At 67.1% G+C, this 55,798-nt stretch carries 52 protein-coding genes and 1 tRNA gene (1 of these 53 cut by a window edge); 27 read left to right on the top strand and 26 right to left on the bottom strand.

Features of this window, described 5'->3' with window-relative positions; translation table 11 throughout:
• From AE618_RS04110 to AE618_RS04090, 5 genes are all read left to right on the top strand, one after another.
• Window positions 1–227: the 3' portion of an enoyl-CoA hydratase family protein gene (locus AE618_RS04110; RefSeq protein ID WP_054207783.1), read on the top strand. Its footprint begins 610 nt before the window's first position; 227 of the gene's 837 nt are visible here — the last part of the coding sequence; its start codon lies off the left edge, out of view; its stop codon occupies window positions 225–227.
• Window position 228: 1 nt separating this feature from the next.
• Window positions 229–1,416, top strand: a complete 1,188-nt coding sequence (locus AE618_RS27790; protein WP_054207782.1) for an acyl-CoA dehydrogenase family protein — start codon at window positions 229–231, stop codon at window positions 1,414–1,416.
• 18 nt (window positions 1,417–1,434) lie between these two features.
• Window positions 1,435–3,066, top strand: coding sequence for a benzoate-CoA ligase family protein (locus tag AE618_RS27785; RefSeq protein ID WP_054207781.1), 1,632 nt, complete (start codon window positions 1,435–1,437; stop codon window positions 3,064–3,066).
• Window positions 3,067–3,267: 201 nt separating this feature from the next.
• Complete coding sequence (locus AE618_RS04095; RefSeq protein ID WP_054207994.1) at window positions 3,268–3,675, top strand: RidA family protein; 408 nt, start codon at window positions 3,268–3,270, stop codon at window positions 3,673–3,675.
• 167 nt (window positions 3,676–3,842) lie between these two features.
• Window positions 3,843–4,493, top strand: coding sequence for an EF-hand domain-containing protein (locus tag AE618_RS04090; RefSeq protein ID WP_054207780.1), 651 nt, complete (start codon window positions 3,843–3,845; stop codon window positions 4,491–4,493).
• A gap of 77 nt (window positions 4,494–4,570) precedes the next feature.
• On the opposite strand, the gene AE618_RS04085 is transcribed toward AE618_RS04090, so the two are convergent.
• Window positions 4,571–5,356, bottom strand: coding sequence for an SDR family oxidoreductase (locus tag AE618_RS04085; RefSeq protein WP_054207779.1), 786 nt, complete (start codon window positions 5,354–5,356; stop codon window positions 4,571–4,573).
• Between the two features lie 194 nt (window positions 5,357–5,550).
• Here AE618_RS04085 and AE618_RS04080 point away from each other — a divergent pair, with 194 nt between their 5' ends.
• The 6 genes from AE618_RS04080 (at window position 5,551) to AE618_RS04055 (ending at window position 11,442) form a co-directional block, all read left to right on the top strand.
• The gene (locus AE618_RS04080) at window positions 5,551–6,738 is read left to right on the top strand and encodes an ABC transporter substrate-binding protein (protein WP_054207778.1); all 1,188 of its coding nucleotides are present in this window, start codon (window positions 5,551–5,553) and stop codon (window positions 6,736–6,738) included.
• A 169-nt stretch (window positions 6,739–6,907) separates the two neighbouring features.
• Window positions 6,908–7,762 carry a branched-chain amino acid ABC transporter permease gene (locus AE618_RS04075; RefSeq protein ID WP_054207777.1) on the top strand — a complete coding sequence of 285 codons (855 nt, stop codon included), beginning with the start codon at window positions 6,908–6,910 and terminating at the stop codon, window positions 7,760–7,762.
• 126 nt (window positions 7,763–7,888) lie between these two features.
• The gene (locus tag AE618_RS04070) at window positions 7,889–8,797 is read left to right on the top strand and encodes a branched-chain amino acid ABC transporter permease (protein WP_248310757.1); all 909 of its coding nucleotides are present in this window, start codon (window positions 7,889–7,891) and stop codon (window positions 8,795–8,797) included.
• A complete protein-coding gene (locus tag AE618_RS04065; protein WP_054207775.1) occupies window positions 8,794–9,561 on the top strand; it encodes an ABC transporter ATP-binding protein in 768 nt (255 codons plus the stop codon). Before AE618_RS04070 ends, AE618_RS04065 begins: the two co-directional genes overlap by 4 nt.
• Window positions 9,554–10,339, top strand: a complete 786-nt coding sequence (locus AE618_RS04060) for an ABC transporter ATP-binding protein (RefSeq protein WP_082364982.1) — start codon at window positions 9,554–9,556, stop codon at window positions 10,337–10,339. Before AE618_RS04065 ends, AE618_RS04060 begins: the two co-directional genes overlap by 8 nt.
• Window positions 10,336–11,442: a 5-methyltetrahydropteroyltriglutamate--homocysteine S-methyltransferase gene (locus AE618_RS04055; protein WP_054207774.1), complete on the top strand. Its 1,107-nt coding sequence runs from the start codon at window positions 10,336–10,338 to the stop codon at window positions 11,440–11,442. Before AE618_RS04060 ends, AE618_RS04055 begins: the two co-directional genes overlap by 4 nt.
• A 128-nt stretch (window positions 11,443–11,570) precedes the next feature.
• Here AE618_RS04055 and AE618_RS04050 read toward each other — a convergent pair whose 3' ends face one another.
• The 10 genes from AE618_RS04050 to AE618_RS04010 all read right to left on the bottom strand — a co-directional run bounded on the left by AE618_RS04050 (window position 11,571) and on the right by AE618_RS04010 (window position 25,043).
• Complete coding sequence (locus tag AE618_RS04050; protein ID WP_054207773.1) at window positions 11,571–12,551, bottom strand: ABC transporter ATP-binding protein; 981 nt, start codon at window positions 12,549–12,551, stop codon at window positions 11,571–11,573.
• The gene (locus tag AE618_RS04045; RefSeq protein WP_054207772.1) at window positions 12,548–13,582 is read right to left on the bottom strand and encodes an ABC transporter ATP-binding protein; all 1,035 of its coding nucleotides are present in this window, start codon (window positions 13,580–13,582) and stop codon (window positions 12,548–12,550) included. Before AE618_RS04045 ends, AE618_RS04050 begins: the two co-directional genes overlap by 4 nt.
• Before the next feature lie 2 nt (window positions 13,583–13,584).
• The gene (locus tag AE618_RS04040) at window positions 13,585–14,478 is read right to left on the bottom strand and encodes an ABC transporter permease (protein WP_054207771.1); all 894 of its coding nucleotides are present in this window, start codon (window positions 14,476–14,478) and stop codon (window positions 13,585–13,587) included.
• On the bottom strand, window positions 14,478–15,431 hold the full coding sequence (locus tag AE618_RS04035) for an ABC transporter permease (protein WP_054207770.1): 954 nt from the start codon (window positions 15,429–15,431) through the stop codon (window positions 14,478–14,480). Before AE618_RS04035 ends, AE618_RS04040 begins: the two co-directional genes overlap by 1 nt.
• A 172-nt stretch (window positions 15,432–15,603) precedes the next feature.
• On the bottom strand, window positions 15,604–17,202 hold the full coding sequence (locus AE618_RS04030; protein ID WP_054207769.1) for an ABC transporter substrate-binding protein: 1,599 nt from the start codon (window positions 17,200–17,202) through the stop codon (window positions 15,604–15,606).
• Window positions 17,203–17,360: 158 nt separating this feature from the next.
• Window positions 17,361–19,013, bottom strand: a complete 1,653-nt coding sequence (locus AE618_RS04025; protein WP_432704487.1) for an ABC transporter substrate-binding protein — start codon at window positions 19,011–19,013, stop codon at window positions 17,361–17,363.
• Window positions 19,014–19,237: 224 nt separating this feature from the next.
• On the bottom strand, window positions 19,238–20,107 hold the full coding sequence (locus tag AE618_RS29225; RefSeq protein WP_432704486.1) for an OB-fold nucleic acid binding domain-containing protein: 870 nt from the start codon (window positions 20,105–20,107) through the stop codon (window positions 19,238–19,240).
• Window positions 20,022–22,649 (bottom strand): error-prone DNA polymerase, encoded by a 2,628-nt coding sequence (locus tag AE618_RS04020; protein WP_432704485.1) that lies wholly within the window; start codon window positions 22,647–22,649, stop codon window positions 20,022–20,024. The genes AE618_RS29225 and AE618_RS04020 overlap by 86 nt, the downstream gene beginning before the upstream one ends.
• Window positions 22,646–24,226 (bottom strand): Y-family DNA polymerase, encoded by a 1,581-nt coding sequence (locus AE618_RS04015; protein ID WP_156330088.1) that lies wholly within the window; start codon window positions 24,224–24,226, stop codon window positions 22,646–22,648. The genes AE618_RS04020 and AE618_RS04015 overlap by 4 nt, the downstream gene beginning before the upstream one ends.
• Window positions 24,132–25,043, bottom strand: a complete 912-nt coding sequence (locus tag AE618_RS04010; protein WP_054207767.1) for an ImuA family protein — start codon at window positions 25,041–25,043, stop codon at window positions 24,132–24,134. The genes AE618_RS04015 and AE618_RS04010 overlap by 95 nt, the downstream gene beginning before the upstream one ends.
• A gap of 145 nt (window positions 25,044–25,188) precedes the next feature.
• Between AE618_RS04010 and AE618_RS04005 the strand changes: the two genes are divergently transcribed.
• Window positions 25,189–26,298, top strand: a complete 1,110-nt coding sequence (locus tag AE618_RS04005; protein ID WP_054207766.1) for a DUF3616 domain-containing protein — start codon at window positions 25,189–25,191, stop codon at window positions 26,296–26,298.
• A gap of 60 nt (window positions 26,299–26,358) precedes the next feature.
• Here the strand turns inward: AE618_RS04005 and AE618_RS04000 are convergent, their stop codons facing one another.
• Genes AE618_RS04000 through AE618_RS03990 form a run of 3 tightly spaced genes read right to left on the bottom strand, consistent with a single transcriptional unit; the run spans window position 26,359 to window position 29,066 of the window.
• Window positions 26,359–27,384, bottom strand: coding sequence for an ABC transporter substrate-binding protein (locus tag AE618_RS04000; protein ID WP_054207765.1), 1,026 nt, complete (start codon window positions 27,382–27,384; stop codon window positions 26,359–26,361).
• A gap of 27 nt (window positions 27,385–27,411) precedes the next feature.
• Window positions 27,412–28,188 carry an ABC transporter permease gene (locus AE618_RS03995; RefSeq protein WP_054207764.1) on the bottom strand — a complete coding sequence of 259 codons (777 nt, stop codon included), beginning with the start codon at window positions 28,186–28,188 and terminating at the stop codon, window positions 27,412–27,414.
• Entirely contained in the window at window positions 28,185–29,066 is an 882-nt protein-coding gene (locus tag AE618_RS03990; RefSeq protein WP_082365007.1) for an ABC transporter ATP-binding protein, read from the bottom strand. Before AE618_RS03990 ends, AE618_RS03995 begins: the two co-directional genes overlap by 4 nt.
• Before the next feature lie 162 nt (window positions 29,067–29,228).
• Here AE618_RS03990 and AE618_RS03985 point away from each other — a divergent pair, with 162 nt between their 5' ends.
• Entirely contained in the window at window positions 29,229–30,011 is a 783-nt protein-coding gene (locus AE618_RS03985; RefSeq protein WP_082364981.1) for a GntR family transcriptional regulator, read from the top strand.
• 120 nt (window positions 30,012–30,131) lie between these two features.
• The gene (locus AE618_RS03980) at window positions 30,132–31,442 is read left to right on the top strand and encodes an amidohydrolase family protein (protein ID WP_082364980.1); all 1,311 of its coding nucleotides are present in this window, start codon (window positions 30,132–30,134) and stop codon (window positions 31,440–31,442) included.
• 120 nt (window positions 31,443–31,562) lie between these two features.
• Here AE618_RS03980 and AE618_RS03975 read toward each other — a convergent pair whose 3' ends face one another.
• The 3 genes from AE618_RS03975 to AE618_RS03965 all read right to left on the bottom strand — a co-directional run bounded on the left by AE618_RS03975 (window position 31,563) and on the right by AE618_RS03965 (window position 34,822).
• The gene (locus tag AE618_RS03975) at window positions 31,563–33,308 is read right to left on the bottom strand and encodes an ABC transporter ATP-binding protein (protein WP_054207763.1); all 1,746 of its coding nucleotides are present in this window, start codon (window positions 33,306–33,308) and stop codon (window positions 31,563–31,565) included.
• 116 nt (window positions 33,309–33,424) lie between these two features.
• Window positions 33,425–34,084, bottom strand: coding sequence for an aspartate/glutamate racemase family protein (locus tag AE618_RS03970; RefSeq protein WP_197280670.1), 660 nt, complete (start codon window positions 34,082–34,084; stop codon window positions 33,425–33,427).
• A gap of 72 nt (window positions 34,085–34,156) precedes the next feature.
• Window positions 34,157–34,822: a ceramidase domain-containing protein gene (locus AE618_RS03965; RefSeq protein WP_054207762.1), complete on the bottom strand. Its 666-nt coding sequence runs from the start codon at window positions 34,820–34,822 to the stop codon at window positions 34,157–34,159.
• A gap of 147 nt (window positions 34,823–34,969) precedes the next feature.
• Here AE618_RS03965 and AE618_RS03960 point away from each other — a divergent pair, with 147 nt between their 5' ends.
• Window positions 34,970–35,254, top strand: a complete 285-nt coding sequence (locus AE618_RS03960; RefSeq protein ID WP_248310738.1) for a YARHG domain-containing protein — start codon at window positions 34,970–34,972, stop codon at window positions 35,252–35,254.
• A 153-nt stretch (window positions 35,255–35,407) separates the two neighbouring features.
• Complete coding sequence (locus AE618_RS03955) at window positions 35,408–36,916, top strand: helicase HerA domain-containing protein (RefSeq protein WP_054207760.1); 1,509 nt, start codon at window positions 35,408–35,410, stop codon at window positions 36,914–36,916.
• Between the two features lie 10 nt (window positions 36,917–36,926).
• Here the strand turns inward: AE618_RS03955 and AE618_RS03950 are convergent, their stop codons facing one another.
• The gene (locus tag AE618_RS03950; RefSeq protein WP_054207759.1) at window positions 36,927–37,994 is read right to left on the bottom strand and encodes a COX15/CtaA family protein; all 1,068 of its coding nucleotides are present in this window, start codon (window positions 37,992–37,994) and stop codon (window positions 36,927–36,929) included.
• 149 nt (window positions 37,995–38,143) lie between these two features.
• Between AE618_RS03950 and AE618_RS03945 the strand changes: the two genes are divergently transcribed.
• Complete coding sequence (locus AE618_RS03945; protein WP_054207990.1) at window positions 38,144–38,353, top strand: DUF2842 domain-containing protein; 210 nt, start codon at window positions 38,144–38,146, stop codon at window positions 38,351–38,353.
• A 106-nt stretch (window positions 38,354–38,459) separates the two neighbouring features.
• Here AE618_RS03945 and AE618_RS03940 read toward each other — a convergent pair whose 3' ends face one another.
• Complete coding sequence (locus AE618_RS03940; protein ID WP_248310737.1) at window positions 38,460–39,545, bottom strand: polysaccharide deacetylase family protein; 1,086 nt, start codon at window positions 39,543–39,545, stop codon at window positions 38,460–38,462.
• A 131-nt stretch (window positions 39,546–39,676) separates the two neighbouring features.
• Between AE618_RS03940 and AE618_RS03935 the strand changes: the two genes are divergently transcribed.
• Complete coding sequence (locus AE618_RS03935) at window positions 39,677–40,921, top strand: GNAT family N-acetyltransferase (protein ID WP_054207758.1); 1,245 nt, start codon at window positions 39,677–39,679, stop codon at window positions 40,919–40,921.
• Here the strand turns inward: AE618_RS03935 and AE618_RS03930 are convergent.
• Window positions 40,918–43,110 (bottom strand): GumC family protein, encoded by a 2,193-nt coding sequence (locus AE618_RS03930; protein WP_054207757.1) that lies wholly within the window; start codon window positions 43,108–43,110, stop codon window positions 40,918–40,920. The two genes, AE618_RS03935 and AE618_RS03930, sit on opposite strands and share 4 nt — an antisense overlap.
• A gap of 193 nt (window positions 43,111–43,303) precedes the next feature.
• On the opposite strand from AE618_RS03930, the gene AE618_RS03925 reads away from it, so the two are divergent.
• Both AE618_RS03925 and AE618_RS03920 read left to right on the top strand, forming a co-directional pair.
• On the top strand, window positions 43,304–43,864 hold the full coding sequence (locus tag AE618_RS03925) for a polysaccharide biosynthesis/export family protein (RefSeq protein ID WP_054207756.1): 561 nt from the start codon (window positions 43,304–43,306) through the stop codon (window positions 43,862–43,864).
• Window positions 43,865–43,884: 20 nt separating this feature from the next.
• Window positions 43,885–45,042, top strand: coding sequence for a glycosyltransferase (locus AE618_RS03920; RefSeq protein ID WP_054207755.1), 1,158 nt, complete (start codon window positions 43,885–43,887; stop codon window positions 45,040–45,042).
• Between the two features lie 13 nt (window positions 45,043–45,055).
• Here the strand turns inward: AE618_RS03920 and mdtI are convergent, their stop codons facing one another.
• Both mdtI and AE618_RS03910 read right to left on the bottom strand, forming a co-directional pair.
• Window positions 45,056–45,430 (bottom strand): multidrug/spermidine efflux SMR transporter subunit MdtI, encoded by a 375-nt coding sequence (mdtI, locus tag AE618_RS03915; RefSeq protein ID WP_282568487.1) that lies wholly within the window; start codon window positions 45,428–45,430, stop codon window positions 45,056–45,058.
• Window positions 45,427–45,813 carry a DMT family transporter gene (locus AE618_RS03910; protein WP_156330087.1) on the bottom strand — a complete coding sequence of 129 codons (387 nt, stop codon included), beginning with the start codon at window positions 45,811–45,813 and terminating at the stop codon, window positions 45,427–45,429. The genes mdtI and AE618_RS03910 overlap by 4 nt, the downstream gene beginning before the upstream one ends.
• Window positions 45,814–46,353: 540 nt before the next feature.
• Between AE618_RS03910 and AE618_RS03905 the strand changes: the two genes are divergently transcribed.
• The 3 genes from AE618_RS03905 to AE618_RS03895 are packed head-to-tail and all read left to right on the top strand — an operon-like array spanning window position 46,354 to window position 50,253.
• Window positions 46,354–47,904: an undecaprenyl-phosphate glucose phosphotransferase gene (locus AE618_RS03905; protein WP_054207753.1), complete on the top strand. Its 1,551-nt coding sequence runs from the start codon at window positions 46,354–46,356 to the stop codon at window positions 47,902–47,904.
• Window positions 47,901–49,139, top strand: a complete 1,239-nt coding sequence (locus AE618_RS03900) for an O-antigen ligase family protein (RefSeq protein WP_054207752.1) — start codon at window positions 47,901–47,903, stop codon at window positions 49,137–49,139. Before AE618_RS03905 ends, AE618_RS03900 begins: the two co-directional genes overlap by 4 nt.
• 13 nt (window positions 49,140–49,152) lie before the next feature.
• A complete protein-coding gene (locus AE618_RS03895) occupies window positions 49,153–50,253 on the top strand; it encodes an acyltransferase family protein (RefSeq protein ID WP_054207751.1) in 1,101 nt (366 codons plus the stop codon).
• A gap of 33 nt (window positions 50,254–50,286) precedes the next feature.
• Here the strand turns inward: AE618_RS03895 and AE618_RS03890 are convergent, their stop codons facing one another.
• Complete coding sequence (locus tag AE618_RS03890; protein WP_197280669.1) at window positions 50,287–51,105, bottom strand: class I SAM-dependent methyltransferase; 819 nt, start codon at window positions 51,103–51,105, stop codon at window positions 50,287–50,289.
• Between the two features lie 210 nt (window positions 51,106–51,315).
• Here AE618_RS03890 and AE618_RS03885 point away from each other — a divergent pair.
• Window positions 51,316–51,393: transfer RNA gene (locus AE618_RS03885), tRNA-Pro, on the top strand.
• 244 nt (window positions 51,394–51,637) lie between these two features.
• Here the strand turns inward: AE618_RS03885 and AE618_RS03880 are convergent.
• The gene (locus tag AE618_RS03880; protein WP_054207749.1) at window positions 51,638–52,438 is read right to left on the bottom strand and encodes a hypothetical protein; all 801 of its coding nucleotides are present in this window, start codon (window positions 52,436–52,438) and stop codon (window positions 51,638–51,640) included.
• Between the two features lie 435 nt (window positions 52,439–52,873).
• On the opposite strand from AE618_RS03880, the gene AE618_RS03875 reads away from it, so the two are divergent.
• Window positions 52,874–53,104, top strand: a complete 231-nt coding sequence (locus AE618_RS03875; RefSeq protein ID WP_054207748.1) for a hypothetical protein — start codon at window positions 52,874–52,876, stop codon at window positions 53,102–53,104.
• Window positions 53,105–53,149: 45 nt separating this feature from the next.
• Here AE618_RS03875 and AE618_RS03870 read toward each other — a convergent pair whose 3' ends face one another.
• Together AE618_RS03870 and AE618_RS03865 are read right to left on the bottom strand one after the other, a co-directional pair.
• Window positions 53,150–53,791 (bottom strand): alpha/beta hydrolase, encoded by a 642-nt coding sequence (locus AE618_RS03870; RefSeq protein WP_054207747.1) that lies wholly within the window; start codon window positions 53,789–53,791, stop codon window positions 53,150–53,152.
• A gap of 69 nt (window positions 53,792–53,860) precedes the next feature.
• Window positions 53,861–54,793: a ring-cleaving dioxygenase gene (locus AE618_RS03865; RefSeq protein WP_054207746.1), complete on the bottom strand. Its 933-nt coding sequence runs from the start codon at window positions 54,791–54,793 to the stop codon at window positions 53,861–53,863.
• Between the two features lie 204 nt (window positions 54,794–54,997).
• Between AE618_RS03865 and AE618_RS03860 the strand changes: the two genes are divergently transcribed.
• On the top strand, window positions 54,998–55,423 hold the full coding sequence (locus AE618_RS03860) for a DoxX family protein (protein WP_054207745.1): 426 nt from the start codon (window positions 54,998–55,000) through the stop codon (window positions 55,421–55,423).
• Window positions 55,424–55,507: 84 nt separating this feature from the next.
• Complete coding sequence (locus AE618_RS03855; protein ID WP_156330086.1) at window positions 55,508–55,714, top strand: hypothetical protein; 207 nt, start codon at window positions 55,508–55,510, stop codon at window positions 55,712–55,714.
• Window positions 55,715–55,798: the final 84 nt, after the last annotated feature.

Genomic DNA, 55,798 nt, shown 5'->3' with positions numbered 1-55,798 from the left:
ATGTCGTGCTGGCCGAGGCGCAGACGCTCGCGGCCGAACTGGCCGATGGGCCGACCTTCGCCAACGCCATGACCAAGCGCATGCTGGAGATGGAATGGGCGATGTCGGTCGAGAGCGCGATCGAGGCGGAGGCCGTGGCGCAGGCTCTATGCATGCAGACCGAGGATTTCGCCCGCGCCTACCACGCCTTCGCAGGCAAGCAGAAGCCGGTCTTCGAGGGCAACTGAGATGAGCGCGGCACATCTCGACGGGATCCTGCAGGACACGCTGGACTGGCCGTTCTTCGAGGACCGGCATCGCCGCTTCGCCGCCGAGCTGTCGGCTTGGGCCGACGCCACCCTGCCCGGCCTGCCGCATGATGATGTCGATGCTGCCTGCCGGGCGCGCGTCACGGCGCTGGGCGAAGGCGGTTTCCTGCGCGCGGCCGTGCCGGAGGCCTATGGCGGCCTCACGCCCACGCTCGATGTCCGCACGCTCTGCCTCGCCCGCGAGATCCTGGCGGCGCGTGACGGGCTCGCCGATTTCGCCTTCGCGATGCAGGGGCTCGGTACGGGAGCGATCACCGTCGCGGGCTCCGAGGCGATGAAGGCGCGCATCCTGCCGGGCGTCTGCGAGGGGGCGCGGATCGCAGCCTTCGCGCTCTCGGAAAAGGAAGCGGGCTCGGATGTCGCCGCGATGGCGACCACCGCCACGCCCGACGGCAACGACCATGTCCGGATCGACGGCGAGAAGAGCTGGATCTCGAATGGCGGCATCGCCGACCACTACGTCGTCTTCGCCCGCACCGGCGAGGCACCCGGCGCGCGAGGCCTGTCGGCCTTCCTGGTCGAGGCGGATACGCCGGGCCTGAACATCGCCGAGCGGATCGAGGTGATCGCGCCGCATCCGCTGGCGACGTTGCGGTTCGAGGGCTGCCGCGTGCCGATCGGGAACAGGATCGGTGGCCCCGGCGACGGCTTCAAGGTGGCGATGGCGACGCTGGATATCTTCCGCTCGACGGTTGGCGCAGCCGCGCTCGGCTTTGCCAGGCGCGCGCTGCACGAGACAATCGCGCACGCCAATGCCCGCAAGCTCTTCGGCGGCACGCTCGGAGATCTCCAGCTCTCGCAGGCCGCCATCGCCGACAGCGCGGCGCAGGTCGATGCCGCCGCGCTGCTGGTCTACCGCGCCGCCTGGACCAAGGATCGCGGCGCCCCGCGCGTCACCCGCGAGGCTGCGCTCGCCAAACTCGTCGCGACAGAGAACGCTCAAGCCGTGATCGACCGGGCCGTCCAGATCCATGGCGGGCTCGGCGTCACCAAGGGCGTCAAGGTGGAAGAATTGTACCGGGAGATCAGGGCGTTGCGGATCTATGAGGGGGCATCGGAAGTCCAGAAGGTCGTGATCGCGCGCGACCTGCTGAAATCCGCGCGCTGAGACAGAGGGGGGACGGCAATGGACTTCCTGCGCTCCGGCCATATCGACAGCTTCACGCGTGACAACCTGCCGCCACCCGAGCAGTGGCCGCAGATAGACCTCGACAAGGCCGGCCTGTCCTATCCGCAGCGGCTGAACGCCGTGACCGAACTGGTCGACGACCATGTCGCCCAAGGGCGCGGCGCCCGCACCGCGATCATCGGCGACCATCTCGTCTGGAGCTATGCCGAGCTGGCGCAGCGCATCAACCGCATCGCCAACGTGCTGACGCGCGATCTGGGCATGCTGCCGGGCAACCGTGTGCTGCTGCGCGCCGCCAACACGCCGATGATGGTCGCGGCCTATCTCGCAGTGATCAAGGCCGGCGGCGTCGTGGTCGCGACCATGCCGATGCTGCGCGCGGTCGAGCTGGTCTATCCGATCCGCAAGGCCAGGATCGCGCTCGCCCTGTGCGACCATCGGCTTCTCGGCGAATTGGAGACGGCCCAGGCGCAGGCGCCCGAGCTTATGCGCATCGTCGCCTTCGGCGTGTGGGGCTGCGAGCTTGACACGCTGATGGCGCAGCCGGGCTACGAGCATTTCGAGCCCGTCGATACGTCGAGCGACGATGTGTGCCTGATCGGCTTCACCTCGGGCACGACGGGAGAGCCCAAGGGCACGATGCATTTCCAGCGCGATCTGCTGGTGATCTGCGACGCTTATGGCGCGAAGGTCCTGAAGGCGTCCCCGCAGGACCGCTTCATCGGCTCGGCGCCGCTGGCCTTCACCTTCGGGCTCGGCGGCATGGTGCTGTTTCCCTTCCGGATCGGCGCCACCGCCGTGCTGCCCGACAAGACCGGACCGGCCGACCTGATCGACGCCATCGAGCGCCACAAGGCCAGCGTGATCTTCACCGCGCCGACCGCCTATCGCGCCGTGCTCGACAAGCTGGACGGGCGGGACATCTCCTCGCTGCGGATCTGCGTCTCGGCCGGCGAGACGCTGCCCAAGCCCGTCTTCGACGCCTGGCTCGCGAAGACGGGACTGCCGCTGATGGACGGCATCGGTGCCACCGAGATGCTGCACATCTTCATCGCGGCGCCGCGCGAGGCGATCCGACCCGGCTCGACCGGCCTGCCGGTGCCGGGATACGAGGCGAAAATCGTCGATGACGAGGGCGGCGAGGTTCCAGACGGGACGCCCGGACGGCTCGCCGTGCGCGGGCCGATCGGCTGCCGCTATCTCGCCGACGAACGCCAGTTCAACTATGTCCAGAACGGCTGGAACGTCACCGGCGACAGCTATATCCGCGATGCGGACGGCTATTTCTGGTATCAGGCCCGCTCCGACGACATGATCATTTCGTCGGGCTACAACATCGCCGGACCAGAGGTCGAAGCCTGCCTGCTGGCGCATCCCGATGTGATGGAATGCGGCGTGGTCGCAGCGCCCTGCCCCGAGCGCGGCAGCATCGTGAAGGCCTATGTCGTGCTGCGCGAGGGCGTCAGAGGCGACGCGGCGATGCTCAAGACCTTGCAGGACCATGTTAAGGCCGGTATCGCGCCCTACAAATATCCCCGCGCGATCGACTTCGTCCCCGCTTTGCCAAAGACCGCCAGCGGCAAGCTGCAGCGCTTCGCCTTGCGCCGGATGGCGCAAAACGATGGTTGAAGCCTGATCCTGGTTAGAAGCAAAAGCGCGTCGTCATCCCGGGCGACCAAAGGGAGACCCGGGATCCATTCCGGAACGCTGCTCGGCAAGGTTCCGGAATGGATCCCGGATTTCCGCTTCGCTGCATCCGGGATGACGGCGCGCTATTCATCGAACAACAACCTGACGGCACCTGAAGCCGGCCGAACCGAGGCGACGCCCATGTCGAGTGAAACCCTGTCCCGTGCCATCCTGCCCGAGGGCTGGTCCGTGCCGCGCGGCTACGCCAACGGCATGGTGGCGGAGGGCCGGGTGCTGGTGACGGGCGGCCTCGTCGGCTGGAACGAGAACGGCGTCTTCGCCAGGGGATTCCTGCCGCAGCTCCGGCAGACGCTGGTCAACATCAAGGCGGTGGTCGAGGCTGGCGGCGGGCGCGTCGAGGATATCGTGCGGTTGACCTGGTACGTCACCGATATCGCGGCCTATCGCGCCAGCCTGAAAGAGATGGGGCCGGTCTATCGCGAGGTTCTCGGCCGACATTTCCCGACGATGGCCGTGGTGCAGGTCGTCTCGCTGGTCGAGCCCGAGGCGATGATCGAGATCGAGGCAACCGCGGTGCTCGCCGGCTGACGCCCCATCGCAGCGACAACTAGGTTTCCGATTGTTTCACAACGGAAAGGTGAAACGTCCGGTAACCAAGTTTCTCGCGGCACCGTCGCCGCCTTAGCCTTCGGGCATGGACTGCGGGCTGAAACTCCTCGCGCCGCCATCCGGCGGTGACGCGATGGAGACCGACCATGTCCAGCATCAGCGGCGTCGGTGGCGGATACCGCCCGCCCCCGCCCAAACCACCGAGCTTCGACACACTCGACAGTGACACCAGCGGCGCACTCAGCCTCGACGAATTCAAGACCGGCGCGCCGAAGGGCGCCGATAGCGCCAAGGCCAGTGCCAGGAGCGAGGAGCTCTTCAAGGCGATCGATAGCGACAGCGACGGTTCGGTCACCAAGGAAGAGTCCGACGCCTTCAAGGCGAAGGCCGAGAAGGCTCAGCAGCAGCTGCAGTCCTTCCTGTTCGGGCTGCAGACCGATGGCACCAGCGAGACCGGCGCGACGGAGGAGAGCGACGACGAGACGGATATCTTCGCCCAGCTCGATGCCAACGCGGATGGCGGCATCGCCAAGGACGAGTTCCTCTCGGCGCTGTCCTCGGGAACGCAGACCTCCAGCGACTTGCTGAGCAAGCTGTTCGAGGCGATCGATTCCGACAAGGACGGCTCGGTCTCGAAGGAGGAGCAGAGCTCGTTCCAGCAGGCGCTCGAGAAGCGCGGCCGGCCGTCTGGTCCGCCGCCTGGCCCCCCGCCGTCCAGCGCCTCACAGGCCTATGACAGCACCTACCAGTTGGGCGCGTCGAACGCGTCCGGCACGGCCTATTCGCAGGCGGCCTGAGCCAGCCCGCCTTATGAACGCCGGTCAGCAGAAGGCTGGCCGGCGCTCCTCAGATCGAGAGCGCCTCAAGCCTCTCGTCAGATCCCGCGCGTCGCACCGCCGTCGATGCGGATCTTGGCGCCCGTGACATAGCTCGCCTTCTCGCTGGCGAGGAAGGTCACCACATCGGCAAATTCCTGCGCCGTGCCGTAGCGACCAGCCGGAATCGTCGCCTGCGAGGTCTTGGCGGCCTGCTCGAGCGTGGTGCCGGCGCGATCGGCGGCGGCCTTGTCGAGCTGGTCGACCCGCTCGGTGTGGATGCGACCGGGAAGCACGACATTGACCGTGACGCCCTGCCCCGCCACTTCGGCGGCGAGCGTCTTGGACCAGCCGACGACGGCGGCGCGGATGCCGTTCGACAGCGCGAGGCGCGGAATCGGCTGCTCGACGCCCGACGAGGCGATGGTGATGATCCGGCCGAAGCCGCGCTCGACCATGCCCGGCAGAACGCCCTGCGCCAGATGGAAGAGATTGGCGGCCATAGGTTCGAAATGCTTCAGCCAATCGTCCCGCCCGGCCTCACGGGCCTCGGCCGGCGGCGGGCCGCCCGAATTGCCGATCAGGATATCGACGCCGCCGGCATCCCTGAGCACGCCAACCAGCGAATCGACCGAGGCGAGATCAGCCAGATCGAGGCTCGCCGCAAAAATGCGGCCGCGGATCTCCTCGGGGCATTTGCTGACCCAGGCATCGGTTGCCGCGACATTGCGAGCGGCGGCGATCACCGAGGCGCCCTCGGCCGCGAGCGTGCGGGCGATGGCCGCGCCAAGGCCACGGCTCGCACCCAGCACCAGCGCGCGCTTGTCGTGAAGGCCGAGATCCATGGTTTTCTCCGTCGCGTCGGCGCAGCGGCATCGCGGCGCATCATTGCCACGCTGATAGCCGCTGAAACTCGAGGAGGGAATGCCGCTTACCCTCGATCTGGCCTATCGTTTGATTGACAGCGACGTATGCGCCGTCGAAAGTTGTGCGAAATCAGAATAATAGTGCGGTAATCGCACATATATGGGAGGTTATCATGACGACATCACTTGGATTCTCGCGCCGGGCGCTGATCGCGATCGCAGGCGCCGCGATGCTGCTGGTGCCTGCGCTGGCGCAAGCGCAGGCACAGACCGTCAAGATCGGGCTGATCCTGCCGATGACCGGCCCGTTCGCTTCGACCGGGCGCCAGATCGAAGCCGCCGCCAAACTCTATATGGCCCAGAAGGGCGCGACCGTCGCCGGCAAGACGGTCGAACTGATCGTCAAGGACGACACCGGCACGCCGGACGTGACGCGTCGCATCGCGCAGGAGCTTCTGGTCAACGACAAGGTCAGCTTTCTGGCCGGCTTTGGGCTGACCCCGCTCGCCTTCGCGGTCGCGCCGCTGGCGACGCAGTCGAAGACACCGCTGATCGTGATGGCGGCAGCGACCTCCTCGATCACCGAGCAGTCGCCCTTCGTGGTGCGCACCTCCTTCACCCTGCCGCAGGTGACAATCGGCATCGCCGACTGGGCGGCGAAGAACGGCGTCAAGAAGGCGATGACGCTGGTCTCCGACTATGGTCCCGGAATCGATGCCGAGAAGGCCTTCAAGGAGCGGCTCACCGCCGCCGGCGGCGAGGTCGTCGGCGAAGTTCGCATACCCCTGCGCAACCCCGACTTCTCGCCCTTCCTGCAGCGGGTCGCCGACACCAAGCCCGATGCGCTGTTCGTCTTCGTGCCCTCGGGCGCCGGCTCTCAGTTCATGAAGCAGTTCGTCGAGCGCGGGCTCGACAAGTCCGGCGTGCGGCTGATCGCGACCGGCGACGTCACCGATGACGACATCGTCGACAGCATGGGCGATGTCGCGCTCGGCACTATCACCACGCATCACTATTCGGCGGCGCATCCGTCAGCGGAGAACAAGGCTTTCGTCGAGGCCTTCCGCAAGGCGGCCAATACGCGGCCGAACTTCATGGCCGTCGGCGGTTGGGACGGCATGCACCTGATCTACGAGGCGCTGAAGAAGACCAACGGCGCGACCGACGGCACGGCGCTGGTCGAGGCGATGAAGGGCATGGCCTGGACGAGCCCGCGCGGGCCAATCTCGATCGACGCCAAAACCCGCGACATCGTCCAGAACGTCTATGCCCGCAAGGTCGAGAAGGTCGATGGACAGCTCTACAATGTCGAGTTTTCGACCTTCGAGGCCGTGCCGGACCCGGTGAAGGCCGGGAAGTGATCGCCTGAAGGCGTTTCCCCAAAACGCCGTCGTCCCGGACAAGCCGCGTCAGCGGCGCCGATCCGGGATCCATGCCCGAACCGTTCAGGAATGGATCCCGGATCTCCGCTTCGCTGCGTCCGGGATGACAGCGCCATGATTTGAGACCGTCGTTGCGGAGCCCCTGCCCTTGCTGACCATCCTGTTCGACGGCGTCGCCTATGGCATGCTGCTCTTCGTGCTGGCGGCGGGGCTGGCGGTCACGCTGGGGCTGATGAACTTCGTCAACCTGGCGCATGGCGCCTTCGCCATGGCCGGGGGCTACGCCACCGTCGTGCTGATGAACCGGTTCGGGCTGCCGTTCCTGGCCTGCCTGCCGCTGGCCTTCCTGTTCAGCGCCGCGCTCGGGCTCTTGGCCGAACGCCTGCTCTATCGCCACATGTATGAGCGCAGCCATCTCGACCAGGTGCTGTTCTCGATCGGGCTCGTCTTCATGGCGATCGCGGCGACGGACTGGCTGATGGGCTCGCAGCAGCAGAGCGTGCGCCTGCCGGCCTGGCTGCAGGGCCGCATCATGATCGGCGAGGTCGGGATCGGGATCTACCGCCTTTTCATCGTGGTGATCTGCGGACTGATGGCGCTGGGGCTGCAATGGGTGCTGGCGAGGACGCGCTTCGGCAGCCAGCTGCGCGCCGCCGTCGACGACCGGCGGGTCGCGCGCGGGCTCGGCATTCCCGTCGGCAAGGTCTTCGCGATCACCTTCGCCTTCGGCTCCGGCCTGGCGGGATTGGGCGGCGCTCTCGGCGCCGAGATCGTCGGGCTCGACCCGACCTTCCCGCTGAAATTCATGCTCTACTTCCTGATCGTCGTGACGGTCGGAGGCACGTCGAGCCTGACCGGGCCACTATTGGCGGCGCTGCTGCTGGGCGTCGCGGATGTGATGGGCAAGTATCTCGTGCCGCAGCTCGGCGCCTTCATCATCTATGCGATGATGCTTGCCGTGCTGATGATCAGGCCTCAGGGCCTGTTCGCGCGGGGGCGCTGAGCGATGTCCCCCAGCCCCGTCCCGACGCCGCCATCGGCGGCCGAACCGCTCTCGCCATCGGCGTTCCTGCGCGCGAAATCGGCCTGGCGCTGGCCCGAAATCCTGTTCTGGCTCGGCGCCTTCGGGATGATCCTCCTGCTGCCGAACCGCCACCTGCTGCTGAACGAGATCGTCATCCTCGGGCTGTTTGCGCTCTCGCTCGACCTGATCCTCGGCTATGCCGGCATCGTTTCGCTGGGGCACGCCGCCTTCTTCGGCGTCGGCGCCTATGCGGCGGGCCTGCTGGCCAAGCATGGTATTTCGGAGCCTGTGACGGGGCTCGTGCTGTCGGGCACGGCCGCGGGTCTCGTCGGTCTGCTGGCGAGCTTCATGATCCTGCGCGGCACCGACCTGACGCGGCTGATGGTGACGCTGGGCGTCGCGCTGATCCTGCACGAACTCGCCAACCGGCTCGACTGGCTCACCGGCGGCGCCGATGGCCTGCTCGGCGTATCGGTCGGGCCGATCCTGGGGCGCTTCGACTTCGATTTCGCCGGGACCACGGCCTATGTCTACAGCCTGACGACGGCGTTCCTGCTGTTTTTGCTGGCGCGGCGGATCGTGCATTCGCCCTTCGGATTGTCGCTCAAGGCGCTGAAGGAGAACCGGCTGCGTGCCGCGACCATCGGCATCGCCCCGAACCGGCGGATCGTCGCGGTCTATACGCTGGCTGCGGTCTATGCCGGCATGGCGGGCGCGCTTTTGACCCAGACAACGCAGTTCGTCTCGCTGGAGGTGCTCGATTTCGCCCGCTCGGCCGATGCGCTTTTGGTTCTGGTCATCGGCGGCTCCGGCTATCTCTATGGCGGGCTGATCGGCGCCATCGCCTTCAAGCTGATGAAGGACACGCTGTCGGCGATGACGCCGGCCTACTGGATCTTCTGGATGGGCTTCATCCTGGTGATCCTCGTGCTGATCGGCCGCGACCGGCTGGTGGCGGGGCTGGCTCGTCCCTTCGCGCCGCTGCTGCGCCGGTTCGGAGGCCGCGAGCCATGACCGTTTCGGCATCCGCACCCGCCCTGCAGACGATCGGCCTGAGCAAAACCTTTGGCGGCTTCAAGGCCAATGCCGACATCTCGCTCAGCGTCGCGCGAGGCGCCCGTCACGCCCTGATCGGGCCCAACGGCGCCGGCAAAACCACCTTCATCAACCTGCTGACCGGGGTGCTGCCGGTCAGTTCGGGCACGATCGCGCTGATGGGCGAGGACATCACCGGCGTCAGCCAGCAGGGCCGGGTCAGGCGCGGCATGGCGCGGACCTACCAGATCAACCAGCTCTTCGCCGATCTCTCGCCGATCGAGACGGTCGGCCTCGCCATTGCCGAGCGGCAGGGCGCGGGCGCGCGCTGGTGGAGCCGGGTCGGCCAGAACAGCGCTGTGATCGACGAGGCCGAGGCCCTGCTCCTGCGGATGAAGCTCGGCGGCCTGATGACGCGGCGCACCGCGACCTTGCCCTATGGCAAGCAGCGCCTGCTGGAGATCGCGCTCGCCATGGCCTGCAAGCCGTCGTTGCTGCTGCTCGACGAGCCGGCCGCCGGCGTGCCCGAGGACGAGCGCCATGACGTGCTCGACAGCGTCGAGGCGCTGCCCGAGGACGTCACGGTGCTGCTGATCGAGCACGACATGGAGCTGGTGTTCTCCTTCGCCGACCGCATCTCGGTGCTGGTCCAGGGACAGCTTTTCGCCGAGGGCAGCGTGGAGGAGATTTCGACCGATCCGCGCGTCAGGTCCGTCTATCTCGGGGAGGACACGCATGTCTGATCTCCCCACATCCACTGCCCTGCTGGAGATCGAGGGGCTGGTCGCCGGGTATCGCGAGGCCATCGTCATCAACGGCCTGTCGCTGAAGCTGAGCGAGGGCGCGGCGCTGGCGCTGCTCGGGCGCAACGGCACCGGCAAGACCACGCTGATCGACACGATCATGGGGCTGACGCGCCATGTCGCCGGCACGATCCGGTTCAACGGCGAGGACATCACGCGGCTGCCGCCGGAGAAACGCGCCGCGATCGGCATCGGCTGGGTTCCGCAGGAGCGCAACATCTTCCGCTCGCTGACCGTCGAGGAGAACCTGACCGCCGTTCAGCGCGGCAGCGGCTGGAGCGTGGCGCGCGCCTACGCCCTGTTCCCGCGACTGGAGGAGCGCAGGCGCAATCTCGGCAACCAGTTGTCCGGCGGCGAGCAGCAGATGCTGGCGGTCGCGCGCGCGCTGATGCTCGACCCCAAGCTGCTGCTGCTCGACGAGCCGCTGGAGGGGCTCGCCCCGATCATCGTCGACGAATTGCTGGCGACGATCGCGAGGCTCAACCGCGAGGACGGGCTGACCACCATCCTGGTCGAGCAGAAGGCGCGCAAGATCCTGCCCTTCACCGACGAGGCGATCATCCTGGACCGGGGCGCGATCGTCCATGCGGCACGCTCCGACGCCCTTCTGGCCGACGAGGCAGCGATGGCCGCGCATCTCTCCGTCGCCGACAAGCCCGCCCGCATCAAGCGCACCATGCGAACCCAGACCACGACCGAACCGAGGACGAGCCCATGACCAGAACCACCCCTCCATTCCGCGCCGACATGGTCGGCAGCCTGCTGCGTAGCGCGCCGCTCAAGGATGCGCGTGAGAAGCACGCCGCAGGGACACTCGACCACGCCGCCTTCAAGGCGATCGAGGATGCCGAGATCGTCAAGCTGATCAAGAAGCAGGAGGCGATCGGCCTGCAGGGCATCACCGATGGCGAGTTCCGCCGGGCCTATTGGCATTTCGACTTCATGGAGGAGCTCGACGGCGTCGAGGCGATCACCGCCGATTCCGGCATGAACTTCAAGGGCGGCGTCGGCATCGCCAAGTCGCTGCGCATCGTCGGCAAGGTTGGCTTCAGCGGGCATCCGATGATCGAGCACTTCAGGTTCCTGAAGGCCAATGTCGCGGCGGGCTCGACCCCCAAAATGACCATTCCCGGCCCGAGCATGCTGCACTACCGGGGCGGCCGGAAGATGATCAATATGGGTGTCTATCCGCAGATGGAGGCGTTCTATGCCGATGTCGGTGCCGCCTATAACGGCGCAGTCCACGCCTTCTACGATGCCGGCTGCCGCTATCTCCAGCTCGACGACATCTCGTTTGCCTATCTCTGCGACCCGGCCCAGCGGGAGATGCTGCGCGAGCGCGGCGACGATCCGGAGCACCAGCCCGAGATCTATGCCGGCATGGTCCAGGCCGCGCTGAAGGACAAGCCGGCCGATCTTGCCATCACCATGCATCTCTGCCGCGGCAATTTCCGCTCGACCTTCATCGCGTCCGGCGGCTACGAGCCGATCGCCGATGTGCTGTTCAACACCATGCCGGTCGACGGCTATTTCATGGAATGGGACAATGACCGCTCCGGCGGCTTCGAGCCGCTGCGCTTCCTGCCCAAGGGCAAGCATGTCGTGCTCGGCCTCGTCACCTCCAAGACCGGCGTTCTGGAGAGCAAGGACGATCTCAAGCGGCGCATCGACGAGGCGTCGAAATTCGTCTCGCTCGACCAGCTCTGCCTGTCGCCGCAATGCGGCTTCGCCTCGACCGAGGAGGGCAACACGCTGGCCGAGGACGAACAGTGGCGCAAGCTCGAGCTGATCGTCGAGACGGCGCGGGAGGTTTGGGGCTGAACCAGCGGCGTGGCGGCGTCATTCTCGGGCGAAGCGTAGCGCAGACCCGAGAATCTCCGGCCGGATACGATACCAGAGTCTTCTGGTTTGAGAGATGCTCGGGTCAAGCCCGAGCATGACGTCGCGGGTTACGCCGCCGCCGTGAGCGCCTCTTCGGCGAGCACACAGCGCACCACCCTGCCCTCGCCGAGCTGGACCGCCGGCGGCAGGGCTGCCCGGCAGCGCTCCTGCACGAATTTGCAGCGCGGCGCGAAGGAGCAGGCGTTTGGCGGCTCGGTCAGGGCCGGCGGGGCTCCGGGGATCGCCTCCAGCCGCTCGCCCTTTCTGGCGCCGTGAAGGTTCGCGGCGAGCAGGCCCTTTGTGTAGGGGTGCCGCGGGTCGCGGATGAGTTCGCGCACAGTGCCGGTCTCGACGATCTGGCCGGCATACATCACAGCCAGCCGATCCGAGACCTCGACGGCGACGCCGATATCGTGGGTGACGAAGAGCATGCCCATGTTGAGGTCGCGCTGGAGCTGGCGCAGCAGCAGCAGGATCTGGATCTGCACGGTGGCGTCGAGCGCGGTCGTCGGCTCGTCGGCGAGCAGCAGCTTGGGGCGGGCCGCGAGCGCGAGCGCGATCATGGCGCGCTGGCGCATGCCGCCCGACATCTCATGCGGATAGGCTTTCAGCCGACGCGCCGGCGACGGGATGCGAACGAGTTCGAGCAGTTCCAGCGCGCGCGCCATCGCCGCCTTCTGCGAGAGCTTCTCATGGCGGACGATCGCCTCTGCGATCTGCTCGCCGACCGTGTAGACCGGGTCGAGCGCCAGCGCCGGGTCCTGGAAGATCATCGAGGTGACGGCGCCGCGATAATCCGACAAATCCTGCGGGTTCAGCGCCAGCACGTCGCGGCCATCGACGCGGACCGAGCCGCCGATATCGGTGCGGCTCTCGGGCAGCAGGCGCAGCAGCGTTTTCAGCGTCACGCTCTTGCCGGAGCCGGATTCGCCGAGGATGCCGAGCACCTTGCCGGGCTCCAGCGTCAGCGAAACGCCGTTGACGGCATGGACGGTCTGGGCGCCGCGAAAGCGCACGGTGAGGTTATCGATCGCGACGAGCGGGGTCACGCGGCAACCTCCAGGCTGGGCGCGCGGCTGTGGCCGGAGCCGGGAATCTCCATGTGGCAGGCGGCGCGGCGCGTGCCGTCCTCGCTCGCGGTCACGACCAGGGCCGGCTTCGCCTTGGAGCAGATCGTCTGCGCATGCGGGCAGCGCGGATGGAAGCGGCAGCCCTCGGGCGGATTGATCGGGTTCGGGGGATCGCCGGTGAGCGGCGCTTCCATCGTCCGGTTGTCGGGGTCCATCGACGGCATCGCCGAGAGCAGCGCCTTGGTATAGGGGTGGCGCGGATCGTTGTAGAGCTCCTCGACCGCGCCGATCTCCACGACCTCGCCGAGATACATCACCATGACGCGGTCGCTGATGAAGCGGACGACGTTGAGGTCGTGGCTGATGAAGATGTAGGTCAGGCCGAACTCCTCGCGCAGATCGGCAAGCAGGTTCAGAACCTGCGCCTCGACCGATTTGTCGAGCGCCGAGACGGCTTCATCGAGGATAACGAGGCGCGGGCCGAGTGCGAGCGCACGCGCGATGTTGACGCGTTGCCGCTGGCCGCCGGAGAGCTCATGCGGGTAGCGCGCGGCAAAACGGGCGGGGTCGAGGCCGACACGCTGGAGCAGGTCGCGCGCCTTGAGGATGGCGTTCGCCTTGGAGACGCCATGCACGGTCGGGCCGAAGGCGATCGAATCCTCGATGGTCAGGCGGGGGTTGAGCGAGGCGTATGAGTCCTGGAAGACCATCTGCGCCTGGCGGCGGTATTCCTTCAGGGTCAGATCCTTTCCGCCGACGATCTCGCCGTCGAACAGCATCTCGCCCTTGTCCTGCGGGATGAGCTGCATGACGACGCGCGCCGTCGTCGACTTGCCGCAGCCGGATTCGCCGACGACGCCGAGCGTCTCGCCCTTCATCACCGCGAAATCGACGCCGTCCACGGCGCGCACGACGGCACCGCCGCCGAGCGGGAAATGCTTGGTCAGGGTCTTCGCCTGCAGCAGCGGCGTGCCCGGGCCGCCGCGATCGGGATGGGGTTCGAGTGCCATGGTCAGCCCTTCACGTCCATCGCCGAGCGCAGACCGTCGGAGAGCAGGTTGAACGAGATCGAGGTGATGAAGATCGCAGCGCCGGGCAGCGCCGCCACCCAGGGCTGCACATAGATCGCGGTGCGCAGCGTGTTCAGCATCAAGCCCCATTCCGGCGTCGGCGGCTTGGTGCCGAGCCCCAGGAAGGACAGGCCCGAGGCCAGGATCATCGAGACCGAGATCAGGCTGGTGGCATAGACGAAGATCGGCCCCAGCACATTGCCGAGCACATGGACGCGGATGATCGTCAGGGCGTTGGCGCCGCTGGCACGGGCGGCCTCGACATAGTCCATGCCGCGCACCTGCGTCGTCACGCTCTCGGCGATGCGCGCGATCGGCGGGATGAAGACGATGGTGAGGGACAACAGCGAATTGGTGATGCCGGCCCCGAGCGCGCCCGACAGCGCGATCGCCAGCAGCACGGAGGGGAAGGCGTAGAAGACATCGACCGTGCGCATGGTGATGGTGTTGAACTTGCCGCCGAAGAAGCCTGCGGCGACGCCGATGACCGAGCCGAAGACGAAGGCGATGAAGACCGGCACGACGCCCATGAAGAGCGAGAGCCGCGCGCCATGGATCAGACGCGAGAGCATGTCGCGGCCGAGCTCGTCTGCGCCCAGCGGATAGCCGGGCGTGCCGATCGGGCGCAGGCGCCGCAGCATCGATGAGCGGGTCGGGTCGGCCGGCGCGATGTAGTCGGCGAAGATCGCCATGAGGATGATCGCCAGCACGACGAGGCCGGCGCCGACCGCGACCTTGTCCTTCTTGAACCGCCTGAAGACGCCGGCCCAGTAGCCGGGCGACTTCGCCAGCGGCGGCACGACGATCGCTGGGGCGCTTTCGGTGATCGCGGTCATCAGCGCCTCCTGACGCGCGGGTCGAGCAGACCCTGGAGGATGTCGACGAGCACGTTCAGGCCGACGAAGAACATCGCCAGGACGAGGATGGTGCCCTGGAGCAGCGGCAGGTCGCGCTGGAAGATGGCGTTGCCGAGGAGGAAGCCGGTGCCCGGCCAGGAGAACACGGTCTCGATCAGGATGGAACCGCCGAGCAGGTAGCCGAGCTGGAGGCCCATCACGGCGAGCGCAGTCGGCGCTGCGTTCTTCACGACATGCCTGAACACGCCGAAATCCATCAGGCCCTTGGCCCGAAGCGCCGGCACGAACTCCTGGTTCAGGATGTCGGCGACCAGCGCGCGCACGGTGCGGGCGATGATACCCATCGGGATCACCGACATCGTGATCGCCGGCAGGATCATGTAGCTGACATGCTCCCAGTTCCAGATCCAGGCAGCCGAGCCGCCCGGCCCCGCCCCGCCCGGCGGCAGCCAGCCGAGCTGCACCGAGAACACGATGACCATCACCATGCCCAGCCAGTAATGCGGCACGGAGACGCCGAGCACCGCCAGCATGGACGCGAACTTGTCGAGATAGGAGCCGCGGAAATAGCCGGCGACGAAGCCGAAGAAGCAGCCGAACAGGAAGCCGATCACCGTGGCGAGCCCCGCGATCAGCAAGGTATTGCCGACCGCGCGCCAGACCTCGGCCGCGACGGGACGCCCCGTGGCGATCGAGGTGCCGAGATCGCCCTGCAGCGCCTTCATCAGCCAGAGTCCGAACTGCACCGGCAGCGGCCGGTCGAAGCCGTAGATCTTGCGCAACTCGTCCTGCATCGCCTGCGAGGCGTCGGGCGGCAGCACCGAGGTCAGCGGATCGCCCGGCGCGATATGCACCAGCAGGAAACAGAACAGGCTGACGCCGAAGGCCACCGGCAGGACGTAGAGGATGCGCTTGGCGAGATAGCTCAGCATCGCGAATCCCACCTGTCATTCCGGGGCGCGGCAGAGCCGCGAACCCGGAATCCACGACGGGCCACTCCGCTTGCGTCAAGGGAACACAGGGCTCGCCCAGTCGTGGGTTCCGGGTTCATCGCTGCGCGATGCCCCGGAATGACAGCGTAGGATTGCCTGCGCACTCTCTTCCTCACTTGGCCATCGTGATCGGCGAGAAGTCCTGGAACCAGTTCTGGGCCTGGATGAAGCCCTTCACCTTCGGGCTCATCGCGCGGGGGTTGACGTCATGCGTCACCATCAGGAACAGCGCCTCGTCGACATATTTCTCGTGGATCTTCTGCAGCACCTTGGTCTGCGCCGAAGGATCGAAGGTGTTGCGGACCTGCTCGAAGAGCTTGTCCATCTCGGGGTCGCAATACAGGCCCCAATTGGTGCCGGCCGGCGGCTGGAGATTGCACTGGAGATGGCGAATCAGCCCGGTGAAGGGGTCCTGGATGAAATAGGTGTAGTTCATCCCCGTCGCCTTGCGCGAGGATTCATGATTGGCGCCGGCGCGCCAGATGTTGATCAGCGTGTTCCACTCGACGACCTCGAAGTCGATCTTGATGCCGACCTCGGCGAGGTTCTGCTGGACGAACTCGTTCATCGGCAGCGGCTGCATCTGGCCGGAGCCCGAGGGTGCGATCAGGATCTTCGTCGTCACCGGCTTGGCGGGCGAGAAGCCGGCCTCGGCGAGGAGCTTCTTGGCCTCGGTCGGATCGTACTTCAGCTTGAAGCTGGGGGTGCCGAACCACTGGTGGCCGGGCGGGTAGAAGCCCTCGGCCGGGATCATCAGCCCGCCGAGAAGTTCCTTCAATCCCTGCCGGTCGACGGCGAGGTTGGCGGCCTTGCGGACGCGGATGTCGTTCCAGGGCGAACCCTCGGCGCGCGAGAGGTGCCAGGTCCAGTTGTGCGGATAGGCGTTGGTGACGATCTTGAAGCCGGCGCTGGTCAGCGATGGGATCAGGTCGGGCGACGGCGCCTCGATCCAGTCGACCTGGCCCGCCCGCAGCGCGGCGGCGCGGGCATTGGCCTCGGGCAGCGGCAGCAGCACCATCTTGTCGAGCTTGGGCACGCGCGCCTTGTCCCAGTAACCCGGGAAGGGCGAGAGCTCGGCGCGCTCGCGCGGCTGGAAGGCGGTGAGCTGCCAGGGACCCGTGCCGGACGGGGTCTTGGCGAAAGCCTCCCAGCTCTTGCCGAGCTTCTCCCACTGCGCCGGCGAGGACATCATCACCCAGGCGATCTGATAGGGCAGCGTGGCGTCGGGCGCCTTGGTGGTGATCTCGACCTTGTATTTGTTGATGACCTTGTAACCGGCCACGGCGGGAATGCGCGAGCGACCCTGCGCCGCCTGGCGCTGGTCGAACTGCGGGGCGTCGTTCTTCAGCAGCTTGTCGAGGTTCCAGACCACGGCATCGGCGGTAAATTCCGAGCCGTCGTGGAACTTGGCGCCCTCGCGCAGGACGAAGGTCCATTTGTTCTTGTCGGTCGCATCGACCGACCAGCTGGTCGCGAGGCCGGGCACGAGGTCGGAGGCCTTGTCGGCCTTGCTGAGGTCCCAGTTGATGAGGCCGTCATAGACCGTATAGCCCATGAAACGCATGCCCTCGCCGCCCTGGTCGGTCTGGCCGGTGGTCAGCGGAATGTCGGAGGCGGTCATGCCGATGCGCAGCGTGCCCTGGGCTTGAGCCGAGGCGGCAAACAGCGAGACGCCAGCGGCGAGGGTCAGGGCAAGGGCAGTGCGGATCATGGGTGACTCCGAAATTGGATGAGTTCGAGGCTGGCTTCGCAAGGGCTGTGCCAGCAACCGATCCTCGAGCCGTCATGCTCGGGCGAAGACCCGAGCATCTCCGGAACGAGATTCTCGGGTCGGTGCCTGGCACCGCCCGAGAATGACGCGATCGGGTCTTACTCCATCGACATCGGCGCGAGATCGATGAACCAGCTCTTCGGCTGGACGACGCCCTTGACCTTCGCGCTCATCGCGCGCGGGCCGACGTCATGGGCGACCCAGACGAAGGGGGCCTCCTCGACGATGCGGGCATGGAGCTTGGCGAGCGCGGCGTCGCGTGCGGTGCCCTCGAAGGTGGTGCGGGCGTCGGCGATCAGCTTGTCGAACTCGTCATTGCCGAAATAGCCCCAGTTGTTGGAGACCGGCGGGAACGTCTTGGTCGAGGTGAAGCGCACCATGGCGAAGAACGGGTCCATCGCCGCGAAGGTGACGTTGGTGGCGTTGGCACCGCGCGCATTGGCGTGCTTGGCGCCCTCGCGCCAGTTGGTGAAGACGGCGTTCCACTCGCCGACCTCGAGCGCGACGTCGAAGAAGCAGTCCTTCAGCGCCTGCTGCATGAACTCGTTCATCGGCAAGGGCTGCATCTGGCCGGAGCCGGAAGCCGAGGTCAGCACCTTCACCTTCGCGGGCTTCGCGGCCGAATAGCCGGCTTCCGTCATCAGCTTCTTGGCTGCGGCGAGATCATATTTGATGTCGAACTTGGGATTGCCCCACCAGGGATGTCCGGGCGGCACGGTGCCCTTCGGAATTTCCATCAGCCCGCCGAGCAGCGTCTTCAGCTCCTCGCGGTTGACGCAGAGATTGGCAGCGTGGCGCACGCGCTTGTCGATCCAGGGCGAGCCCTCGACGAAGGAGAGCTGCCAGGGCCAGACATGCGGCTGGGCGTTGGTGTAGACGGAAAAGCCGCGCTGCTTGATCTGCGGAACGGCATCCGGCGAGGGCGACTCGATCCAGTCCACCTGCCCCGAAAGCAGGGCTGCGGTGCGGGCATTCGCCTCCGGCAGCGGCAGCAGCACGATGCGGTCGATCTTCGGCACCCGCTTGGGGTCCCAATAGGCCTTGTTGGCGACCATCTCGAAGCGCTCGCGCGGCGACAGCTTCACGCCCTTGAACGGGCCAGTGCCGGACGGATCGGCCGAGAAAGCGGCCCAGGCCTGTTTGGCGCGCTCGGCCGGATCGGTCACCGAGGCCGGAACCGCGGCGAGCTTGGCGGCCCAATGCGTCGGCGAGACGATGAAGAGGTTGGTCAGGTTGATCGGCAGAAAGGCGTCGGGCTCGCTCGTCGTGAGCTCGACGGTGAGCGGATCGATGGCCTTGGCGGTCTTCAGCGTCGGCATGCGCGAGACGGTGACGCCGATCTGGTCGGGCGCGAAATGGGCGGCTTCCTTGTTCAAGACCTTGTCGACGTTCCAGACCACGGCGGCGGCGTTGAAGTCCGAACCGTCCTGGAACTTGACGCCCGGACGCAGCTTGAAGGTCCATTTGGTCTTGTCGGCGGCATCGACCGTCCATTCCGTGGCGAGGCCGGGAATGACGACGCTCGCCTTCTCCGCCGAGGAGAGATCCCAGTGCGTCAGCGCGTCATACATCGGGATTCCGGTGAAGCGATTGCCCTCGAAGCCCTGGTCCGGCTGGCCATGGGTGCGCGGAATATCCGCTGCGGTCATGCCGATGCGCAGGACCTTCTCCTGGGCTAGGGCCGCAGTGACGAGCGCCGTCGAAAGGCCGAGGCCGATAAGGGCGGAGCGGGTAAAACGCGATGTCGGCACGGTTGTTCTCCCTGTGATTGGCCGGCGGCTGATGCGAGCCGCGGCAGCGAGGGGATAGCAACCGGCATGCCAGATGAAGGTCGTACGACAAGGACTTTGGGATAGCGCCGCGCGGCCATGAGCCCCCGCCCGTTTTGCCCAGGAGTGCGGCGGTGGGGCACTGCGCGTATGCGATCGGGAATTTCTGCTCACTGAATAGGCATCATGACCACTGCCGCGGCAGATCAGTGGAAATCGCGCGACTTCGGCAGGATGCGGACATTGCGGGGATGGCGGTGACGGGGATGCTGAGGGTGCTTGAACTCGTCGGCGCGCGTGATCGTGATCTCGGCGCGATGGGTTTCCGAGAGGCTCGACAGATCGGAGGTGCGATCGACGACCCGCTGCGCCATCAGATGGACCACGCCTTCCGGGCTCTTCTGCACCCGGCCTTCGATCTGCAGCAGGCGCCCGCTCATGACCTCGCGCCGGAAGCGCTCGAACAGCCGCGCCCAGAGCAGGATGTTGGCGATGCCGGTCTCGTCCTCGAGCGTGATGAAGATCGCCTTGCCGTTGCCCGGCCGCTGGCGCACCAGCACGACGCCGGCGGTCGCGGCCCAGCTGCCGTCGGGCCGGCCGTCGAGCTCGGCGCAGCTCAGGACGCGGTCGCGCCGGAAGAGCGGCCGCAGCATGCCCATGGGATGCCCCTTCAACGAGAGCCGCACCGTCTGATAATCGGCGACGATCTGCTGCGGCAGCGGCATGATGGGCAGCGGCATCGCCGGTTCCTCGCCGAGTTCACGCGCCTGCGCGGCAGCAAACAGCGGCAGCGCCTCGTCGTCCGGCAGCCGGCGCACGGCCCAGAGCGCCTCGCGGCGATCGAGGCCCAGCGAGCGGAAGGCGTCGGCATCGGCGAGCAGCCGCATCGCGCGGCCCGGCAGAGCGGCGCGGCGCATCAGCTCCTCGACATCATGGTAGCCATCGGCGCGGGCGGCCTCGATGCGCTGGCCCCAGTCCTCGCGGAAGCCGTCAATCTGGCGGAAACCGAGGCGAAGGGCGAAGGGGCTCTTTTCCCTCCCCCCGCAAGCGGGGGGAGGGAATGAGCGACTCGCCATCCCCAGGCTCCAACCCATTGTCCCAGCCACTGAAGTTCACATCGATCGCACGCGGCTCCACGCCGCCATTCTCCTGCGCCTCGCGGACGATCTGGGCCGGGGCGTAAAAGCCCATCGGCTGGGAGTTCAGCAGCGCGCAGGCGAAGGCCGCCGGGTGGTGCTTCTTGAGATAGGAGGAGACGTAGACCAGCTTGGCGAAGGAGGCGGCGTGGCTTTCGGGGAAGCCATAACTGCCGAAGCCCTTGATCTGGTCGAAGCAGCGCTGGGCGAAATCGCGCTCGTAGCCGCGCGCGACCATGCGCCCGACCATCAGCTCTTCGTAATTGCCGATCTTGCCATCGCTGCGAAAGGTCGCCATCGCCTTGCGCAAGCCATTGGCCTCGCTGTCGGTGAATTTGGCGGCCACCATCGCCAACCTCATCGCCTGCTCCTGAAAGAGCGGCACGCCCTTGGTCTTGTTCAACACCGTGAAGAGTTCGTCGGCCGGGCCATGCTCGGGAGATGGTGACGGGTACTGCACCGCTTCCAGCCCTGCCCTGCGCCGCAGATAGGGATGGACCATGTCTCCCTGGATCGGGCCGGGCCGGACGATCGCGACCTGGATGACGAGGTCGTAGAGCTTCCGCGGCTTCAGCCGGGGCAGCATGTTCATCTGCGCCCGGCTCTCGACCTGGAAGACGCCGAGCGACTTGCCCTCGCAGAGCATGTCGTAGGTCGGGCGGTCGCCGTCCTTGATGTCGAGCGTCAATTCGGGGCCGCCATGGGCCTTCACCAGTTCGAAGGCCTTGCGGATGCAGGTCAGCATGCCCAGCGCGAGCACATCGACCTTCATCAGCTTGAGTTCGTCGATGTCGTCCTTGTCCCATTCGATGAAGGTGCGGTCGGCCATGGCGGCGTTGCCGATCGGGACCAGTTCGTCGAGCCTGTGGCGCGCCAGGATGAAGCCGCCGACATGCTGCGAGAGATGGCGCGGGAAGCCGAGCAGGCGGATGGCGAAATCGACGGCGCGTCGCACCGTCGGATTGGCCGGGTCGAGCCCGGCCTGGCGGACGCGGTCGTCGCCGATTTCAGTGCCCCAGCTGCCCCATTGCGTGCCGGCGATGCGGGCGGTCACATCCTCCGTCAGCCCCAGCGCCTTGCCGACGTCGCGGATGGCGCTGCGCGGGCGATAGCGGATCACGGTCGCGGCGATGCCGGCGCGGTGGCGGCCATAGGTCTTGTAGATCCACTGGATCACCTCCTCGCGCCGCTCATGCTCGAAATCGACGTCGATATCGGGCGGCTCCCTGCGTTCGGTGGAGATGAAGCGCTCGAACAGAACGTCGCTTTCGGCGGGATCGACGGCGGTGATACCCAGCACATAGCAGACCGCAGAATTGGCGGCCGAGCCACGGCCCTGGCAGAGAATGCCCCTGCTCTGCGCGAATTCGACGATCTGGCGGATGGTGAGGAAATAGCGCGCATAGTTCAGCTTCGCGATCAGATCGAATTCCTTTCGCAGCAGAGCCTGGACCTTCGGCGGCACACCGTCGGGATAGCGAATCTCGCTGCAGCGGCGCACCAGCTCCTCCAGCCAGGCCTGATCGTTCCAGCCGGGCGGGACGGGTTCGTCGGGATATTCGTATTCGAGCTGGCCGAGATCGAATTCGATGCGCGAGAAGAGATGCTGCGTCTCGGCGATGGCCTCCGGCGCATCGCGGAAGAGGCGCGCCATTTCCTGGGGCGTCTTGAGATGGCGCTCGGCATTGACCTCGAGCAGGCGCCCCGCCCGCTCGATCGAGACGCCCTCGCGGATGCAGGTCAGGACGTCCTGCAGATCGCGCTGCTCGGGCGCATCGTAGAGCACGTCATTGGTCGCCAGCAGCGGCGTGCGGGTCGAAGCCGCGATCGCCTTCAGCCGGGCGAGACGGCGGCGGTCGTCGCCGCGCCGGTGCATGGTCGCGCCGAGCCAGACCGCTCCCGGCGCGGCATCGTCCAACCGTGCGAGCAGCGCCGCCAGCCCATCGAAAAGGCGGCCGGGCATCACGACCAGCAGGAGATCCCGCGCATCGGACATAAGGTCGTCGAGGACGAGGTGGCATTCCCCTTTCTTCACGTCCTCCTTCCGGTTGCCATGGCTGAGCAGGCGGCAGAGCCTGCCCCAGCCCTCGCGGTTGGCGGGATAGGCAACGATATCGGGCGTGCCATCGGCAAAGACCAGGCGGGCGCCGGTGGCCAGCTTGAAGGCCTGCGCCATCGACCGGAGCTCCTGCGCCGTGAAGGGCAGCTGCGCAAAAGCCGGGTTCTCGATCCAGACATGCTCGCCGGGACTGTCGCCCTCCTTCAGCTTTTCGGCCGGCGGCAAACCGTCCTCGCGCAATTGCCGGAGCGCGCTCCAGGCCCGGACGACGCCGGCGACCGTGTTGCGGTCGGCGATGCCGATGCCGGAATGGCCGAGCAGCAGTGCCGTCAGCACCAGGTTGGGGCCGGGCGACGCGCCGCGCAGGAAGGAAAAATTCGTGGCGGCAACAGGTTCGGCGAAAGACCTGACTGTCTGAGTCATGCGAAGAGGCCATGCAGGAACCAGCGCGGCGGCGCCTGCTCCGGCTCGTGGAAGCCGATGCGGAAGAGCCAGAAGCGGCGGCCTTGCGCATCCTCGACGCGGTAATAGTCGCGCATCGGCTCGGACGAGCCGTCGCGCCACCATTCCGGCGCGATGCGTTCGGGCCCCTCGGCGCGGGCGACATCATGGATCAGGCGGCGCCAGCGGAAACGGATCGGCGGCCCGTCGGGCACCTCGGCGATCGCTTCCACAGGCTGGGGCGGCTCGAAGAGCTGGAGCGGGCGCGTCGGCGGCTCATGCGGTTCCGGTGCTGGCCAGGCGACCCGCGACGCCGGCAGCGCCGCAGAAACGGCCTTGGCCGCCCGCACCGGGTGATGGCTGTCCTGCGCCGCGAAGCGCAGCACCCGGTCACGGCCGAAGCGGGCGACCAGCCGGTCGACCAGATCGGCCACCGCCTCGTCTTCGACCGTCCCCCCGTCGAGACTGGGCTGACCATCGAGACTTTGTCGTCCATCGAGACTGGGCTGATGGGTGTCGAGCGGCTCGCAGACCGGCACGGAAAGCCTGACCGCGTCGAAACCGAAGCCCGGATCGAGCGGATCGGCCAACGTGTCGACGCGCTCGCGCCAGAGCCGCAGGATCGCCTTGGCATCGCGCGAGGGCCGTCCGGTCTCGACCATCAGCCGCCTGACCGCGCCGTCACTGCGAAAGAAGCTGATTTCGAAGGCGCGACCGCCCTCTCCGCGCTGTTCGAGCACGCGCCCGGCCTCGGCGATCAGCCGCGCGATCACATCCTCCAGACCGTCCTTGTCGAGCATGGGCTCGGCGAAATGGCGCTCGACGACGCAGGCCGGCGGCGGGCGCAAGGGTGTGATGCGCGCATCCTCATGCCCCAGGGTCCGCCGCAGCTTGATGACCAGATCGGCGCCGAAACGCGCGGACAATGCGACGGAGGGTCGATCGGCAAGATCGGACAGCGTCTTCAGCCCGGCCCGCGACAGGGCCAATGCGGTGTCCGCCGCCAATTCCAGCGCCGCCACCGGCAGCGGGCGCAGCCTGGCTTCGTCCTCGCCCACCGGCACGATGCCGCCGCCGCCGAAGCGCGACAGCGCATGGGCCGCCTCCGGCGTCCCGGCGATGGCAGCGCGATGGCTCAGGCCGCCGGCCCGCATCCATCTGGCGATCGTCGCATGCAGTGCCGCCTCACCGCCGAAGAGATGAGCGCAGCCGGTGATGTCGAGCATCAGCCCGTAAGGCAGGTCGAGCGCGACCAGCGGCGTGAAACGGTCGCAGAAGGCCGCCAGCCGATCCAGCAAGGCGGCGTCGGCTTCGGGTTTGGACTCGATCGCGATCAGGGACGGAATCCGGGCGCGCGCATCGGCAAGGGTGAGATCGCGCGTCAGGCCGAGCGCCAGCGCGCGCTGGTCGCAATCGACCAGCCGCAGCGCATTGCGATGCATGGCAAAGACGACGACCGGGGGGTCAGCCGGTGCGTCGGATGTCGGGATCCTCCCCTCCCGCCGCAGCCGGTCGATCGGCAGGAAAGGGCACCACATTGCGAGATAGCGACGCGGCATCGAGGCTGGCCCTGTCCTGATCTGCGCTGGATCGATGGCCGGGTGCGGCCCGTTGCTCCCGGAACTCGTTTTCCGGGAAAGATTGTCGCTCCGGGAAAGAGTGCCGTTCTTGGAAAGATTGTCGGTCACGGCTCCACTCCACACGCCACTCACGCTCACTCACCCCGCCGCGATGGCGCAGCAACCTGACGACGAAAGCCGGATCACCCGGCGCATTCGCCTCCTGCGCCCGCGACGGCAGGGCCGCCACCTGCCACCGGGTCCGGGCGGCGCTCGGCGGCGGCGACACTCCGGCACGCAACATCAGCGTCGTCGCCCCGGAGCCCTCTGCCGCCAGCGAGAGCCTTCGGCTCGCCGTCAGGTCGAGGCGGCGCGCCTCGCCCCAGGGCTCGATCAGAACCGCGCCCAGCGCCGGACAACGCGCGGCCTCGGCGCCCGCGCGCAGCACGCCCTCCGTATCGCGCACCCGCACCAGCAGGATGCGGCCCGGATCGAGCCCGAGTTCGATCAGGCCCGGCGGATGCAGGCGGCCCGTCTCGGCATCGACGACATCCTGCCGGACCCAGAGAATCGGGCGCTCCCCCGCCGCCCGGATCGCCAGCCCGACCGCAAAGCCCGTCGCCGCCACGAGATCGGCCGTGCCGGGCGCATAGACCTCATGCAGAGCCGCCCGCGCGATTCCACCGCCCAGCGCCGCGTCGAGACCGGCTGCGCCGAAGCTCACCTGCCCGACTGCGGCCGGCCCGGCGCGCAGCGCGGCCTCCGCGAGGTGGCGGCGCAGATCGGCCAGGGCAGAGGGGTGATTGCGAGGCTGCATGAAGGCTCATGTTCTTTGTTTGTTCTTTATAGAACGAGCCTGAGCGGAAGGCGAGTCGGCTTTGAGCCTGTTGCGGTGGACGATCGCCCGCCAATATGATCTATTTTAAAATATCAACCTGTGATTGCATAAACAGGAGAGCGCGATGGCTCACCATCATATCCGCTTCAACGGCCTCTGGTCGGTCCTTCTCATCTCTCTTCTGGCAGGAGCCCCATCGGGTTCGGTGCAGGCGCAGAGCGAGCCCTGGCCCGTCAAGGGCAAGCTCTTCGGCCAAGCCAAGGACGCCAAGGGCGCGGACTTCAAGAAATCGGAGGATGTCAGCGGCATTGCCTGCGCGACGGAAACCGGCTTCCCGCGGCTGTGCCTTGTCGCGGACGACGAAGCCCCGGGCGCACAGATCGTCATCCTTCGGGACGGCGAGATCATCGCCGGCAGCTTCATACCGTTGGTCAGCGACATCCATGTCAGCGGCAAGGGCAAGCAGCGACTGGCCGAACTGGACGCGGAAGCCGTCGCCTATGCCGGCGGCTCGTTCTACGTCACCGGATCCCATGGCAGGCCGCGCCACAGCGACGACGGCACGACAGAGGCGGATGCGAAGGCTGCGGTGACAAGGCGCATCTTCAAGATCACCTTGCCAGCGGATGCGGTCGACCTCGCCACGGGCAAGCTTACAGGGTCGGCTTCGGTCACGCCCTCGACCGCCCTCGAGACCCAGCTCAAGATCAAGCTCGACGGCGCCTTCGACGCGGCGCTCAAGGACAACGGCCTCACCATCGAAGGGCTTGCCGTCACCGGCACGACCTTGCATGTCGGCCTGCGCGCCCCCGTTCTGTCGGACAGCGGGGATGCAGGCGCGGCCAAGGCCGTCATCCTCTCGACGCCGCTGGAGGCCATCTTCGGCCCGTCACAGGGCAAGGACGCCTCGACGCTCACCAGGCTCGATCTCAAGACGCAGGCTGGCGCACCGCGCGGCATCCGCGATCTCGTCGCCTACAAGGGCAGCCTGATGATGATCGCCGGGCCGGTGCTCGACCCCTCCGACGACGCGGTCAAGGCGGGCGACTACACGATCTACCGGTTCAGCGACGGTCAGACGACGAAGCTGGCGGACCTTCCCGGCTATGGCACCAAGATCAAGCCGGAGGCGCTGCTGCCACTCAACCAGACCGGCGACACAGTGCGCGCGCTGATCCTGTTCGACGGGGCGGAAGAAGGCGGCGGCCGCACGGTTACCTTCAAGCTGTCGTAACTCGCCGGCTGGACCCGAGGCCGCTCCGGTGCAATTCGGACCGGCCTCGGTGGGGTGCGCTCAGTTCGCCGTGTAGACCAATTCCCGCTCGGCCTTGGGCGGCAGGAAGGCGCGCGAGAAGATCTCCTCGGGCTTGGGCGTGCGGGGCAATTGATAGCCCTCGACGATAATGCCGATGGCGCGGGCCATGCGGTCGTCCTTGGTGTCGCCGACGCCGATCTCCTTCATCTCGGGCGAGACCATCAGCTCGGTGAAGGAGTATTGCAGGCGCTTCTTCTCGATCGCCTCGTTGACGAGGTTGTCGAAGGCCATCACCGACTTCATGCCGACCGCCTGGTCTTTGGCGATCTCGATCATTGCCTTGTTCGTGGCGCGCACCAGGCCGGCGACGGCCTTGGGGTTCTCCTTGATCATCTTCTGCGAAACCATCAGGCCGTTGGAATAGAGATCGAGCCCGTAATCGCCGAAGGTCAGCCAGTTGAAGTCCTTGTCCGGGTCCTGGCGGTTCAAAAGCAGGTTGAAATAGCTGGTGATGTTGAAGACGAGCGCGCCGTCGATGTCGCCCTTGATCAGCAGCGGCTCCTGCAGGTTGGGCGCCATGTTCGAGAGCTTGATCTTGGTCATGTCGAGCCCGTTCTTGCGAGCGAAGACCTCGAGCAGTCGGGTCGTCGGCGTGCCCTGGGCGCCACCGAGCGTCTTGCCCTCGAGATCTTTGGGCTTGGTGATGCCGGTCGCCTTCTTGCTGGAGATCGCGAAGGGCGGCCGGTTCCAGATCATGTAGACCATCACCGGCGCCTCGCCGGGCTTGGCGGCGGCGTTCTGGATGATGGCGTTGACGTCGCCGAAGCCCGCATCATAGGCGCCGCCCATGATGCGGGTGACGGTCGCGCCCGAGCCCTCGCCCTGGTCGATGACGACGTTCAGGCCTTCCGCCTTGTAGTAGCCCTTGTCCTTCGCGACGAAGAAGGCGGCGTCGGAACCTTGCGTCTTCCAGCCCAAAGTGAACTTCACCGTAGTGTCCTGGGCCTGGGCGAGGCCGCTGAAAGCAAGTCCTGCGATGAGCGTGGCTGCGAGTCTTTTCAGCATCTTGGTCCCCTCTGTTGAGATGGTGATTCAGGCGGCGATGAGGTCGTTCTTGCGGGTGGCCCAGCCGGTGACGCGTGCCTCGATCAGCGAGAAGGCGACGTAGAGCGCGACGCCGAGGCCCGCGAGAATGAACAATCCGGCGAAGACCAGCGGCACGTTGAAGTTGGAGGAGGCCGACATCATCACATTGCCGATGCCGCGATTGGAGGCGACCGTCTCGGCCAGCACCGTGCCCACGAAGGCATAGGTGATCGCGACCTTCAGCGAGGCGAAGAAGAACGGCATGGTCCGCGGCAGGCCGACATTCCAGAGGATGTCGAACTTGCTGGCGCCGAGCGCCTTCAGCACGTCCTCCATCTCCGGCTCGGTGGTGGCGAGCCCGGTGGCGATGTTCACGACGATCGGGAAGAAGCAGATCGAGAGCGAGGTCAGCACCGCCGGCACCGTGCCCGAGCCGAACCAGAGCACGAAGATCGGCACGACCGCGACCTTGGGGATCGAGGAGAAGCCTATCAGCAGCGGGTAGACCGTGTCGTAGGCCGTGCGCGAGACGCCGATGACGGCGCCGAGCAGAACGCCGAGCGCGACGCCCAGCACGAAGCCCGTCATGGTCGTGCCCAACGTCTGCAGGATATGCGGCCAGAGGATCGGCATGCGCTGCCAGAGCGTGACGAAGACCTGACTCGGGCGCGGCAGGATCAGGTCCGACATGCCCGAGATCAGGCAGAAGGCCTCCCAGCCAGCGAAGAACAGCAGGATCAACCCGGCCGACCAGAGCTTCTGTCGCAACGCACGCTTCTTCATCGGGCGCCCTCCTCGATGGACGGAGCCGCGCGGGCATCGACGATGAGCTCCCGCAGGCGCTGGTTGAGCGCGACGAAATGCGGCTCGAAGGTCATGGCGATGCTGCGCGGACGTGCGAAGCCCACAGCGGCATCGTCGATGATGCGGCCCGGGCGCGCGCTCATCACGCAGATGCGGCTCGCCAGGAAGCCGGCCTCGCGCAGGTCGTGCGTTACCAGAAGGACGGTCGGACGGTGAGCCAGCCAGAGCTCCTGCATGATCGCCCAGAGTTCCTCGCGGGTGAACTGGTCGAGCGCGCCGAAGGGCTCGTCGAGCAGCAGCAGGCGCGGCTCGTGGATCAGGGCGCGGCAGAGATTGGCGCGCTGGAGCATGCCACCGGAGAGCTGCCAGGGATATTTGCCGGCGAAGCCCCTGAGACCGACCTGCGCGAGCAGGGCGTGAGCCTTGTCGCGAAAGGCGCCGTCCTTTTCCTGCCGATAGCGCGAGCGGTAGGGCTCGACGATCTTGAGCGGGAGCATGACGTTCCGTTCGATCGTCAGCCAGGGGAGCATGGTCGGATTCTGGAAGGCCATGCCGATTCTCAGCGCCTTGGCCGCGACCTCGCGACCGCCGACGACCACGACGCCGGCTGTCGGCTTCACCAGCCCGCTGGCGAGGCGCAGGATCGTCGATTTGCCGCAGCCGGAGGGGCCGACCAGCGCCACGAACTCGCCCTCGGCGATGCGCAGGCTGGTCTGCGCCAGGGCCGGCACCGAATTTGCTCCGCTGCCAAAGGTGACGCAGGCCTGCGACAGCTCAATCGCCGGGACGGCGGGAGTACCCGCCGCCAGACCTCGGACAGTCGGCTGATAGAGCGCGGTATCAGATTTCACGTGCATGCTCGCCATGGCAAAAGTGCATGCAAACGTGATGCCAGATTGCATTCGATCATGCGGCGAGCCCGGCGGCGGCACGCTGACAAGCGATCTGGCGGGGCGGCCGGATTGCAGCCCTCGCGACGAAGGCGCTAAGACGAGCCTTCTGCAGTTCGGAATTCGACGATGGCGCGTGATGAGAACCGGAGCCGCAGCGCGACGGACCGGGTCGGGACGATCTGCCGGGCGCTTCGCCGGGCGATCATCGAACAGGCGCTGGAACCCGGTGCCAAGCTGCCCGAGGATGCCCTGGGCGAGCGTTTCGGCGTCAGCCGCACCATCGCGCGACATGCGCTGGGCCAGCTCGCGGCCGAAGGCCTGGTGGAGTTGCGCCGCAACCGCATCGCCGTGGTGGCGACGCCGAGCTGGCAGGAGGCGCGCGATACCTTCGACATCCGCATCGAGCTGGAGCGGCTCGTGGTGCGGCAACTGGCAGGGCGGCTGAGCAAGGCGCAGATCGCCCAACTCCATGCCCATGTCGATGCCGAGGACGAGGCCCGCAACGGCCCCGACGCGATCTCGATCCGGCTCGCGACCGAGTTCCACATCCTGCTCGCGAGCATGACGGAGAGTCCGATCCTGATCCGTTATGTCAGCGAGATCGCCTATCGCTGCTGCCTGACGCTGTCGCTGTTCAGCCGGCCGCACTCATCGGAATGCGCGATCAACGAGCACCGCCTGCTGATCGATGCGCTGGCGAATGGCGACGCCGACACGGTGATGTCGCTGATGCATCACCATCTCGATTCCGTCGCGAGCCGGGCGCTGGTGGCGCAATCAAAGCCACGCGGACGCGACATCATGGACATCCTAGCCCCTTATGCCGATCTGCCGCGGCCGATGCAGGCGGCGTCGCGCGATGCCGCACCGGCCGGCTCGAAAGCCGGCGCTGGCAAGGCCGCCGGCTAGCCTGCCTCTCGCCCTGCTCCGCCCCAGCGCCGGTAAGCGCCCTGCCCGTCCACGAGGCACACGGCACATAAAGTGCATGCAGTTTGACCTGCGCCCTCAGCCCAGAAACGTTCTCTCGCAATGCCCGACGACGCCAGCTTCGACCTGATCTTCCGCAAAGCCAGCCTCGCAGGCCATGAGCACCCCGTCGATATCGGCGTCAGGCAGGGCCGGTTCGCGGCGATCGCGCCGGAGATCGTCGCGGACGCCCCGGAGGTCGTCATCGGCGGGCGCGCGGTGCTGCCCGGCTTCGTCGACACTCATGTCCACCTGGACAAGGCCTGCCTTCTCGGCCGCTGCGGCCATCTGCACGGAGGCTTGCGCGAGGCGATCGCCGCAGTCTCGGCGATGAAGCGGGAGTTCACCGTCGCGGACGTCTATGCCCGTGGCGCGCAGGTGCTGGACCGGGCGATCGGCAAGGGCACCACCCGCATGCGCAGCCATGTCGAGGTCGATCCGCGCGTGGGCTTGCGCAGCTTCGAGGCGCTCAAGGCCCTGAAGAGGGACTATGCATGGGCGATCGGGCTATCGATCTGCGTGTTTCCGCAGGAAGGGCTGACCAACGACCCCGGCACGGAGGAACTGCTGATCCAGGCGCTGCAGGACGGCGCCGATGTGCTCGGCGGTTGTCCCTACACCGACAGCGACCCCGATGGGCAGATCGCGCGGCTGTTTGATCTGGCGACGCGTTTCGACGTCGATCTCGACTTCCATCTCGATTTCGACCTCGATACCAGTTGGATGCATCTCGACGAGGTCTGCCGCCAGACGAAGCAGCGCGGCTATGGCGGACGCGTCGCGATCGGCCATGTCACCAAACTGTCCGCCCTGCCACCCGATGCCTTCGCGAGGGCGGCGGACCGCCTGGCCGAGGCGGGCGTCGCGGTGACGGTGCTGCCGGCGACCGACCTCTATTTGATGGGGCGCGAGGCGACGCATGACGTGCCGCGCGGCCTCACTCCCGCGCATCGTCTGCTCGATCATGGCGTGGTCTGCTCGGTTGCGACCAACAATGTGCTGAACCCGTTCACGCCCTTCGGAGACGCCTCCCTGCTGCGGATGGCGAATCTCTACGCCAATGCCGCGCAGGTCGGGCCCGAGGGCTTTCCGGCCTGCGTCGATCTCGTGACGACGCTGCCGGCCCGGCTGATGAACCTGACCGATTACGGCATCGCGGTCGGCCATCCCGCCGACCTGATCGTGCTGGATGCGCCGACACCGGCGCAGGCTCTGGCCGGCATCGCCGAGCCGATCATGGGCTTCAAGAATGGCCGGCAGAGCTTTTCGCGGCCGGCGGCGCAGTTGCTGGCGCCGGCGCGCGAGGTCCTTCAGCCGCGGGCCGCTTCGCTCGAAGCAAATCTCGATCCGTCTCTCCCGTCATTGCGAGCGTAGCGAAGCAATCCAGAGGGGCTCGCTCGACGGCCCCTGGATTGCTTCGTCGCTGCGCGCCTCGCAATGACGGTGAGGTTGCTCTTGAAAACTGCGATCTCCGAGCCGCGACCAGCGGCCCGTTCACTCGGCGGCGTCTCCCATCGCCAGCCGCAGCGGCGCGACCTGCGCCTCATGCAGCGCCTGATAGGGGCCGCCCGCCCGCACCAGATCGTCATGCCGGCCCTGCTCGGCAATGCCGGCCTGCGTCACCACGACGATGCGGTCGGCATGGCGGATGGTGGCGAGGCGATGGGCGATGACCAACGTGGTGCGTCCCTGCGCCAGTTCGATCAGGGATTGCTGGATCGCGGCTTCGGTCTCGGTGTCGAGCGCCGAGGTCGCCTCGTCTAGGATCAGGATCGGCGGGTTCTTCAGGAAGATCCGCGCAATGGCGAGGCGCTGCTTCTGGCCGCCTGACAGCTTGACGCCGCGCTCGCCGATCAGCGTGTCGAGTCCGGCAGGCAGGTCGGCGATCATCGTTTCCAGACGCGCGCGGCGGGCCGCCTGCGTGATCTCCTCTTCGGTCGCATCAAGGCGACCATAGGCGATGTTCTCGCGGATCGTGCCGGCGAAGAGGAAGACGTCCTGCTGGACGATGCCGATCTGGCGGCGCAGCGAGGCCAGCGTCAGCCTGCGGATGTCGTGGCCGTCGATGGTGATGGCGCCTGCATCGATCTCGTAGAAGCGCGGCAGCAGCGAGAGCAGCGTGGTCTTGCCTGCGCCGGAGGGGCCGACGAAGGCGACCGTCTCGCCCGCCGTCATCGACAGGTCGATGCCGGAAAGCACCGGCCTGCCCGGCGCATAGCCGAAATCGACGGCTTCGAAGCGGATATCGCCTTTCAGCGGCGGAGCCTCGATGGCGTCGGGCGCATCGGCGATATCGGGCTCCGTCGCCAGCAGCTCCTGATAGCGCTGGAAACCGGCGATGCCCTTGGGATAGGTCTCGATCACGCCCGCGATCTTGTCGAGCGGCCGGTAGAACACGCCGACCAGCAGGAGAAAGCCGACGAAACCGCCGACGCTCAGGCTGCCCTGCACGACATACCAGGTCCCCGCCAGCATCACCGCGAGCTGGACCATGCGCATGCCCAGATAGTTCAGCGCCTGGCTCGCCGCCATGATGCGGTAGGCTTCGAGCTTGATCGTGCGGTAGCGCTGGTTGTCGCCGGCGAAGAGCGCGCGCTCATGGGCCTCGTTGGCGAAGGCCTGGACCACGCGCATGCCGCCGATATTCTCCTCCAGCCGCGCATTGAAGGCACCGACCCGGCCGAACTGGCTGCGCCAGTTCTGCGCCATGCGGGCGCCGTATCGCGCGACGACGAAGCCGGCGAGCGGCACGACCACGGCGGTCATCAGCGCCAGTTCGACATGCACGCTCAGCATCAGCAGGAAGGCGCCGATGAAGGTCATCACCGCGATGAACAGATCTTCGGGGCCATGATGGGCGACCTCGCCGATCTCCTCCAGATCCTTGGTGACGCGGGCGACGAGATGGCCGGTCTTCTGCTCGTCATAAAAGCGGAAGGAGAGCTTCTGGAGATGATCGAAGGCGCGCCGGCGCATCTCCGTTTCGATGTTGATGCCGAGCCGGTGGCCCCAATAGGTCACGACCGCCATCAGCCCGGAGTTGACCGCGTAGATCACCAGAAGCGCTGCGCCCGCCAGCATGATCAGCGGCCCGTCGCCGCGCGGCAGCAGCACGTCGACGAAGGCCTTCACGGCCATCGGGAAGCCGAGCTCGAGCAGGCCGGAGACGACGGCGCAGCCGAAATCGACCAGGAACAGCGTCCGGTGCGGGCGATAATAGGAGAAGAACTCTTTCAGCATGGTGGCCACATAGCAGATCGACCCCTCCTCGCATCCGCCCGCGGACGCGAGCCCGTCATGCCGGCAGGGACGAGGAACTGCGCGAAGGCCTCATGGCAAGCGAGCGGCCCGCCTCGTCACCGGACGGCAATGGTCCCGATCGCCATGGCGACCGCAGCCTGGGTCGGGTCGATGACGGGGATGCCGAGTTCCAGCTCCAGCGGCCGCCGGTGGCGGGCCATGCCGGCGCAGCCCATGACGATGGCGCCGGCGCCGTCCTTGTCCTTGAGCTCGCGGCCGATCGCGATCATGCGCTCCAGCGTGCGGTCGCCCGAGGCGGTCTCAGCGACCGACATCTCCAGCGGGCGCTCGCCCGCGAGCCGGTCCATCAGGCCCATCTGGCGGAGATAGCGGATATGGCGCGGGATCGAGCGGGTCTTGATCGCGATCACGCCGAAGCGGTCGGCCCGAGCGAGCGCGGTGAGCACGCCGCTCTCGGCGATGCCGAAGACGGGGCTCGTCGTGCCCTCGCGGGCGACGTGCAGGCCCGGATCGGAATAGCAGGCGATGACGAAAGCATCGACATCGTTGGCGGCTTCCACCTTGCGGCGCAGCGGGATCGTGACGCTCTCGGCATGCTCCTGCGTCTCGACGCCGAACGGTCCCTCCGTCAGCGTCTCGCAGACGATCTCCGGGCCTTCGGCATAGGAGAGCGGCAGCACGGCCTGGCGCAGCCCTTCGGTCACCGCCTCGTTGGAATTGGGGTTGATCACGAGGATGCGGGCGCGGCGGGTCATGAGGTCTGGTCCAATGCGGTGGGCGGCTGATATGCGGTCATCGTAGTCCCGCGCGGTCGTCGCCGCTACCTGCTAGCGATCGGCCACTGTGCCCGTTCCCCGCCTGATCGCGGCCCTGAGCAGCAGATACAAGACCGTCGCATTCAGCAGATGCCAGAGCCAGTGCGTGCCCAGCGGAAAGCCTGCGCATAGCGGGCCGTCGAGCGTCCGAAACGTCAGGGAGAGCGCGAAGACGAGCCCGGCCAGGCCGATGAGCCGGGCCGTCTCCGCCTGGCCCGGCAGCCGCCACAGCGCTGCGGCCATGCCGACGAGCCCGAGCAGGAAGGCGCCATACCCGGCCGACCCGCGCAACCCCGTCGGGAGCAAGGGCGCTAGCCCCCAAGACAGCGAGAGCGCGAAGCCCAGGAACGCCAGCGTGCCGAGCCCCGTCGCGACCGGCCGCAGGCGCAGGAAGCGCGCCAGCGCCAGCCCGAAATAGGAGAAGGCGAAAAGCTGGATCGGCACAACATCGGCGGCGAGCGTCCAGGGTTGCGGCATGGTGTGAAACAGGAAGGAGCCGATGCCGATGGCAAAAACCAGCAGGATCAGGATCAGCGCCGGCCGATCGTGCCCGCCGGCGCGGCGCCACAGCAACAGCGCGGCGAATGCCGCCAGCAGAAAGGCGCCATTGGTCAGCGCGTTCCAGGGCTCTGCCCAGAGTTCGGCGCCGAGCCGTTCGCAATAGCCATATGCGCGCATGATCAGCACCTCCCGCGCCAGCCTAGCGGCCCCAGACGACCGAGGCGCGACGCCGCTCCAGCGCAAGCACGAAGGCAGGCGGCTTGCCGCGCTATGCCGCTTCGCGCAGATTGCAGCGCATCGATCTCGAACCTTGGAGAAACGGCCATGCGGCGAGCGTTGACGATGAGCATGGCGACGCTTTGCGTGCTGCTCGGCCTTGCCGCCCTGCCCGCTCCGGCCCACGCCGAGACCTGCGACGATCTCTGGTATGCCCGCAACGAGATCTACAAGGCGCAGGGCTATTGCTTCCGCACGCAGCGCGGGATCAGCGCCTTCGGCAATGCGGGTTGCCAATACGACAATGTCGAGGACGTGCCGCTGTCGAACAGCCAGCGCCGCAGCATCGCCGAGATCCAGCGCGAGGAACGGGCGCGCCGCTGCCCGCGCTGAAACGCCGCCCCCGATTGCTGTGGATGCAGCCGCCGATCCGGACGCAACTGTGAGATGCCATGTTAGAAGCGCCGGTCGCGAAGGCTTCGCCTATCTGTCCGGCAGGAGCCTTGCGATCACGATAACATATCGGCGGAGCGACGCGACCACGGCATGACGACGGCCATCGACATGGGGTTGAGCAAGAGCGGCGAACCGGCCCTTCTCGACCTCGCCGAACTGCTGGCGACGCGGCTTCTGGTCCAGGGTAACTCCGGCTCGGGCAAATCGCATCTGCTACGGCGCCTGCTCGAACAGAGCGCGCCGCTGGTGCAGCAGGCGGTGATCGACCCGGAGGGCGACTTCGTCTCGCTGGCCGACCAGTTCGGCCATGTGGTCGTCGATGCGCAATGCGGCGAGGCCGAGCTGCAGCGGGTCGCGCTGCGGGTGCGCCAGCATCGCGTCTCGGTCGTGCTCAACCTCGAGAATCTCGAAGCCGACGAGCAATTGCGCGCGGTCGCGGCCTTCCTCGGCGGGCTGTTCGACGTCGACCGCTCGCTCTGGTTCCCGATGCTGATCGTCGTCGACGAGGCGCAGCTGTTTGCGCCGGTGATGGCGGGCGAGGCCTCCGACGAGGCGCGCAGGCTCTCGCTCGGCGCGATGACCAATCTGATGTGCCGGGGCCGCAAGCGCGGGCTGGCTGGCGTCATCGCGACGCAGCGCCTGGCCAAGCTCGCCAAGAATGTCGCCGCCGAAGCCTCCAACTTCCTGATGGGGCGCACCTTCCTCGACATCGACATGGCCCGCGCCGCCGATCTGCTCGGCATGGACCGCAAGCAGGCCGAGATGTTCCGCGATCTCGAACGCGGCCAGTTCGTGGCTCTAGGCCCGGCGTTGTCGAAGCGGCCGCTGCCGCTGCGGATCGGGCCCGCGACCTCGGTCGATCGCGGCGGCGCGCCCGGCCTGATGCCATTGCCCGAGCAGGCACCCGAAGAGGCCGGCAAGCTGATCTTCACCGCAGGCGCCGACGAGGTCATTCCGCTGGCCCGCGTACCGCGCCCGGCGCCGCGTCCGCGCCCGCCGGTGCATGAGACGATGCGCCAGATCGAGAGCTATCGCCCGGCCGCGCCGGAACCCGAGCCGGAGGTTCCACTGGAGCCGGCCGAGCGCGAGGCGATCATGACCGAGATCCTGCGCGAGCTGATGGCCGATCCCGAGGCGCGCTCGCGCCAGGTCGCGGTGCTCTACCAGGACTTCACCGTGCGCTGCCGGATGCGCCGGCTCGGCCGCAGCCATCTCAGCCTCGACGAGTTCCGCCGCCGGCTCGCCGTGGCCAAGGCCGGTGCCAGCGACGAGATCGTCGAGTCGCAGGGCTGGCAGGCTGCGGTCGAAGCCTCGCTCGCCCTGCCCGACGATCTGCACGGGCTGTTCCTGTTCATCGCTCGCGCGGCGCTGGAAGGCGCTCCCTGCCCCAGCGATGCCGAGCTCGCCAGCGTCTATGGCAGCCATTCGCCCAGCCGGGCGCGCCGGCTGATCGCCTATATCGAGGAGCGCGGGCTGCTCGTCTGCCATGTCGATTTTCGCGGCCAGCGCAGGCTCGCCCTGCCGACGCTCGGGATCGAGACCGCGCCCGGCCAGGGCACGATCCGCACGGCCGGCATGCCGCGCGGGGCGCGCGGCTGACGGAAGCGGCTCAGGCGCGCGCCCCGCCTTGGGTGCGCGTCACATGGACCACGCCCATCGCCAGCACCAGGAAGCCCAGCGCCTGATGCGCCAGGCCCGCCCAGAGCGGCACGACCAGCAGAAGCGTGACGATGCCGAGCAGGCCTTGCGCCAGCGTCAGGCCGGCGATCACGGTGGCGCGCTTGGCCCCGCCCGAGCCCGGCGCGGCCCGGCGCAGCGAGACCGCATGCCAGAGCGCCAGCGCCAGCAGCAGATAGGCGCCCAGGCGGTGGTTGAACTGCACCAGCGCGGCGTTGTCGACGAAGTTCTCCCAGAAGGAGGGCCGCACGAACAGCGTCTGCGCATCGGGAACCAGCGCTCCGTCCATCAGCGGCCAGGTGTTGTAGGTGAAGCCGGCCCGCGAGCCCGCGACGAGGCCGCCAAGCGCGATCTGCCCGAAGAGCAAGGCCAGCAGCAGCCAGGCCATGCCACGCGCTTTGCTGGGCTCGATGCGCCGCGGCGGCGTCAGCCAGGTAGCGAAGGCGACGATCGAGGCGAAGAACAGCCCGGCGAAGGTGAGATGCAGCGTGAGCTTCACCGGCGCGACTGCAATCATGCCGGGCTCCAGCCCCGAGGCCACCATGATCCAGCCGATCGCGCCCTGCAGGCCGAGCAGCAGCCCCATCCCGAACAGGATCAGCGTCTGGCGCCAGGGCAGCAGCCGGCGGGCCGCCACGACGAGGAAGCCGGCGAGATAGACCAGCCCGATGAAGCGGCCGAGCTGGCGGTGGCCCCACTCCCACCAATAGATGAACTGGAACTCGCCGAGATCCATGCCCTGGTTCAGCAGCCGGTATTGCGGGCTCTCGCGGTATTTCGCGAACTCGCTGGCCCAGGCCTCGGCCGAGAGCGGCGGCAATGCGCCAGTGATCGGCTTCCATTCGGTGATGGACAGGCCCGAGCCCGTCAGGCGGGTCGCGCCGCCGACCACGACCATGACGAAGACGAGCAGCGCCACGGCCCAGAGCCAGCGGCGGATTCCGGCGTGCCGGCCGCCCTGCAGGATGATCGAAGGGGGTTTTTCGCGGGCAATCGTCACGGAGCGGGGCCTTCGGTCGCAAGGGCTGACGCTTCACAAGCGCGGGCGCAGGTGACAGATAGTCCGCCCGCCAGGGCGGAGACAATGTTTGCGTTGCCGCAGGCTGGCCCGCATTGCCGCAGGCCGGCGGGCGCTCGGGAGAATTCACGATGAGGCAGACCCACCGCAAGCTGATCGGCACCGTCGCGATCCTGGTCTTCGTCTGCGTCTATGCGCTCGTCGCCATGGCGCTGGCGCAGGGCCGTATCACCGAGGCGCCCAAGCTCGTGCAGACGATCGCCTATGTCGTGCTGGGGCTGGCCTGGGTCCTGCCGCTGCTGCCGCTGATCAAATGGATGGAGCGGAAGGATAGGGTTTAGCGGCCGTCATTCTCGGGCGAAGCGAAGCGCAGACCCGAGAATCTCATGAAGAGAAGGCACAGGTTTCCGAGATGCTCGGGTCAAGCCCGAGCATGACGCGCTCTGGCTACCCCACGCTCAGCCGCCGCCCCCGATTCCAGAGCCAGAACGGCAGGCCCGACAGCAGTGCCCGCAGCGCCGCCTCGCTCTGATGCAAGCCGTTGAGCGAAACGCGCGGCAACGCGTGGAGGTGGTCGGCGTGTTCGGCGAAGAGGTGCCCAGGCCGCGTTGTGACCGCACTGGTGAACCCTGCCGCCCGCGCCAGTCCGAACTCGCGCGGCCCGGCCGAGCTGGGATCGCCGACCGGATAGGCGAAATGCCGGATGGGCATGCCGAGTTCGGCTTCGAGGCGGGACTTGCTGTCGACGATCTCCGCCCGGGCAAAGGCCTCGTCATGCCTGGCGAGCATCGGATGGGTCAGGGTATGGGCGCCGATGGTCACGCCCGGCGCGCCGGCCAGCGCCCGCAGCATGTTCCAAGGCAGGCATTCGCGCTCGACGAGCGCGGCGGCATCGATGCCGGCCTGCGCGGCCAGTTCGGAAATCGCTGACAGCAGAATCGCTTCCGGCTGTTTGCGCAGACGCCAGTAGAGCGCCTCGAAAGCGCGCTGCTTCTCGGTGTCGCTGCCCGTCCTTGCTGCAAAAGGACCGTCCGGCAGGGTCAGCGCGATCTGCGGCAGCGCGCGGATCGCCTCCTCCAGCTCCAGCCACCAGAGCCGCGCTGTGCGGTCGGCGAAGCCCGTGGTGACGAAGAGCGTCCAGGGCGCGCCATGGCTGGCGAGCACTGGCCAGGCATGCTCGACATTGTCGCGATAGCCGTCGTCGAAGGTCAGCGCGACGAAGAAGCGGCCTTTCCGCTGGGATGACTGGCGCGGGGACGACAGGCGCGCGACGGCCTGGTCGAGCGAGACCAGATCGTAGCCCTCGGCACGGATCAGCATCAGGGTGCGGTCGAGGAATTCCGGCGTGATCTCGAGCAGGCCGTTGGGGGAAAAGCCGACCTGCCGCTGCGGCCGGACATGGTGCAGCGTCAGGATGACGCCGGCGCCCTGCGCGAGCCCCCTGCCCCAGCGGTCGGCGCCCATCGCCGCAATCGCGCCGAAGACGGCGGAGAAGGCGTGATGGCGCAGGTTCTGATGGCGCAGGTTCATCATGTCGATTGACGGCAACCGCTCGCTAACGCTGTTCGCCGATGACGTCGGCCAAGAGCGCTCATCTTGCCCAGTCCGTTCACAATAGCGGGTTAAGGAGGCGAGACTTGTCCGTTTCCGAGCCCCGACCATCGATGTCCGCCGTTGCCGAGCATGCCCCGACCGAGCGCCTCTCGGGCTCGCTGCAAAGCGAGAGCCGCAGCGACGCCGCGCGGCCATGGCACAGCATCACGGTCCGCGACGACATCGCCGCCATCGCGGCCGATTGGCACGCGCTGGAAGCCAGCGCGCTGGCGACGCCCTATCAGGCCTATGGCTGGGTCGCGCCCTTCGTCGAAACCGTCGGTGCGGCTGAGGGCATGGTGTTTCGCCATGTCCTGCTGCGCGATGCAGCCGATCGGCCGCTGGCGATCCTGCCGCTGGTGATCACACGCCGCAATGGCATCCGCTTCGCCGAATTCATCGGCGGCAAGCACGCCAACTACCATATGGGGCTCTACGAGCGCGGCTTCGCGACCGCGCTCGACGCGGCCGCTGCGCGGCTGATGCTGGACGAGATCGGCACCGTGATCGGCGGGCTCGACGCCTTCATCTTCGTCAACCAGCCGACGCAGTGGCAAGGCATCGCCAATCCGTTGGCCGCATTGGCGGCTGGAGCAAGCCCAAGCGCGGCCTACAAGCTCGCCCTCGTTGCCGGCGATTGCGACGGTTCGCTGCGGCGTTCGATGAGCAGCCACGCCCATAAGAAGCTGAAGAACAAGCGCAACCGCTTCGCGGGCTTCGGGCCGTCGGAGCTGGTGCGGGCCCGCGAGCCGGCCGAGATCGCGCGCGTGATCGATGCGTTCCTGCTTCAGAAGGCCGCGCGCTTCGCGATGATGGGCGTGCCGGACCCCTTCGCGCCGCCGGCCGTGCGCAGCTTTCTCGAGCGCGCGGCCCAGCCGATTGGCGATGCCGCGCCGGTGCTGGAACTCTATTCGCTCGATGTCGCCGGCCGCTCGGTCGCGACCTATGTCGGCGCGGTTCAGGCGCAGCGCTTCTCCGGCATGGCGACCTCCTTCGACATGGAGAGCGAGGTGGCCAAGACCAGCCCCGGCGAAATCCTGCTGGTCGATCTGATCAAGCTGAAATGCCGCGAGGGGATCACGATGTTCGATCTGGGCGTCGGCGAAGCCCGCTACAAGACGACGATCTGCGACGAGCGCGACGAGCTCGTCGACAGCTTCCTGCCGCTGACGGCCAAGGGACGCGCCTTCGCCAACATCGCTCGCGCCAAGCGCTGGACCAAGCGCGCGATCAAGGCCTCGCCGGCCGCGCTGAAACTGGCGCAGCAGATTTCGGGCTGGCTGAACCGTGGCCGCGCGCGCGCGGTCGAGGATTAGGCGGGAACCTCAACCGGCGACGCGCCGCTCTCGCGCAGGTCTGGCATCGGCGCGGTCTCGGGGGCGTCGAGCATCAGCGTCACCGGCGCCTTCGTCATCTCGGCCAGCCGATAGGCGGCTTCGACCGCGTGGCCATTGCCAAGCTGGCCCGCCATCACGAGACCGCCCTGCGCGCGACCGGCGATCGACGCCAGCACGGATGCTTCGTCGTTCGAGGCGGCGGCGACCAGAACCCAATCATAGGTCTCGCAAAGCGCGTCGAGCGCGACCTCGACGAGGTCAGAGGCGGCCAGGACGGCGGCGCGCCCGGCCCGGCCGGGGCCGATGCGATGCAGGCGCGAGCCCGGCTCGCGCGTGATGATGTCGGAGAACAGCACCTCGCCGGCCAGCAGTTCGGAGAAGCCCGCCTCGCTGCGGCCCCGGTCGGCGGCGAGATCGACGATGATGCAGCGGCAGCGCTGCGAGAGAAGCTCCGCCAGGTCGGTCGGCGTGGCTGCGCCCTCGCCCGCGCCGTCGAGCACCAGCACCATCGGCGCCATGCCGCGTGCCGGCTCCTCGATGCGTTCGGCGAGATCGGCCAAGGTCTGCTCGGGATGGGCGAGATCGAGCGTGATTTGGCCGAGACGGCCGCCATGCGTCAGCAGGCCGGCGACGCGCTCGCGACGCGAATCAGCCGGAGTCTCTTCGGCGCGAGGCGCTTCGCGCCCCCTCCCGATCCAGCCCGGGCTGCGGCGCGGCTGCGGAGCGGGCGCATCGCTGCGGCCATTGAGAAGTTCTCGCGAGACGACGGTGGCGAGCGAGGCCAGGAAGGTCGCGAGGGTGGCCACCAGGACGGTCGGCAGCTTCTTGGGGAAGGAGGGCTCGGTCGGCTCGATCGCGCGCGAAATCACGCGGGCGTCGGCGGGCGTCGCGTTCTGGCTGTCGCGGGCGACGGCCTCGCGATAGCGCAGCATGTATTGCTCGAGCTGCTCGCGCAGCGTACGGGCCTCGCGTTCGAGCGCGCGCAGCTGCACCTCGCTGTCATTGCCGGTGGAGACGTTCTTCTTCTGGCCGTCGAGGGCGGCCGTGAAGCTCTCGACACGCTGTCCGGCGATCTTCGCCTCGTTCTCGAGCGTCCGCACCGTGCGCTCGGCGGCGGCGCGAAGCTGGCCCTCGAGATCGGCGAGCTGTGCGTTCAGCTCCTTGATGCGCGGATGCTCGGAGAGAAGATTGCGCGATTCGAGCGCGATCTGGGCGCGCAGGTTGACGCGCTGCTCGATCAGCCTGCGCACCAGCTCGTTATTGGCGACATCGGGGATTTCGAAGGTGCGGCCCTGCTTGATCGCGTCGCGGATCAGCCCGGCCTTGGCCTGTGCCTCGGCCTGCTGGCTGCGCGCGGCCGACAGCTGCGTCGACAGATCGCCGAGTTGCTGGGCGTTGATCGTGGTGTTGTTGGCGCCGACGAGCAGGCCATTGCGCGAGCGGAAATCCTCGACCTTGGCTTCTGCCTCGGCGAGGCGCTTGCGCAGCGGCTCGATCGTGGTCGAAAGCCAGGAGGACGCACTGCGCGCCGTGTCCTGCTTGGCGGCCTCCTGAAGCTCGAGATAGGCGTTGGCGATGATGTTGGCGCCCTTGGCGGCGAGTTCGGGATCCTGCGAGGTGAACTCGACCGCGACGATGCGCGAACGTCCGACAGGATAGACCAGAAGCCGATCGTAGTACTTCTCCAGCACGCGGTCTTCCGGCGAACGGTCGGCCGGATGGCCGCCGAGCCCGATCAGCACGCCGATCTTCTTCAGCGCATTCAGCGCTCCAGCCCCCGAATCGAATTCGGAATTGCCGACGAGTCCGATGCGCTTGATCGCCTCGCGGGCGAGGTCGCGCGACATGATGAGCTGGACCTGACTCTGGACGGCCTCGCTATCGAACTGACCGGTTGTCTCGACAGAGGATTGCCCAGGCAGCGTGAAGAAGCTGCCGCGGCTCTCGAGCAGGATGCGGGCTTCGCCGGTGTAACGGGCGGGCACGATATTGACGGCAATCAGGGACAGCCCGAACACCGCCGCCGTAGGCGCGATGATCCAGGCCTTGCGCCGCTTGATCGCGGCCCAGAGCGCGGAGAGATCGAGCATGTCGCCACGAGCGTCCCCGTCCCGCGCGGACTGCTCGCGGACCTGCTCCCTGACATGGCTCTCGGTGTGAGCGGTCATGACCCATCCATTCACGCAAACTCTCGCGCCCCGGACAGGACGCCGCGTTAGTGAAAGCGCAGTAAGGTTATTGCGGGGTTAAAGGCCGGCGTGACCGCCCCTGGACGCGGCGCGCGCAACCCACAGGCCGGAAGCCTTTGTTAACCATATGCCGCCAATGCTTCGGCAGGATTCCGCATGGGTATCGCTTGTAATGAGTCGACGTCTCGCCTCTCTCGCCCTGGCCGCAGCCATGACGGCAGGCGCATGCGCGCCACGCTTTGTCGCGTCCGAATATGCGCTCGCGCAGCCGAGCGGGCCCTACCGCCTCGCCAGCGGCGACCGGCTGCGCGTCATCGTCTTCGGACAGGACAACCTCTCCAACATCTACGCGGTCGACGGCAGCGGCCGAATCTCGATGCCGCTGATCGATTCCGTCGAGGCGCAGGGGCGCACGACGCAGCAACTCGAGAAGGCGATCGAAGCCAAGCTCCGCGGCGGCTTCCTGCGCGAGCCGAAGGTCTCGGTCGAGGTCGATGCCTACCGTCCCTTCTTCGTGCTCGGGGAGGTGACGAATTCCGGCCAGTTTCCCTATGTCAACGGCATGACCGTGCAGACTGCGGTCGCGATCGCCGGAGGCTTCACGCCGCGCGGCCAGCGCGCCTATGCCGAGGTGACGCGGCAGGTCGAGGACCAGCTCGTGACCGCGAGCGTGCCGATCACCTATCCGGTCCAGCCCGGAGACACGATCGTCATCAAGGAACGCTGGTTCTAGAGCCTGTCGGGAGAGCCGGGATGACGGACACCGCGCGCCTGCGGATCCTGCATGTCTTCCGGGCCCCGCTCGGAGGGCTCTTCCGGCATGTGCTGGACCTTGCGCGCGGACAGGCGCAGCGCGGCCATGATGTCGGCATCTTCTGCGATTCCACGACAGGCGGCACAAGGGCCGACGATGTCTTCGCCGAGCTCTCGGGCCTGCTGACGCTCGGCATCACGCGCGTGCCGATGTCGCGCTATCCCAGCCTGACGGATGCCAGGGCGCAGATGAGCGCGATCTCGGTGCGCGCGCGGCTCGACCCCGACGTGGTTCACTGCCACGGCTCGAAAGGCGGGCTCTACGGCCGTTTGCCGGCGCTCGTCAGCCCCGGCCGCCGCTATGTCACGGCCTATACGCCCCATGGCGGCAGCTTCAACTACAAGCCCGGCGGCACCGAGCATAAGGTCTACATGGCAGTCGAGCGGCTGCTCGAGCGCGCCACCGACATGTTCCTGTTCGAGAGCCGCTTCATCGCCGGCCGCTTCGAAGCGCATATCGGCCATCTGCCGCGCACCGACCATCGCATCGTCCTGAACGGCATTTCGGAGCCGGAGTTCGAGCCGATCGACCATACGGACGCGACGTTCTGCCTCGTCTATCTCGGCGAACTCCGCTCGGCGAAGGGCATCGACACGCTGATCGATGCGCTCAGCCTGCTCAAGAGCCGCGATGCCTTGACGCCGCGCATCCTGATCGTCGGATCGGGACCGGACGAGGCGGATCTGCGCGCCTTGACGGTTTCGCGCGGAATCGCGGACCAATGCGTTTTCGAGCCGCCAGGCCCGATCCGCAAGGCTCTCTCGCGTGCCCAGGTCATGGTGGTGCCGTCACGGGCGGAGTCGCTGCCCTACGTCATCCTCGAAGCGGCGGCGGCGGCGCAGCCGCTGGTTTCCACCGATGTCGGCGGTATCAACGAAATCTACGGGCCGCGGCACCGGCATCGGCTGATACCCACCAACGACCCCGTCATCCTCGCCGACGCGATCGCAAGAGCGCTCGCTACACCCGATGCCGAACGGACGGCCGAGGCAGCGGATCTCGCGCAGCATGTCCGCGAGAACTTCCAGCTCGACGCGATGATCGACGGCGTCATCACCGCCTATCACCACGCGATGGCGAACCGCGCCAGGGCCTGATCGGACAGTCTGCTCACAGCAGCTTGAGCGCGACCACACCCAGGATCACCAGGCCGATTCCGGCCCAACCCGACAGCCTGATGCGCTGGCCGAACGCGAGCGCGCCGACGATCGCGGTGATGACCAGCCCCGCCCCACCCCAGACCGCATAGGCCACCGAAAGGTCCATGCCGCGAATGGCCTGGGCGAGCGCGGCGAAGGCACCCATCACCAGGATGATTCCGGCCAGCCCCGGCAGGCGTCGGCGCATGCCGTCGGAGAGTTTCAGCAGGGAGGAGCCGCAGACCTCGAGGACCACGGCCAGCGCCAGCCAGGCGATGGCAAGCGTCTGTGGCATCAGGCTGGGCATCAGGTTCGGCATCAGGTTCGGCATCAAGGGCGTGATCATGCCAGCCTCCCCTCGATGCGCGCATCCGGGGCGCGAGCATCCCCGGGCTCGCCGTCATGCTCCTCCCCGACGCCGCGTTCGAGCAGAAGGATGCCGGCCAGGATCGCGGCGAGCGCCAGCATGCGTCCGGGCGTCAAATGCTCGCCGAAGAGCAGGTGGCCGGCAGCGGCGATGCCGACGATGCCGAGCCCTTCCCAGACCGCATAGGCGACAGCCAACGGGATGACGCGCAGCGCGATGCTGAGCAGCGCGAAGGACAGGCCGATCAGGGCCAGCGGCAAAAGCGCGACCAGCCAGGGAGCGGAGACGACCGACTTCAGCGCGGTCGTCGCGACGATCTCGACGGCGATGGCCGCGAGCAGAAAGAACCAATGGGAAGGCATGTTGCACACGAGGCAGGCCGACAACGGGCAACGCGGGGGCGATGCGGGGCAGCTCTGCAAAAGTTCGAGTTGTAAATCAGGGTCCGGATCAAAAAGCTCTCGGTGGCGACCACCACGAAAGCAGCACGGCAATCACCTCCCGACCGCTCTGGGCCGGAAAACTTGATCGCGCAAAAATGTGCTTCTCAGACACTCATCACGGGAACACATAGCCAGATCGTTGCTTCAAGTCAACTGGAAACAACCTTTCGATGATTTCTATCGCAGCATTTCGGGCGAAATCGATGCGATTTCGACTGCGTCAATACCTTGATCGGTCGAGGAAAAATCGCGTTTTCGAGCGCAGACCAGAATCCCCCCGCACCACACGTCAAACGCCGGCCGAAGACACGGTCCTCCTGCCAAAACAGCGACCTGTCCGATTAAGCCTTCCGTGAGCATTTTCGGCTACGCCAGAAGGAAGATCGGCGGGTCGACCCAGGCGACAGCCTCGGCCGCGCTGACAGCGACCAGGGTTGCAGCGACCAGGAATGTGACGTCATGGGTGCCTTCGATGTCCGCGATCTGATCAAGGCGGACGCGGCTGCCTCGGCAACGCCGGAGATGTTCGGGCCGGCCCGCAGCGGAACGCGCGTGTTTCATCCCCTGGCGGAGCGCATCGCCGCCATGCCGGTCAAGCCGACGCTGTCGCCGGTGATGATCGAGGGTCTGGTGCGCGTCCTCGACGTCGTGGCCGTGGTTGGAACAGGTGGGCTGATCTACTGGCTTTATGCGGCCGGCAATGTCGACAGCACCCTGCCCTACCAGGTGACCATCGCCGCGCTGTCGATCGGCGTGCTCGCGGTCTTTCAGGCGCTGCATCTGTACCATGTCGGCGCGCTCAGAAACTTCATCGCCATGGCGGTCAGACTCGCCAGCGGCTGGACCCTGCTGTTCCTGATCACGCTGGCCGCCTTCTTCTTCCTCAAGATCGGCGACCAGGTCTCGCGCGGCTGGCTGCTCGGATTTTATGGCGTCGGCGCTCTGGCTCTGCTCACGGAGCGCCTCATCGTCATGCTCGGCGTGCGGCATCTGACGCGGACCGGCCGGCTGGAGCGGCGCACGGCGATCGTCGGCGGCGGCGAAGGCGGCGAGGCCCTGATCCGCGCGCTGGAAGCGCAGCGCGATACGGGCCTGCGCATCTGCGGCGTGTTCGACGACCGCAACGACGACCGCTCGCCCGATCTCGTCGCCGGCTACCCAAAGCTCGGCACGATCGACGACCTCGTCGAGTTCGCCCGCCGCACCAAGCTCGACCTGGTGATCTTCACCCTGCCGATCTCGGCGGAGGCCAGGCTCCTGACCATGCTGCGCAAGCTTTGGGTGCTGCCGATCGACATCCGGCTCTCGGCGCATATGTCGAAGCTGCGATTCCGGCCGCGCTCCTATTCCTATTTCGGCGCGGTGCCGGTTCTGGACGTGTTCGACCGGCCGATCGCGGACTGGGACATCGTCGTCAAATGGGTCTTCGACAAGGTCGTCGGCCTGTTGGCCCTGATCGCGCTCTCGCCGGTGATGCTGGTGACCGCCCTTGCGATCAAGCTCGACTCGAAGGGACCGGTCCTGTTTCGCCAGAAGCGCTACGGCTTCAACAACGAGCAGATCGAGGTTCTGAAGTTCCGCTCGCTTTACCATGAGATGAGCGACCACGCCGCCGCCAAGCAGGTGACGCGGGACGATCCGCGCGTCACCCGCGTCGGCCGCTTCATCCGCAAGACCTCGCTGGACGAGTTGCCCCAGCTGTTCAACGTCGTCCTGCGCGGGAATCTCTCGCTGGTCGGCCCGCGCCCCCATGCGGTCCATGCCACCGCCTCGAACCGCGCCTATGAGCAGGTGGTCGACGGCTATTTCGCCCGCCACAAGGTCAAGCCCGGCATCACCGGCTGGGCGCAGGTCAATGGCTGGCGCGGCGAGACAGACACCGAGGACAAGATCCAGCGCCGCGTCGAGCACGACCTTTACTACATCGAGAACTGGTCCGTGCTGCTCGACCTCTACATCCTCGTGAAGACGCCGTTCTCGCTGATGACGAAGAACGAGAACGCCTATTGAGCACGCTCGCCGACCATGCCGAGATAGGATCGGGCCGCCGCCGCGGCCTCGCGATCTCCTATGCCGCGATCACGCGCGGCGCGCTCTGGCTCCTGACCGCCTCGAGCTGGGTCGCACTGATCGAGCCCTCCCCCTACGAGATCTCGTTTCTTCTCGTCGTCCTCGTTTTCGCGGTCACCGGCATCCGGTTCTCGCAGAGGCTGTTGCCGCTGGCCTTCCTGCTGCTGGCTTTCAATATCGGAGGCCTGTTCTCGCTGATCCCCTGGATGAGCGACCCGGACGCCGTCCGCTTCATGGCGGTTTCGCTCTACCTGATGGTCACGGCGGTCGTCCTCGCGGCGATCATCGCCGAGGATTCGCTGCGCCGGCTGGAGACGCTGCGGAAAGGCTATCTCTTCGCGGTGTGGTGCGCGAGCATCGCCGGCATTCTCGGCTATTTCAACGTCGCAGGCCTCGGCGACAGCTTCACGCTCTATGGACGCGCCTCGGGCACCTTCAAGGACCCGAACGTGCTCGGTCCTTATCTGGTCCTGCCGATCGTCTTCGGTCTCCAGCATATCCTGATCGGCCGATGCGGCCTGCTGCGCGGCCTGCTCTCGATCAGCGTGCCGCTGGCGGCACTGTTCCTGACCTTCTCGCGCGGTGGCTGGGGCAACCTTGCGGCCTCCGTCCTGATCATGGTGACGCTGTGCTTCCTGGTCGCGCCCGATGCGTCGCGGCGTGCGCGGATCGTGGCCCTGACGCTGGCGACGCTGATGCTCGCGGCCGTGGCGCTGACGATCGCGCTCTCGTTCGACGATATCAGGGCCGTCTTCCAGGAACGGGCCACCCTCGACCAGAGCTACGACCAGGGCGTGACCGGCCGCTTCGGCAGCCAGTTGCGGTCGATCCCGCTGTTGCTGGACGCGCCCAACGGCTTCGGCCCGCTGCGCTTCCGCTGGATCTTCAATCAGCAGGATCCTCACAACGTCTATGTCAACGCCTTCGCCTCCTATGGCTGGCTCGGCGGCTTCGCCTGGCTCGCGCTGACGATGGCGACCTTCTACATCGGCTTTCGCCTGGTCTTCCGGCCAGGCCCGACCCAACATCACGCCATCGCGCTCTGGTCGGTCCTGTTCGTCACCATCCTGCAGGGTGTCCAGATCGACACCGACCACTGGCGCCATTTCTACCTGATGCTGGGACTGGTCTGGGGCCTGGCCGCACTGCCGCGGGCCGATGGCCTGGCGCGATAGGCGGCGGACAGCGATGAGCGTCTCGAACCAGAACGCCAACATCCAGGCGCTGCGCGCCGTCGCGGCCCTGCTGGTGGTCGTCGGACATGCCCTGCATGAGACGGAGACGATCGCGGCGCTCGTCGGGCGCGCCGCCCCGGACCTGTCGTTCATCTATTGGGGCTTCGGCGTCGACATCTTCTTTGTGATCTCCGGCTTCATCATGACCTATACCTCGGCCGGACTCTTCGGCCAGCGTGGAGCCTGGCGCATCTTCCTGACCCGCAGGCTGACGCGGATCGTGCCGCTCTACTGGCTGCTGACGACGGTCCTGCTGATCGGCGGCGCCATCGCGCCGCGCCTGCTGAACGTGCCGATCGACGACTGGCGCCATGTGCTGGCATCCTATGCCTTCATTCCGAGCCTGCGGGTGCCGGGCGAAATCCGGCCGGTCATGGCGCTGGGCTGGACGCTGAACATGGAGATGTTCTTCTACGTCCTGTTTGCAGGCGCGCTCACCCTGCCCTTCCGACGCGGCATGACGGCGCTCGCCGTTGTCATCGGCGCGCTGGCCCTGTTCGGCATGATCGTCCGGCCCGAACAGGTGCAGCTCGCATTCTGGAGCCAGTCGATCATCCTGGAGTTCCTGATGGGCTGCCTGCTCGGCGCCGCCTATCTGAAAGGCGCCCGGCTTTCGCCCACTGCCGCCGTCATGGTCGCTGGCGTCGGGATCCTGGGGATGGTCAAATTCGGCGGGCCCGAGATCGAGGCCGGCCTGCCCGAGGCCTTGCGCTGGGGCGTTCCGGCGCTGCTGATCGTCGCAGCCGCCGGTCTTGCGAGAAGCGCGACGTCACGGGGCATGCTCTGGCTGGCAGTGCTCGGAAACGCCTCCTACAGCCTTTATCTGGTCCATCCCTTCGTGCTGCGCCCGATGCGCAACCTCTGGACCCATTTCGTCGGGGGAGCACTCCCGCTCACGGCCTATGTCGCGGCGGCAATGCTGCTTGCGACGATCGTGGCGATCCTGACCTACCGCTTCGTCGAGCGGCCGCTGCTGCGCTGGGCGCAGCGTGCAACGACGGATGCGACGAAGCCCGGCCTGCGGGTCGCAGACCGTGCGGCGACGCTATCCTGACCGAGCCCCCGTCAGGACACTCGCTGCCCGCTCTCAGCCGCGATCCTTGCGCACCACGACATAGGCATAGGTCGTCACGAACTCCCAGCCGATCTTGGCTGCGAGCGCGTTGAAGGCATGGTCGGCCTGCTTCAGGCCCGGCATGCGGTCGAAATAGCCGTGCCCCCAGAAGCGCTGGATATGCACGTCGCTGAAACCGGCGCGGTTGAGCATCGGCGTCAGCTGCGCGCGGCTGCCGCGGCACCAGTCGTAATGCGCGGGAAATTTCGGATCGCCACCGCCGTCGCGCCGCAGCGGGAACAGCGCATGCACGATGGCGCGCGAGGCCTTCTCCGGCAGAAGGTGGTTGAGCGCGAAGACCGGCGCCCAGAGCGTCGGGAAGAAGGCGAGCGCCACGCCGCCGGGCGCGAGCAGAGCATGGATGTTGGTCCAAGCCCGTTCGACGTCGCCGACATGCTCGAAGACCATGCGCGAGACCATCAGATCATAGCCGCCACGGGCGATATCGGGCTCGGACAGATCACCGGCGATATCGAAGCGCGCAGTCTTGAGACCGGCCGGCGTCAGCGCCAGCTCGCCCGCGTCGATGTCGTTGACGATGAGGTCGATGTTGCGGCGCTTCGCCTGCTCGGCGGTGAACAGCGGATCACGCCCACCGCCGATCTCGCAGACGCGGCGCAGGCCGAACTGCTGCGTCAGGCCAAGGATGGTGGATTCGTAGTTGTCCCAGGCCCATTGCGAGTGCCAGTCCGGCGCCATCTCGCGGAAAAAGCCCTCGACCGAGCCCGAAGGATGCGCCGATGCGCGCATGACGGGTCGTGCCCCGGTCTGCGTGACTGTCGCCAGTGACATGGTCTTCTCCGCCTGCATGACCTCCCCGTCCCGCCGAAAACCATGCTGGCATCGGCCGAGAGCCGCAATCGAAGACTTAATCGAGGGTTAATGCGCGCCGGGCCGGACTGTGCCGCATCGGAGCAAGCCAATCTCACCCACAGGCAACGTGATTTAAGACGCCCGAAGCCGATTGCATCCGCCGCGCCCCGCCACTATAAGCCGAGCCGTCGGAGCGTAGCGCAGCCCGGTTAGCGCACTTGTCTGGGGGACAAGGGGTCGGAGGTTCGAATCCTCTCGCTCCGACCATCAATCCCAAAAATCAAAGCCTTGGAAGCCCTGGAGACATGGGTCGGGGCTCTGTCTTGCGGCCGGAGCACCGGGGACCGGGCTCGTGCATTGGACCGCATGGTGTTCCGGAAGCCCGGAACCGCTTCAGCAAGCCCCGATATCCAGCCCGGCATCTGCCAGCAGCCAGATTTCGATCGTCTACCTCGCTTCAGCCGGCCGAGCCTTTGACCTCCAGCATCGTATCGGGATAAGCGACCAGCGGTCAGACCAGGTGGTAGCCATCGTGGAACGACGATACCGCGCCTCCGGCAGCGTGCGGCACCTCGACATGGTCGAGCGCAGCCGCCAGGGCGTCGCCATCGGCGAATGCTGCACCGACGGCTGCCACATCGGCAAACTGGAATGCCACGTCATGCGCAGGGAAATCCGAGCCCGCCGCAGACGCCAGGGCCGACAAGCCGGAATCGGCAATGGCTGCCTCCAGCGACGGCGCCGAGAGCAGCAGCAGGTCGTTCGACAGCTGGAAGACGGCGGACATATCACCGAAATCGTGAGGGCTCGGCGCCGAGGCAAGGTTGGCGCTGTCCGATCCGTCGCCAGCCAGTCCGAAGGCCTTCCCGATCTCGTATCGGATGGCGGACAGCCAGGCCGGTTGTGACGCGTCGATGGAGTCATCGAAGCTGATATAGGATTTTAACGGCAGCTCGGCCTGGCCCGGACGGAAGGTCGTCAGCCCCAGCGAAGCCGGCCCGTTATCCGTCAGCGAGAATTGCAGCGTCGCGTTCGGGTTGTCGTTGCCGGCATAGACGATCTGTATCTTTGCAAGCGCCGCGAATTCCTGGAGCGCCTGTGCGATGGCGCTTCGCGCCTGAAATCCGGCCAAACCGGAGAAGCCGACATAGTCGAGGCCGGGACGGCCTTCGCCATCGGCCGGACCGTCGGAGAGAAACGAGAAGGTCAGGCGCAGCGGCGTCGAGGTCAGCGCAGACGCATTGAGGCTGAACGGACCGAACGGCCCGAAGCTGCCTGCCGGCCGGGAAACCTCGCCATATCCGGTCGCCATCTGGAACCTCGCGCCACGCCGCAGGAGGATTTGCAACCACAGCGATGCGTGCTGTCAAGGTTTGGCAGAGGACGGGGCTGCTTACATGAGCGAAACCTCCGTGTCCGAACGCCGCCGGAGGTTGTCCACAGGGCCGGCGGTCACCCCTGCTTGCCGCCAGCGGCGTTCCGCGCCCAACCTCATCAAGTCGCGTTGTCGGGAGTCGTTTCTATGCGTGCCCTGTCGCGTTCCGTCGCATTTCGGGTCTCGGGTCAATGGGCCGTCCTGGTCCGTGCACTGGCGGTGCTGGCGATCGCGGCCGCCGTCATCGTGCCGCTGGTCGATTGAATCGGGCTTCTGATCGTGGCGCGATGCGGAGACGGCGATGCGGCTCGTATCTTCGCCATTTCGCGCGTAAGCTGAGCACTCGCAGCGTGTGACGGAAGGATTTCAGCTATGGCAGGGGACAACCGGGGAACACGCGCCTGGCACGATGTGAACAGCGTCCAGGAAGCGCCTCGCGAAAAGCAGAAATCAAGCGGACGCATCGCGGCCGACGAAGCCGCGGCCCGCAAGAAGATCGAGGCCCTCAAGGCCTTGCGCCTCGCCAAGCAGGCGGCCGAGCCGCCCGCCGCGCCTGCCGCGCCCAAGGCCTCCAAGCGCAAGGCGGCAGCGGCTGCGACCTAAGACGCCGTTGCGGCGGCCCATCGGGCGCCGCCGCAACGGTTTTCGTCAGGCATCGAGCAGCCAACCCTTCAGCAGCCCGATATCGGCCTGCGACAAGCCGTGGCCGGCCGGTAGCACGCGGTGATCGACGCTGGCGCCGGCCGCCGAAAGCGTGCGCGCAAGGCGTTTCGCATTCTCCTCCGGGATGATCGGGTCGATCGCCCCCGAGAGCATCAGGACGCGCTTGCCCACCAGATCCGCCTGGGGCGGCTTCTTTAGGACCTGCGGCGGCTCGGCGAAGGGCGACATTGCCCGCAGCAGCGCCGCGCCGGCCAGGACTTCCGGACGCAGCAGCAGCAGGCTCGCGGCGATGTTGGCGCCGTTCGAGAAGCCGATCGCGACCGGGGCGGCGATGCCATAGCGCTCACGCGCCTGCTCGACGAAATCCGCGAGGTCATGCGTTCGGCGGCGCAGGTCGTCCTCGTCGAACACGCCCTCCGCCAGCCGCCGGAAGAAGCGCGGCATGGCGCCCTCCAGCACCTGGCCGCGCGGCGAGAGCAGGCTGGCTCCCGGCGCGACCGTCTGGCCGAGGCCGAGCAGGTCGCGCTCGTCGCCGCCGGTGCCGTGCAACAGCAGGAGCGGCGGGCGGGCGGCGTCGAAGCCAGGCTCGTAGATATGGTGGAAGTCGGTGGTTGCGACGGTGTCCATCGCTGATCTCCTTCGAATGAGGGTCGTGCCGCCCTGCCCGGCCCGAAGGCAGGCAGAGCGGCGACGCGGTCAGGCGAGTTCAGGCAGCAGCGCCTCGATGCGGTCACGCTGCTTTTCCAGTCCGGCCGGGAGCTTCAGCGCCTGGCCGAGGCTCTCGGAGGGCTCGTCGACGGCAAAGCCCGGAACGTCGGTCGCGATCTCGAAGAGCACGCGGCCGGGCTCGCGGAAGTAGACGGAGCGGAAGTAGTTCCGGTCCCTCTGCTCGGTGGTGCGAATGCCGTGGTTCTCCGAGAGCTTGCGCACCATCTCCTCCTGCGCCGCATCGTCAGCGGCGCGGAAGGCGACATGATGGACCGAGCCCGCGCCCTGTCGCGCCGGCAGGAAGCCGCCGGCCACGCGCAGGTCAATGATGTTGCCGAGCGGCGCGCCATCCGCGCGATAGCGGATGAGCGTGTCGTCGCGAGCGACCTCACGAAAGCCGAAGACATCGCTGAGGATCGCACCGGTCGGAGCCGCATCGTCAAGCAAAAGGCTGACGCTGTGGAATCCGCGGATCGCATGCTCGACCGGCACGTCGCTGCCGGCCCAAGCGGGCTCAGCTTCGATGCCGGGGATGCCGACGAGCGCAAGGCGCATCCCGTCGCGATCACGGAACGACAGCACCGTCTCGCCGAAGCGCTTCACCGGGGCATCATGCGGCACGCCGTTCTCGACGAGCCGATGCGTCCAGTAGCCGATCGCGGCCGCAGGAATCCGAAACACGGTCTCCTGCGTCTCGCCGACCCCGAGCCGGCCGGGAGCGGCATGCTCCCAGGGGAAGAAGGTAAGGATCGTGCCCGGCGCGCCGGCGGCATCGCCGTAGTAGAAATGATAGGTGCCGGGATCGTCGAAGTTGACGGTCTTCTTGACCAGGCGCAGGCCGAGCACGCGGCCGTAGAAGTCGAGATTGCGGCGCGCCGGGCCGGCGATCGCCGTGACATGGTGGATGCCGTTGATCTGCATGACTGAGGTCCTTCCGATGCTGCAATGACAAAGGGCGGTCGCCCCGTTGGCCAGGAAGATCGGTCCGGCCACGCCAAAGCGCCAGAGGCAACTCATTGCATCAACGCAATCTCGTTATTGGCATCTCGCCATTTGCATTGCGTATTGGCGAGGACGATCTCTTGTGGCGAGACCAGCCCGGTCCCGTTTCTGGAGACTGCCATCATGATCGACAATCGCCTCGCCCCTTATGGCGCCCTGACCTTGCGCGTTGCGCTCGGCCTGATGTTTATCGCCCATGCCTATCTCAAGCTCGTGATCTTCACTCCGGCGGGCTTCGCCGGCTTCCTCGGCCAGGTCGGCCTGCCATCCTTCCTCGCCTGGCCGATCATGCTCGCCGAGCTTCTCGGCGGGCTCGCCATCCTGACCGGCTTCTATGGCCGCTACGTCTCGATCCTGCTGCTGCCCGTGCTGCTGGGTGCCCTGATGGTGCATGCCCCGAATGGCTGGGTCTTCAATGCGCCCAATGGCGGGGGGGAATATCCGGCCTTCCTCGCGCTGACGGCGCTGGCCCACGCTATGATCGGCGATGGCGCACTCGCGCTGAAGCCTGCGCGCCTGCCCGTGCTCGGCACGCCTGCCGCGGCCTGACCGGTTGAGACACAGGCTGACTCTTCGCCGTCATTGAGGTCCACAGGCCTTGATGGCGGCGAAGCCATGTCTGACAGTGCCGCCATGAAAACGCCGACTAAGATGCAGCCGACGAAGACGGTGCCGACCAAAGCCCTCGCCTGGGACGATTTCCGCCTGATCAAGGCGATCGCCGACCGGCGGGCGCTGCCGGCAGCTGCGACGGCGCTGGGCCTGAACCATTCCACCGTGTTCCGCCGTCTCGGCCAGATTGCGGATTCCGATTCAATCCGGCCGGGTATTCCGATTTGAAGCCGGCCACCGTTCCGATTTGATGTCGGCCACCATTCCGATTTGAAGCCGGCCGGGGTTCCGATCAATCTCCGGCCGGGTTTC

Source organism: Allobosea vaviloviae (assembly GCF_001298265.1).
Lineage (GTDB): Bacteria > Pseudomonadota > Alphaproteobacteria > Rhizobiales > Beijerinckiaceae > Allobosea > Allobosea vaviloviae_B.
This window is presented reverse-complemented; position numbering and strand designations above follow the sequence as displayed.

Excerpts from the sequence above, each read along its gene's own strand:
- AE618_RS04010 (WP_054207767.1), bottom strand. The coding sequence starts at position 25,043 with ATGCAGCCTCGCAATCACCCCTCTGCCCTGGCCGATCTGCGCCGCCAC.
- AE618_RS03890 (WP_197280669.1), bottom strand. The coding sequence starts at position 51,105 with ATGTCACTGGCGACAGTCACGCAGACCGGGGCACGACCCGTCATGCGC.
- AE618_RS03895 (WP_054207751.1), top strand. The coding sequence starts at position 49,153 with ATGAGCGTCTCGAACCAGAACGCCAACATCCAGGCGCTGCGCGCCGTC.
- AE618_RS03975 (WP_054207763.1), bottom strand. The coding sequence starts at position 33,308 with ATGCTGAAAGAGTTCTTCTCCTATTATCGCCCGCACCGGACGCTGTTC.
- AE618_RS03860 (WP_054207745.1), top strand. The coding sequence starts at position 54,998 with ATGATCGACAATCGCCTCGCCCCTTATGGCGCCCTGACCTTGCGCGTT.
- AE618_RS04055 (WP_054207774.1), top strand. The coding sequence starts at position 10,336 with ATGACCAGAACCACCCCTCCATTCCGCGCCGACATGGTCGGCAGCCTG.
- AE618_RS27785 (WP_054207781.1), top strand. The coding sequence starts at position 1,435 with ATGGACTTCCTGCGCTCCGGCCATATCGACAGCTTCACGCGTGACAAC.
- AE618_RS04065 (WP_054207775.1), top strand. The coding sequence starts at position 8,794 with ATGACCGTTTCGGCATCCGCACCCGCCCTGCAGACGATCGGCCTGAGC.
- mdtI (WP_282568487.1), bottom strand. The coding sequence starts at position 45,430 with ATGATCACGCCCTTGATGCCGAACCTGATGCCGAACCTGATGCCCAGC.
- AE618_RS04095 (WP_054207994.1), top strand. The coding sequence starts at position 3,268 with ATGTCGAGTGAAACCCTGTCCCGTGCCATCCTGCCCGAGGGCTGGTCC.
- AE618_RS03990 (WP_082365007.1), bottom strand. The coding sequence starts at position 29,066 with ATGCACGTGAAATCTGATACCGCGCTCTATCAGCCGACTGTCCGAGGT.
- AE618_RS04030 (WP_054207769.1), bottom strand. The coding sequence starts at position 17,202 with ATGATCCGCACTGCCCTTGCCCTGACCCTCGCCGCTGGCGTCTCGCTG.
- AE618_RS03880 (WP_054207749.1), bottom strand. The coding sequence starts at position 52,438 with ATGGCGACCGGATATGGCGAGGTTTCCCGGCCGGCAGGCAGCTTCGGG.
- AE618_RS03960 (WP_248310738.1), top strand. The coding sequence starts at position 34,970 with ATGCGGCGAGCGTTGACGATGAGCATGGCGACGCTTTGCGTGCTGCTC.
- AE618_RS03970 (WP_197280670.1), bottom strand. The coding sequence starts at position 34,084 with ATGACCCGCCGCGCCCGCATCCTCGTGATCAACCCCAATTCCAACGAG.
- AE618_RS04040 (WP_054207771.1), bottom strand. The coding sequence starts at position 14,478 with ATGACCGCGATCACCGAAAGCGCCCCAGCGATCGTCGTGCCGCCGCTG.
- AE618_RS03940 (WP_248310737.1), bottom strand. The coding sequence starts at position 39,545 with ATGATGAACCTGCGCCATCAGAACCTGCGCCATCACGCCTTCTCCGCC.
- AE618_RS03855 (WP_156330086.1), top strand. The coding sequence starts at position 55,508 with ATGAAAACGCCGACTAAGATGCAGCCGACGAAGACGGTGCCGACCAAA.
- AE618_RS03870 (WP_054207747.1), bottom strand. The coding sequence starts at position 53,791 with ATGGACACCGTCGCAACCACCGACTTCCACCATATCTACGAGCCTGGC.
- AE618_RS04015 (WP_156330088.1), bottom strand. The coding sequence starts at position 24,226 with ATGCCGCGTCGCTATCTCGCAATGTGGTGCCCTTTCCTGCCGATCGAC.
- AE618_RS03955 (WP_054207760.1), top strand. The coding sequence starts at position 35,408 with ATGACGACGGCCATCGACATGGGGTTGAGCAAGAGCGGCGAACCGGCC.
- AE618_RS29225 (WP_432704486.1), bottom strand. The coding sequence starts at position 20,107 with ATGGCGAGTCGCTCATTCCCTCCCCCCGCTTGCGGGGGGAGGGAAAAG.
- AE618_RS03865 (WP_054207746.1), bottom strand. The coding sequence starts at position 54,793 with ATGCAGATCAACGGCATCCACCATGTCACGGCGATCGCCGGCCCGGCG.
- AE618_RS03995 (WP_054207764.1), bottom strand. The coding sequence starts at position 28,188 with ATGAAGAAGCGTGCGTTGCGACAGAAGCTCTGGTCGGCCGGGTTGATC.
- AE618_RS03875 (WP_054207748.1), top strand. The coding sequence starts at position 52,874 with ATGGCAGGGGACAACCGGGGAACACGCGCCTGGCACGATGTGAACAGC.
- AE618_RS03965 (WP_054207762.1), bottom strand. The coding sequence starts at position 34,822 with ATGCGCGCATATGGCTATTGCGAACGGCTCGGCGCCGAACTCTGGGCA.
- AE618_RS03920 (WP_054207755.1), top strand. The coding sequence starts at position 43,885 with ATGACGGACACCGCGCGCCTGCGGATCCTGCATGTCTTCCGGGCCCCG.
- AE618_RS03925 (WP_054207756.1), top strand. The coding sequence starts at position 43,304 with ATGAGTCGACGTCTCGCCTCTCTCGCCCTGGCCGCAGCCATGACGGCA.
- AE618_RS04045 (WP_054207772.1), bottom strand. The coding sequence starts at position 13,582 with ATGGCACTCGAACCCCATCCCGATCGCGGCGGCCCGGGCACGCCGCTG.
- AE618_RS03930 (WP_054207757.1), bottom strand. The coding sequence starts at position 43,110 with ATGACCGCTCACACCGAGAGCCATGTCAGGGAGCAGGTCCGCGAGCAG.
- AE618_RS03945 (WP_054207990.1), top strand. The coding sequence starts at position 38,144 with ATGAGGCAGACCCACCGCAAGCTGATCGGCACCGTCGCGATCCTGGTC.
- AE618_RS04060 (WP_082364982.1), top strand. The coding sequence starts at position 9,554 with ATGTCTGATCTCCCCACATCCACTGCCCTGCTGGAGATCGAGGGGCTG.
- AE618_RS03980 (WP_082364980.1), top strand. The coding sequence starts at position 30,132 with ATGCCCGACGACGCCAGCTTCGACCTGATCTTCCGCAAAGCCAGCCTC.
- AE618_RS04070 (WP_248310757.1), top strand. The coding sequence starts at position 7,889 with ATGATCCTCCTGCTGCCGAACCGCCACCTGCTGCTGAACGAGATCGTC.
- AE618_RS27790 (WP_054207782.1), top strand. The coding sequence starts at position 229 with ATGAGCGCGGCACATCTCGACGGGATCCTGCAGGACACGCTGGACTGG.
- AE618_RS03905 (WP_054207753.1), top strand. The coding sequence starts at position 46,354 with ATGGGTGCCTTCGATGTCCGCGATCTGATCAAGGCGGACGCGGCTGCC.
- AE618_RS04005 (WP_054207766.1), top strand. The coding sequence starts at position 25,189 with ATGGCTCACCATCATATCCGCTTCAACGGCCTCTGGTCGGTCCTTCTC.
- AE618_RS04020 (WP_432704485.1), bottom strand. The coding sequence starts at position 22,649 with ATGACTCAGACAGTCAGGTCTTTCGCCGAACCTGTTGCCGCCACGAAT.
- AE618_RS04035 (WP_054207770.1), bottom strand. The coding sequence starts at position 15,431 with ATGCTGAGCTATCTCGCCAAGCGCATCCTCTACGTCCTGCCGGTGGCC.
- AE618_RS03910 (WP_156330087.1), bottom strand. The coding sequence starts at position 45,813 with ATGCCTTCCCATTGGTTCTTTCTGCTCGCGGCCATCGCCGTCGAGATC.
- AE618_RS03935 (WP_054207758.1), top strand. The coding sequence starts at position 39,677 with ATGTCCGCCGTTGCCGAGCATGCCCCGACCGAGCGCCTCTCGGGCTCG.
- AE618_RS04080 (WP_054207778.1), top strand. The coding sequence starts at position 5,551 with ATGACGACATCACTTGGATTCTCGCGCCGGGCGCTGATCGCGATCGCA.
- AE618_RS03985 (WP_082364981.1), top strand. The coding sequence starts at position 29,229 with ATGGCGCGTGATGAGAACCGGAGCCGCAGCGCGACGGACCGGGTCGGG.
- AE618_RS04090 (WP_054207780.1), top strand. The coding sequence starts at position 3,843 with ATGTCCAGCATCAGCGGCGTCGGTGGCGGATACCGCCCGCCCCCGCCC.
- AE618_RS04085 (WP_054207779.1), bottom strand. The coding sequence starts at position 5,356 with ATGGATCTCGGCCTTCACGACAAGCGCGCGCTGGTGCTGGGTGCGAGC.
- AE618_RS04000 (WP_054207765.1), bottom strand. The coding sequence starts at position 27,384 with ATGCTGAAAAGACTCGCAGCCACGCTCATCGCAGGACTTGCTTTCAGC.